We start from the raw sequence: 56,530 nt of genomic DNA, 5'->3' as shown, positions 1-56,530 counted from the left end.
GGTGCAGCACGGTGTTGGTGGAGCCGCCCATGGCGATGTCGAGCGCCATGGCGTTCTCGAACGCCGCCTTGGTGGCGATGTTGCGCGGCAGTGCCGAGGCATCGTCCTGCTCATACCAGCGCTTGGCCAGAGTGACGATGCGCTGGCCCGCCAACTTGAACAGCTGCTCGCGGTCGCTGTGGGTCGCCAGCAGGGAGCCATTGCCCGGCTGGGAGAGACCCAGTGCCTCGGTCAGGCAGTTCATGGAGTTGGCGGTGAACATGCCGGAGCAGGAGCCGCAGGTGGGGCAGGCGCTGCGCTCGATCTGATCGCTCTGTGCATCGGAGACCTTGGGGTCGGCACCCTGGATCATGGCGTCCACCAGATCCAGCTTGATGATCTGGTCGGAGAGCTTGGTCTTGCCCGCTTCCATGGGGCCGCCGGAGACAAAAATGACCGGGATGTTGATGCGCAGGGCAGCCATCAGCATCCCCGGGGTGATCTTGTCGCAGTTGGAGATGCAGACCATGGCGTCGGCACAGTGGGCGTTGACCATGTACTCCACCGAGTCGGCGATGAGTTCGCGGGACGGCAGGGAATAGAGCATGCCACCGTGGCCCATGGCGATGCCGTCATCCACGGCGATGGTGTTGAACTCCTTCGCGACCCCGCCAGCCGCCTCGATTTCGCGGGCGACCAGCTGGCCCAGATCCTTGAGGTGGACGTGGCCCGGCACGAACTGGGTGAAAGAGTTGACCACGGCGATGATGGGCTTGCCGAAATCCTGATCGGTCATGCCGGTGGCACGCCAGAGGGCGCGGGCCCCGGCCATGTTACGTCCGTGGGTGGTGGTGGCGGATCTCAACTTCGGCATTGTCTCTACTCCCTGAATGCCCCTGGGGCGCATTGTCTTTCAACATGAATGTGTGATTCGCGGATCGGGAATCGATCCTGGTGAAGGCACCTCGGGGAGCCTTCACCGGAAGCGACTCGGGGAGGCGTGACGCCTCCCCGCTATCATCAGTCGTTGACCGGCGTCAGCCAGCCCCACTTGTCTTCGGTCTTGCCGTTGAACAGGCCGAAGAAGGCGTTCTGCAACTGCTCGGTCACCGGGCCACGGCAACCGGCGCCCACCTTCATCCGATCCACCGAGCGCACCGGGGTCACCTCGGCCGCGGTGCCGGTCATGAAGATTTCGTCTGCGACGTACAGCGCTTCACGGGGCAGCGCCTGCTCGCGTACCTCGTAACCCAAGTCGCGCGCCAGCGTCATGATGGTGTCGCGGGTGATGCCGGGCAGGATGGCGGCGGTGGCGGGCGGGGTGAACAGCACGCCGTTCTTCACCAGAAACAGGTTCTCCCCCGCCCCTTCGCTCAGATAGCCGTTCACATCCAGCGCCAGCCCCTCGGCGAAGCCGTTGCGCTTGGCCTCGCGGCTGATGAGCTGGGAAGAGAGATAGTTGCCCCCCGCCTTGGCACCGGTCGGGATGGTGTTGGGAGCGAGCCGGTTCCAGGAGGTGACGCACACATCCACTCCGTTTTTCAGCCCCTCTTCACCGAGGTAGGCGCCCCAGGGCAGGGCCGCGACCATGAGGTCGGCCTTGGCATCCAGCGGCGGATGCAGCCCCAGCCCCACGTTGCCGACAAAGGCCAGCGGGCGCAGGTAGCCGCTCTTCAGGCCGTTCTCGCGCACCACGGTGCGGCAGGCTTCATTCACTTCGGACTCGCTGTAGGGGACGTCCATCCAGTAGATCTTGGCGGAGTCGAACAGGCGGCGGGTGTGCTCCTGCAGGCGGAAGATGCAGGTCCCCTTGGGAGTGTCATAGGCCCGCACCCCCTCGAACACCGAGGAGCCGTAGTGCAGGGCATGGCTCATGACATGCACCTGGGCATCCTGCCAGGGGACCAGCTTGCCGTTGAACCAGATGTATTGGGGGTGGGCGGCGGATTGGGAAGGCTGTGACATTGGCTTGGCTCCTTAAGCTCTGATCCGGGGTTGCTGTTCCAGTGCATCGACCCGGGAGACATCCACCAGCTTCACCAGCTGGCTCCACAACTGCTGGATGGGACGTACCGATTCGACAGTAACCGTGATCCGCAGCTGTTGGCAATCCTGCTCCATGTTGAGGGCGCAGAGATTGAAACCGCGGTGACGGACCACCCGCAGCACCCGTTCCATCACTTCGGGTCTGGGTTGGGCATGGATTTCCAGGGTGCTGGTATTGAGCTGGTTCATAGGCGTTGCTCCATCATCTTGTGGTTGGCGACTCCTGGCGGAACCAGGGGCCAGACATTTTCTTCCTCTGAAATAGCCACATGCAGCAGATAGGCACTCTCGCTCGCCAGCAGGCGATCCAGTGCCGGACCTATCTCTTCCTTGCATGTGATGGTCTCGCCTGGGATGCCGAAGGCGGCGGCCAGAGCGACGAAATCGGGGTTGTCGGACAGATTGGTCTCGCTGTAGCGACCGTCGAAGAACAGCTCCTGCCATTGGCGCACCATGCCGAGGCGCTGGTTGTCCAGCAGCACCATCTTCACCTTGAGCCGGGCACGGCGGATGGTGCCGAGCTCCTGCACGTTCATCATGAAGGAGCCGTCACCGCTCACCAGCACCACCTCGTCATCGGGGCGCGACATCTTGGCGCCGATGGCGGCGGGCAGGCCGAAGCCCATGGTGCCTAGGCCGGCACTGGAGAGGTGGTTGCGCGGGCTGGTGAAACGCATGTGCTGGGCCACCCACATCTGGTGCTGACCCACGTCGCAGGCCACCACGCTGGTGTCAGGCAGCTGGCTTGAAAGCTCTTTGAGCAGGGCCGGGGCGTAGATGGCCTGACCCGGATGGTCGTAGCGGAAGGCGTATTCCCGAGCCATGGTGGCGCAGTGCTCGCGCCAGGGGTCGAGGGTCAGCGTCATCGCCAGGGCGGGCAGCACACGCTTGAGATCCGTGGTGATGCCCACATCGGCGGCGCGGCGCTTGCCGAACTCGGCGGCGTCCACATCCAGGTGGATCACCTTCGCCTCGGGGGCAAACTCTTCCAGCTTGCCGGTCACCCGATCATCGAAACGGGCGCCTACCACCACCAGCAGATCGCACTGCTGCACCGCCAGGTTGGCGGCCTTGGTACCGTGCATGCCGAGCATGCCCAGATAAACGGGGCTGTCGGGGTCGAGGGCACCTATCCCCTTGAGGGTGGTGACCGCCGGCATCCCCGTGGTGGCGGCAAAGTCGCGCAGCTGCTGCTCGGCATTGGCCATGCCCACCCCGCCACCGACGTAGAGTACCGGACGCTCAGCACCGGCCAGCAGGGTACGGGCGACCGTCAGTTCGGCCGGATTCAGGGGGTCGGGTTCCTCCACTGCAAACAGCGGGCTTTGAGAGGGAACGGCGGCCAGTTGCACATCCTTGGGCAGGTCGATGAGCACGGGGCCCGGACGCCCTTCGGTGGCGATGGCGAAGGCTTCGGCAATGACCCGTCCCAGATCCGCCGGGTCCGTCACCATGAAGGAGTGCTTGGTGCAGGAAAGGGACATGCCGAGCACGTCCACTTCCTGAAAGGCATCGGTACCGACGGCGGCGCAGGGCACCTGGCCGCTGATGGCCACCAGCGGTACAGAGTCGAGCAGTGCCTCCGCGAGGCCGGTGACCAGATTGGTGGCGCCGGGGCCAGAGGTGGCGATGCAGACCCCCACCTGACCGGAAGCGCGGGCATAACCCACCGCGGCCATGGCGGCCCCCTGCTCGTGGCGGCAGAGCTGATGGGCCAGGCCACCGTCATACAGGGCGTCGTAGACCGGCATGATGGCCCCGCCCGGGTAACCAAACACCTGGGTCACACCCTGTTTCTTGAGAGCCTGTACCAAAAACTGCGCGCCGTTCATGTGGAAAATCCTGTCCTTTGGTCGAAAAAAAACCCCCGGGCCGTGAGGCTCGGGGGTCGCTTGTTTCGTTCTGTCCGGTGGTGGGTCTATCCCTTGTTCCGTGCAGCCAAACGAGCCCCGAGCGGTGAGATAATAATCACCACTAGGACCACAATAATGCTGACGAAACGGGAGGCCATGTTCATAGTTACAACCGGAAATCCTGTGAAATGGGAGCGGAGCTTGCCGCGAATGGCTATTAGAACTAGCACGGTGATTTTTATTGGGCAAGCACTTTTTACCTGACAAGACTCTGATTTTGACTGCTCTGAAACCTGACGACTGGAACAAAAAACTAATAAAAAACGGTTAACCAGCATATACATCAAACCAAGGACGGTATTTATGTCATTAGCTGTTGTTTATAGCCGTGCCAGCCTGGGGATAGCGGCGCCGCAAGTCACGGTGGAGGTGCACCTCTCCAACGGCCTGCCCGCCTTCAACATGGTGGGGTTGCCGGAAACCTCGGTGAAAGAGTCGCGGGATCGGGTGCGCAGCGCCCTGCTCAACGGCAATTTCGAATTTCCGGCCAAGCACATCACGGTCAACCTGGCCCCTGCGGATCTGCCCAAAGAGGGGGGCCGCTTCGACCTGGCAATCGCCATCGGCATTCTCGCCGCATCCAAGCAGATACCCGCAAAATACCTGCTCGATCACGAATTTTTAGGGGAATTGGCCCTGACGGGCGAGATCCGCCCCGTGCTTGGGGTGCTCCCCTCGGTGCTCGCCTGCCGCGACGCAGGGCGCACCCTGCTGGTCCCACGGGAGAACGGTCCGGAGGCTTCCCTCATACAGGATGCCGAGGTGCGCACCGCCCACCAGCTGCTGGCGGTCACCGCCTGGCTGGCGGGCCAGTACGAACTGCCGCTGCCGGAACCCCAGAGCGCGGAGATCCTGCCCGACGTGCCGGATCTGCAGGATGTGATCGGTCAGTCCCAGGCGAAGCGGGCGCTGGAGATCGCCGCAGCTGGCAGCCACAACCTGCTGTTCATCGGCCCCCCCGGCACCGGCAAGAGCATGCTGGCCAGCCGTCTGCCCGGCATTCTGCCACCGCTAAGCGAACAGGAGGCGCAGCAGACCGCCGCCATTCACTCCATCGGCGGCCTCACCCCCCGCGCCGGCCACTGGCACCACAGGCCGTATCGCACGCCCCATCACAGCGCCTCGGCGGTGGCGCTGGTGGGCGGGGGTACCCATCCCAGGCCTGGCGAAATTTCCCTCGCCCACAACGGGGTACTGTTTCTGGATGAACTGCCGGAGTTCGAGCGCAAGGTGCTCGACTCCCTGCGCGAGCCGCTGGAAACCGGGCACATCACCATCAGTCGTGCCGCCCGCCAGGTGGATTTTCCCGCCCGCTTCCAGCTGGTGGGTGCCATGAATCCCAGCCCCTGCGGCCATTATGGCGACGGCCAGACCCGCTCCAGCCCGGATCAGATCCTGCGCTATCTGGGCAAGCTCTCCGGCCCCTTTCTCGACCGGTTCGATCTGACGGTAGAGGTCCCGCTCTTGCCCAGGGGGAGCCTGACCGGCAAGGCGGAGCGGGGGGAATCGAGCCAGCAGATACGCGAACGGGTGCTGGGGGCGCGAGAGCGCATGCTGAGTCGCAGCGGAAAACTCAATAACCTGCTGGATAGTCGTGAAATCGAAGATGTTTGCAGATTATCGCCACAGGATGCCGAGTTTCTGGAAGGTGCCATCCAGAAGCTGGGGCTCAGCATCCGGGCCTGGCACCGCATCCTGCGGGTATCGCGCACCATCGCCGATCTGGCGGGGCACGCCACCATCGAGAGAGCGCATCTGATCGAAGCCCTGGGCTATCGTGCCATGGATAGGCTGTTGTCGCGGCTGCGCGGGGGCCAGTGAGCGGGGGAACGACAGCAGCCACCACCCGACTCGGAAAGGGCGCCACCATGGTCTAGTCGTGGGCCGGCTGATATTATGGCAACAGATCTGACCACTTGGTTGCCATCCACCGATACGAAGACGGATTCCACCATGCCCAACAAGCTGATAGAGCGACTGCGCGGCAGCCTCTCGACCCTGCTCTATTTCATCAACACCCTGTTCTGGTTTGTCCCCGTCCTGCTGCTTGGCCTCATCAAGCTGCTGCTGCCCTTCAAGGGGGCGCGACGTCTCTGCAACACACTCCTGGACGGCTGCGCCACCCACTGGATAGGTTTTAACAATCTGATCCAGAAAACCATCATCAACACCCCTTTCGATGTGGTCGGAGTGGACAAAGGGCGCCGGAATGAGTGGTATATGGTGATTGCCAACCACCAATCCTGGGTCGACATACTGGTATTGCAGCGGATTTTTAATCAAAAAATCCCCTTCCTGAAGTTTTTCCTCAAGAAAGAACTGATTTGGGTACCTTTTCTCGGTCTGGCCTGGTGGGCGCTGGATTTCCCATTCATGCGGCGTTATTCCAGAAAATTTCTGGAAAAGCACCCGCATCTGAGGGGAAAAGACATAGAAACCACGCGCAAGGCGTGTGCCCGTTTCCGCCATATGCCGGTGAGTGTGATGAACTTCGTGGAAGGGACCCGCTTCACCGTCGGCAAGCACGACAGGCAAGGGGCACCCTATCGTCATCTGCTGCACCCGAGAGCAGGGGGCATCGCCTTCACCCTGGCGGCCATGGGGGATCAACTGCACAAGCTGGTGGATGTGACCATCGCCTATCCCGGCGGCGTCCCCAGCTACTGGGACTTCATGTGCGGTCGGGTCAAGGAGATCAAGGTTCGGGTCCGCTTTCTGCCGATCGAACGCAATCTGGTGGGGGATTACTTCAATGACCCCGAGTTCCAACAAGAGTTTCAACAGTGGTTGAACGGGATCTGGCACGAGAAGGACCAGACCCTGGATAAGCTGCTGGCGGACAAGACGCAGTAAGACACTCATGCCAAACCTGCTCCCGGGCCCCCTGGTGCTGTTCATCAGCGCCGGCCTGACCATACTGTTTACCGCCCTGTGCGCCAGCCTGATCCTGCTGGTGTCACTGGCCAAACTGCTGCTGCCCGTGCCGGCCTTTGGTCGCGCCTGCAGCCGGCTCAACAACCGCTTCATGGGCCTGTGGCTCGGTTGCAACGCCCTGGTGATCCGCCTCACTACCCGCATCGACTGGCAGATTGAGGACAATACCCGGCTGCGCAAGGATGGCTGGTATCTCATCATCAGCAACCACATGAGCTGGACCGATATCGTGGTGCTCGGCCACCTGTTTCGCAATCGGCTACCGGTGCCCAAGTTCTTCATGAAGCACGAGCTCATTTACATACCGCTGCTGGGGCTCGCGTGCTGGGGGCTGGACATGCCCTTTATGCGCCGCTATTCGAGAGAGTTTCTGTTAAGAAATCCACATCTGCGGGGCAAGGATATCGAGACCACCCGCAACGCCTGCGAGAAGTTTCGCCACATTCCCACCACCGTCATCAACTTCGTGGAGGGGACCCGCTTCACCGATCAGAAGCGCGAGGCCGCCCGCTCCCGCTATCGCCATCTCATGCCCCCCAAGGCGGCAGGACTCGCCTTCACCCTGGCAGCCATGGGCGATCAGTTCGACAGCCTGATCAACGTCACCATCAGCTACCCGGACAACCCCAACACCCCCTTCAAGGATTTCCTGATGGGGAAGATGAAGCGCATCCGGGTGCGAATCGAGGAGCTGCCGGTGGACGAGCAACTGGTGGGGGACTACTTCAACGACAAGCAGTTCAAACGCGGTTTCCAGGAGTGGCTGAACCAGCGTTGGCGGGAGAAGGACGAGGTGCTGGAAGGGTGGCGGCGAGCTCAGGAGCCCGCCGAGGTGGCGGCCAAGAAGAGGGCCGACGCCAGCTCGGGCAACTGATCCTCGCTGAACACTGCGATGCCGTGGCGGCGCAGCAGGGCGGTGGTCTTGCCCTCTCCCGTCATGGAGACTCCTTCAAAGCGGCCGTTGTAGATGCGGCCGCTGCCGCAGGAGGGGCTCCCCTCTTTCAGCAGGGCGAAGCGAATGCCCTGGGCCTGGCAGAGCTCGAGCGCGAGTTCGGCGCCGCGATCGAACTCGGCGGTCACATCCAGCCCACTTTCGGTCATCACCCGCTCACCCTGCCGCTCGGCAGGAGGGCGCGGGGTCGGCAGGCCACCCGCCACCTCGGGGCAGAAGGCCAGCGCCCGCCCCTCGGCTCCCAGCGCCTGCAGCCAGTCGCTGACAATCCCCTTGCTCTGGCCGTCGTAACGCACTGGCTGCCCCAGCAGACAGGCGCTCACCAGCACCTTGTGCATTCCCGTCTCTCCCATGCTTTCACTTCCTGTGTGAGGTACCAGTGCACCAGACCCGCTATGGGGCGACAGTCCGGCTTTCGCAGACATCGGCTTATGCTTCCGCACCGTGCATCACCTGATCGAACATGACGCAACAGGGGGTCTCCAGCCGATAGAGGATGGCGGGACGTTGCTTGCCGGTGCGCTTGCGCCCTGTGTCCACCAGGATGTCGGCACGGTGGAGCCGCTTGCGAAATGCGGCCGTGTTCATGGGGGTCTGCAGGACGATCTCGAACGCCCGTTGCACCTCGGAGAGGGTGAATTCTGCCCCCAGCAGATGCAGCGGCAGGGTGCTGTAACGGCTCTTGATGCGCAGCCGCTCCAGCCCCATGGCGACCAGCTTGCCGTGATCGAAGGCGAGTTGCAGGCCGGGCAGATCGTCCAGAGGATGCCAGCGACCGCGCACCGCCCCCCCATCGGGATCCGCCAGACAGAGATAGACGAGGGTGGTGGACCAGCCGCGGGGATCCCGCTCCAGATTGCCGAGGGTACAGACCTGCTCGCTGTAGCAGTGCTCCAGCCCCCACTCTGCCAGAAGGCGATGGCGAGCCGCGTCCAGATCCCGATCCCGGGTCTCGTCGATGCGCAGGGCCGGCAACTGCCAGCAGTGGGCAAAGGGGGGGCGATCCCGGGTCTCGAGAAGCAGCTCGAGCCGCTCCTCGCGCAACCGCAGCACCACCATATCCAGACTCATTCTCGGCATCCTGGTCGACCTGCTCGCCTTCTAATAATGTTTGGTAGATAATATCACAAGAATATTATGTTAAGGAGCCATCCATGGGAATCATCGCCAGCCTGGATATTGATGCGCAGAAGGGATTCACCCCCCTCTGCCCGAACGAGCTGCCCGTCGCTGGCGGGGATACCATAGTGGCGGCGCTCAATGCCCAGGCTGCCCTCGCCACCCTGCGAGCCGGCAGCAAGGATGCCCACCCCGCGAACGCCCCCTGGGTGGTGACCGAACCCGGCGCCATGTTGCAGCCCCTTGCTCTGGCGAATGCCGATCTCACCTGGCCGGCCCACTGCGTTCCCGGCACACCTGGGTTCGAGCTGCTCGACGGCCTGCCCGCCCCCATCGACTACGACTTCTTCGTCTGGAAGGGGGTCGAGCCGGACCTGCATCCCTATGGCGCCTGCTATCACGACCTGGCGGAGCGCCGCAGCACCGGGCTCATCGAGTTTCTGCACGCCCGCGGCGTCACTACCGTGCTGGTCGGCGGCCTCGCCACCGACTACTGCGTCAAGACCAGCGTGCTGCAACTGCGTCGCGCCGGTTTCCGGGTCATCGTCCACCTCGACGCCTGCCGCGGCATCGCCCCCGAGACAATCGACCAGGCCCGCACCCGGATGATCGAGGCCGGCGCCGAGCTGGCCCAGACCCTGGCCGACATTCAACGCCTGCTGGATGCCTGACATGCCTTCCATTTTCCACTGCCCACCCGACACCGGCGCCCACCCGTCACAGATGCAGCCAGAGTGCGTTGCCCGCGCAGCACTCATCACAGGAGCCTGATATGCCTCCCATCCTCCACAGCCTGCTCGACACCGATGCCTACAAGCTGCACATGCAGCAGGCGGTGTTCCATCGCTATCCGGATGCCGACGTCGTCGCCGAGTTCCACAGCCGCAACGAAGAAGATCTGCTGCCCATGATGGGCCAGATCGAGGAACAACTGCGCCTCGCCGGCTCCCTGCGCCTGACCCGGTCCGAACTCGACTTCCTGGCCGAACGCCCCTTCTTCACGCCCGACTACCTGGACCACCTGCGCCGCAAGCCGCTGGACGCCTCCCTGCTCAAGGTGTTCGAGCAGGATGGCCGCATCAATGTGCGGGTCGAAGGCCCCTGGCAGGACGTGATCCTGTGGGAGATCCCGGTGCTCGCCATCATCAGCGAGATGCGTAACCGCTTCCGCTATCCCCAGTTCGGCGTCAGCCAGGCACTGGAGCGGCTCGATCAGAAGATCGACAAGCTGGAACGGGAGCTGAGCCGGGAGGAGATGAGCGAGTTCAACCTCATCGACTTCGGCACCCGTCGCCGCTTCTCCCTCGCGGTACAAGACGCCGTGGTGGGTCGTCTCAAAGAACGGCTGCCGGCGTTTCGCGGCACCAGCAACTACCTGCTGGCCCAGAAGTACCGGTTGCCCGCGGTGGGTACCCAGGCTCACGAGTGGTTCCAGGCCCACCAGCAGCTCGGCTTCCCGCTGGAGCTCAGCCAGCGCGCCGCCCTCACCAGCTGGCTGGACGAATTCACCAACCACCTCGGTATCGCGCTCACCGACTGCATCACCATGGATGCTTTCCTGCGTGACTTCGACTTCGAGCTGGCGAGCCGCTACCAAGGGCTGCGCCACGACTCCGGTGATCCCGTGGTGTGGGGCGAGAAGGCCATCAGCCACTATCAGCGGCTCGGCATCGATCCTGCCGAGAAGACGCTGGTCTTCTCCGACGGGCTCAACCTCGACAAGGCCGTCGAGCTGCTGCGCCACTTCCGTGGCCGCATCAACACCAGCTTCGGCATCGGCACCAAGCTCACCTGCGATCTGCCCGGCGTCAGCCCGATGAACATCGTGTTCAAGCTGATGGAGTGCAACGGCGGCCCGGTTGCCAAGATCTCCGACAGCCCGGGCAAGACCCTCTGCCGGGATGCGGACTTCATTCGCAACCTCAAGCAGGCCTTCCACGTCGGGGTCTGAGTCAGGCCCGCGAGACGCCAAACAAAAAGCCCGCCGGTTTGCACCGGCGGGCTTTTGTATCGACTCAGGAATGATCAGTCCTTCTTGGCCAGCAGGAATTTCACCAGCTGGTTGAACTGCTCCTGGGAAGTGATGGATTCAATCTTCACCATGTACTTGCCGTTGACCAGGAAGGCCGGCACACCGCGCACATTGTAGCTCTCGGTGTTGCGATCGAACTGGGAGACCATGCCGGAGACGGCGAAGCTGTCGACGGCACCGTCGAACTCCTCGGCCGGCACGCCATTGTCCACGAAGACCTGCTTCACGTCGGCACGGCTCTGGGGGATCTGGCGCTGGGTGTGGATCTTGTCGAAGATGGCCGGGGTCAGCTTGCCTTCCACGTTCAGCAGATTGGCGACGGCGTAGGCACGCTGCATCTCGGGGCCCATTTCACGGCCCAGGAAGGCCACCGGGTTCTTCTTCATCGGCACGCCTTCCGGCAGGCTCTTCTTCAGATCCTCGGCAATCGGCTCGAACTTGGCGCAGTGCGGGCAGAAATAGGAGAAGAACTCCATCACTTCCGGCTGGGCGCTGCCGGTCTGGCTGACCACGTCATAGTTGACACCTTCCTTGAATTGCGGGGCGGCGTGAACCATGGGGATCATCAGCATGGCAGCGAGGAAAAATAGTACTTTTTTCATGACGTTTCCTGTTAAGGGATCACTGTGAGGCACGCCCGGCGAACCGAAGCAGTCCAAGCCTATTGCCTCACCCTCGTGCCGTCAATGGCAAAGGCAGACAGGCGGGACCGCCATCCCGCCTCCCACGGGCACCTTGCCGCTGTGGCAATGGTGCGGGCGACACCACCAGCGGACGCCCCGTGGCGTGGCGATCTGCCGGGTTCACGCCCCTACCACTGCGGCATCAGGCTGAGCGGCGGGGCCTTCAATGCCTCGAGCTGATCATGCAGGGTCGCAATCTGCTGGCGCCAGTAGTGTTCGGTGTTGAACCAGGAGAAGTGGCGGGGGAAGGCGGGATCTTCCCAGCGTCTTGCCAGCCAGGCCATGTAGTGGACGATGCGCATGGCACGCAGCGGCTCGATGAGCGCCAGCTCCCGCGGGTCGAACTCCATGAACTCCTCATACCCAGCCAGCAGGGTATCGAGCTGGATCTGCTGCTCATGACGCTCCCCGTTCAGCATCATCCAGAGATCCTGGATGGCAGGGCCGGTGCGGCAATCGTCGAGATCGACAAACAGGGGGCCGTCACGCCACAGGATGTTGCCCGGGTGGCAGTCCCCATGCAGGGAGATGCGCGCCACATCCAGGGTCATGGCGTCGCATACGTGCCGGATCAGCTCGTCCAGCACCCCGAAGAAGGACTTGGCCAGCCCGCTCGGCAACCACTCGCCTGCCGCCAGCAACTGACGCGGCTCGTGCAGCATGCTCTCCACATCCAGCGGAACCCGGTGATGAAAGGCATGGCTGGCACCGACGCTGTGGATGCGACCGAGGTAACGCCCCACCCACTCCAGCTGGTCCAGGTTGTCCACCTCGAACTGACGCCCCCCGACGCTCTGCCAGATGGCAAACGGGTAGCCCTGATGCTCCAGCAGGGTCTCGCCGGCAAAGGCAATGGGAGCGGCGACCGGGATCTCAGTTTCACAGAGGCGCGCAGCAAACGCGTGCTCTTCCAGGATCTGGGCCCGGCTCCAGCGACCGGGGCGGTAGAACTTCACCACGTAGCGACGGCGATCCTCATCCTGGAACTGATAGACGCGGTTCTCGTAACTGTTGAGCTCGATAAGGCCGGAGTCGATGCGCAAGCCGCTGAGATCGATGGCATCCATGATGAGATCGGGATTGAGGTCGGAATAGTTGAAACGCATGTCATCCACCATAGAAAAGGGGCGCTGTTGCGCCCCATTCTATCACCACTGTCTGCCGTTGCCGTGCATGGCGGTGCGCCTTGCCGTCACAACCTGCTGATAAACTTGCTCGGTTGGCGCAAGGTCCCCTTGCTGTCATCCGGCGCCGCGCCTTCCCGCTTGAGCACGAACTGGACGTCCAGAGTGGGGCGCTTCAGGTTGAAGGGATCCACCGCCAGACTCACCGGCAGGGTATAGATCTCGCCCGCCTTCAGGGTCACCTCGCGGGGTCCGAACCACTGGTACTCCGGCAGCCCTTCCACGTCCAGCCGGTAGGTCTGGGAGTTCAGGGTCTTGTTGAGGATCTTCAGGGTATAGGTGTTCTCGATGAGCCCTTCACTGTTTTCCCGGAACAGCTGGTTGCGATCCCGCAGGATGTCGAGCCCCATGGGCATGATGGACATGGCGTTATAGACGAAGACCCCCAGCATGACGACCATCACCAGGCCATAGCCAATCAGCTTGGGCCGCGCCACCTGGGTTTCACTGTGGGCCAGCTTGTGCTCGGTGGTGTAACTGATGAGCCCCTTCGGATACCCCATCCGCTCCATGGTCTGATCGCAGGCGTCGACACAGGCGCCGCAGTTGATGCACTCGTACTGCAGACCGTCACGGATGTCGATGCCGGTCGGGCAGACCTGCACGCAGAGGTCGCAGTCGATGCAGTCCCCCAGCCCCAGGGCCTTGGGATCGGCCTTGCGACCACGGGCGCCGCGGGTCTCGCCACGCTGGCTGTCATAGCCGACGATGTAGGTGTCCTTGTCGAACATGGCGGACTGGAAGCGGGCATAAGGGCACATGTGGATACACATGATGGCGCGCATCCAGCCGGCGTTGCCATAGGTGCAGGCGGCAAAGAACAGCACCCAGAAGATGACCCAGCCTCCCGCCTGCAGGGTGAAGAAATCGGGCACCAGGTGGAAGACATCCTGGAAGTAGGCGACGAAGGTGAGGCCGGTGCCCAGGGACAGCAGGATCCAGGCCAGGTGCTTGGCGCCCTTCCGGGCCAGCTTCTCGCCACTCCAGGGGGCGGCATCCAGCTTGCGGCGCTTGTTGGCGGCTCCTTCCAGCTTCTCCTCGAACCAGATGAACAGGAAGGTCCACACCGTCTGGGGGCAGAGATAGCCGCACCAGACCCGGCCCAGGAAGGTGGTCACGAAGAAGAGGGCGAAGGCCGCGATCATGAAGACCCAGGCCAGCAGGGTGAGATCCTGCGGCCAGATGGTGGCACCGAAGATATGGAACTGCTGGTGCTCCAGATCGAACAGCACCGCCTGACGGCCGTCATAACGCAACCAGGGCAGGAGAACAAAGAGCGCGACGAAGAACCAGCCCATGGCCTTGCGCACCCGCTGCCAGTAGCCGGTCTGGGAGCGGACATAGATGCGGTTGCCGGGGTTGAACCTGTCATCTCCCGCCTTGAAGGTGTTGGGATTGAAGGTCCCGGTGACGTCACCGGTCACATCCTTGATGTCGATCTTGTCCTTGTCGGCCATTGCAACACATCGCTCCACTCATATTGTTATGAAAGCGATTATATCTTAAACAACCTGCTAATTGTGTGGGTTAAATGTATCTATAGTTCGAGTCCCGTCGCAATTTCAGGCAACAAAAAAGGCCCATAGCCAGTTGACTATGCGCCTTTTCACAGATTCTCTTGAAACCTTTCTCTGATGGCGATGTGACGGCCGGATTACTTGATGCCGCGTGCCTTGAGCAGGGCCTCCTTGAAGTCGGGCACGTGATCCTTGGCCAGCCCCGGGATCATCGCCTGCTTGTCGGATTCCCGCATCTTGAGGTGGTAGATCAGCATGTCGTCGGTCAGTGCGGACAGCGGACCGTCAAATCCCGCCTCCTCGGCCAGTTTGGCAACAAACTGCACCAGGCTAAGATCCTGCTCCTTGATCCAGGCAGGCTGCAGCAGTTCCAGCAGCTCTTCGATACGATGACATTGCATAGACGACCTCTTTAATCTGTCTTGTGAAACTCAGGCAACCTTACCCATCAAGGCTACTTCGATACGATCCCGGCCATTATGCTTGGCCTGATAGAGCGCCGCATCCGCTTTCTGGATGAGCTCGGCAATGGAGTGATGCTGATCCGGCACCAGGGTCGCCACCCCGAAGCTGCAACTGACCCGCCCCGAGACCCGGGATTTGTGGTGGGGAATGCCGAGGGCTCGCAACGAGGTACGCACCTGCTCGGCGATCTGCATGGCCCCCTGCAAGGTGGTGCAGGGCAGCAGCAGGGCGAACTCCTCTCCTCCGTAACGGGCAGCGAGATCGTCTTCCCGCCGCAGCACTTCGGCCAGCAGGCTCGCCACCTGTTGTAGGCACTGGTCCCCCACCTGATGACCATAGTGATCATTGAACTGCTTGAAGTAGTCCACATCCACCAGCACCAGAGAAAGAGGCGCCCTGGCACGGTGGCAGCGACGCCAGGCGCGCGCCAGGGAGTCGTCGAGATGGGCCCGGTTGGCGATGCCGGTCAGACCGTCGAGGCGGGACGTGAGCTTGAGGTGCTCGGAGACCGCCTTCAGCTCGGCCACCAGATCCGCATTGGAAAAACTGTGGTAGAGAGAGGCCACCTGATCCCGCCGCAGGCGCCGCAGCAGGGTCGGCAGAAAGACGAACAGATACCCCGCCAGCATGCAGGAGACGATACGCTCCTGGGTGTTGCCGCCACTGAGCTCGAACAACATGGCAAACCCGAGGGGCAGCACGGCCCCATAGAGGGTACGACGGCTGCCGAACAGCATGATGGCGCTGCCGGTCAGGATCAGGCTGGAGAGCATCATCATGGCGGCACGATAGGTGTCGGGCAGCTTGTCCATGTAGAGAAGCACGCCCAGTGCCCAGACGATGGAGGTGATGGTCACCCCGACAAAGAGCTCGCGCTCGAGCACCGGCAGCGGAAGCTCCGCCAGCCTGGGCTGGCGCCAGCGCAGATGCCACCAGCGCCCCAGCAACAGCAACAGGACCAGACCGAGCCAGCCCAGCGACTCGCTGGCCGGCAGGTAATCGTGGAACAGCAGGCTCCAGCTGATCGCCAGCAGCCCCAGGCAAGGCAGGCTGAAGGAGGCATGGGTATAGAGCTGGACCATGATGGCCCGCCGCACCTGATATTTCACACTCTGTGTCAACTGGGTACTCCCTGTACAATAGCCGCACAGTTTAACACTCCCCTTTCCTGCTCAACAATCAATCGACCGCTATTAAGCTGCCACTCAGCGCGTCCCCTCCCGCACAGGCCCCGACAGACCCTTTTCTGCAGGGTCGAATGGCGCAGCCCTCCCTCACCCTTTCTCCAGCTCGTCGAGGATGGGGCACTGGGGATTCGCATCTCCGTGACAGCAGCTCACCACCTCCTCGAGGGCGCTGAGCATGGCTTGCAAACCGGCGATGCGGGAGCGCAGATCGACGATTTTCTCCTGGGCCAGCTTCTTCACCTGGGCACTGGTTCTGTGCTCGTCCCGATAGAGCGCCAGCAGCTCCTGACACTCCTCCAGATTGAAGCCGGTCTCCCGCGCCCGCTTGACGAACCGCAGCTCCCGCAGGGAGGCATCCGTATAACTGCGATACCCGTTGTCGCTGCGCACTGGTGACGAGATGAGGCCGATGCTCTCGTAGTAGCGGATGGTCTTGGCGGTCAGGCCGGTGGCCTTGGCGACCTTGCTGATGTTCATGAATGACTCCTTTGGGATTCAGATGCACGCAGGCTGCCCGCCCGGGGCTGCCAGCGCTTCAATAACAGGGAATTGCTCAAGACGGTGATACTGCTCAAGGCCATGGCCGCCCCCGCCAGCTCGGGGCTGAGGTAACCCAGCGCCGCCAGCGGAATACCGATGATGTTGAACACGAAGGCCCAGAACAGGTTCTGCTGGATGGTGCGCCAGGTGGCCGCCGAGATGTCGATGGCATCGGCCACCAGCCGCGGGTCGGATCGCATCAGGGTGATGGAGGCGGTCTCCATCGCCACGTCGGAGCCGGAGCCCATGGCGATACCCACATCCGCCGCCGCCAGCGCAGGAGCGTCGTTCACCCCGTCCCCCACCATGGCCACCAGCCCGCTGGTTTGCGCCCGCAGCGCCTCCACTTTCTCCACCTTGCCGGCTGGCAGCACGGAGTCAAAGGCCCCGTCCAGCCCCAGCTTGGCGGCGATATGGGCCACCGGCGCCGGCGCATCACCGCTCACCAGCCAGCTGGCGATGCCGCGCTGACGCAGGGTGGCGATGGCATCCGGACTCTCGGGGCGCAGGGTATCGGCCAGCGCCGCAATGCCAGCCACCACGCCGTCGATGGCCACCCAGACCCGGGTCGCGCCGTCGGCAGGCTGTTTATCCTGCGCGGGCACCTCAATGCCGAGCTGGGCCAGCAAAGAGCCATTGCCGATGGCGACCGTATGACCGGCGACCTGACCGACAATACCGGCACCGACCCGCACCTCCACCGCCTCCGGCTGGGGCAGCACGGCATCTTTGCCGACCGCCTCGCGCATGGCCAGCGCCAGCGGGTGCTCGCTCGCCTGCTGCAGAGCGGCAGCGAGGCGCAGTTGCTCATCGTTGCCGCTCCAGCTCGCCAGCACCGGCCGGCCCTGGGTCAGGGTGCCGGTCTTGTCGAAGATGAGCGCCTTGATGGCGTGGGCCTTCTGCAGGGTATCGACATCCTTGATCAGAATGCCGTGGCGCGCCGCCACCCCGGTACCGGTGACGATGGCCGCCGGTGTCGCCAGCCCCAGCGCACAGGGACAGGCGATGACCAGCACGGCCACCGCCGCCAGCAGCGCCTGACCGAAGTCGTTGCTGATGGCGTACCACACCAGCAGGGTGAACAGGGCGATGGCCATCACCACCGGCACGAACACGGCGGAGACCTTGTCCACCAGCTGTTGCAGCGGCGCCTTACCCATCTGGGCGTTCTCCACCAGTGCGATGATCTTGCTGAGGCTGGAGTCCTCCCCCACCGTAGTGGCTTCAATTTCCAGCACGCCGGAGCGGTTGATGGCGCCGCCCAGCACCTTGTCGCCCTCGCCGCGCGGCACCGGCAGGCTCTCGCCGGTGAGGATCGACTCGTCCAGCTCGCTCTCGCCGCTCGCGATTCTGCCGTCCACCGGCACCCGCTCCCCCACCAGCACCTGCAGCCTGTCGCCGCGCAGCACCTCGTCGATGGCGACGATCTGCCAGCGCTCGCCGCGCCAGACGGTGGCGGTTTCCGGCCGCAGCGCCATCAGTTCGCGAATGGCGGACTGGGTGCTGCGTCTGGCCCGCGCTTCCAGCAACTTGCCGAGGGAGATCAGGGTAATGATGATGGCGCTCGCCTCGAAGTAGAGCTGGCCGCTGGCAGCCATCCCCAGCGTCAACAACAGATAGAGACTGTAGAAGTAGGCCGCGCTGGTACCGGTCGCCACCAGCACATCCATGTTGGCGGAGCGGTTCTTGATGGCGAGCCAGGCGCCGCGATAGAAGCGGGCCCCAATCCAGAACTGCACCGGGGTGGCGAGCACCAGCTCCAGCCAGGCGGGCAGATGCCAGGGCAGCAGACCGGCCATGGCCAGCATCCCCACCAGCAGCGGCAGGGTAAGCAAAGCCGAGACGATGACCCGGGTTTGCGCCTGACGGGCGCTGGCGGCCTCCTGCGCTTCCCGCTCCAGCAACTGCTGGCGGCGGCCGCTGGCCGAGCCTTGCGCCAGTTGGGCGCCAAAGCCGAGGGCCTCGATCTGCTCGCGCAGGGCGGCGGGGGTCTGCATCCCGGGTACCAGCACGATACGAGCCTGCTCGATGGAGAAGTTGACGTCGGCGGAGATGACGCCGGGCAGCGCCGCCAGCATCTTGTTCAGGCGGGCCGAGCAACCGGCACAGGTCATACCGGTGATTTGAAACAGGATGGTCTCACTGCCGTAGTCATAACCCTGCGCCTGGATGCTCTCCAGTACCGCCGGCAGACGGTCGGGGCTGGTCAGCTCGATGGCCGCCTGCTCCAGCGCGAAGTTGACGGTGGCCGATACCCCGTCGAGCTTGTTGATGGCGGTCGTGATGCGGCCGGCGCAGTTGGCGCAGCTCATGCCGCTGAGCGGCAACTGCAGATGAATGGGTGATTGAAGATGAGTGGTCATGTTGTTCCTCCCAGGAACCCGTCGGCACCACAAAACGCCGACTGGCAAACCCTAACCTTTACTGTAAGGGTAAGCTCAAGCCACATGATCCACTTTTTGCAGATGAAAAAATGGCGCCCGTTTGCTGCCAGAGAACAAACGGGCGCCGCCTTCAACTATTGCGCGGTATGCGCGGCGACTCAGATACCGTACTGGGCGCGGTAAGCCTTCATGGCGGCCAGTTGCGCCGCCAGCTCCGGCTGTTCGGCCTGCTTCTCTTCCAGATACTGGATCAGATCGCTCATCTGGATGATGGCGATGATGTGGGCACCGTAGTCACGCTCCACTTCCTGAATGGCGGAGAGCTCGCCCTTGCCCTTCTCCTGACGGTCCAGCGCGATCAGTACGCCAGCCAGGGAGGCGCCGTTGGCCTGGATCAGATCCATGGATTCGCGGATGGCGGTGCCGGCGGTGATGACGTCGTCCACCAGCATGATGCGCCCCTTGAGCGGGCTGCCCACCAGGTTGCCGCCCTCGCCGTGATCCTTGGCCTCCTTGCGGTTGAAGCACCAGGGCACGTCCACGTCGTGCTGCTCCACCAGCTGCACCGCGGTGGCGGAGGCGATGGGGATCCCCTTGTAGGCCGGGCCAAACAGCACGTCGAACTCGATGCCGGCATCCATCAGGGCGGCGGCGTAGAAGCGGCCGAGACGGGCCAGATCGCGGCCGCTGTTGAACAGGCCGGCGTTGAAGAAGTAGGGGCTTTTACGACCGGATTTCAGGGTAAATTCACCGAATTTGAGGACCTGCTTCTCCAGGGCGAACTCGATAAATTGACGCTGGTAGGCTTTCATTCTGGCTCCTTGCTTGGCTTGTCGTTTACTTTCGTGGGGTATAAAAAAACGCGGACAGTGCCGCGTTTTTAAAATCATGCAAGCGACTGCTTCTGCAGCGCAATGATGTCGGCGATGCCGCCCTTGGCGAGGGCCAGCATGGCCAGCAGCTCCTCGTGGGTGAAGGGTTCGGCCTCCGCGGTGCCCTGCACCTCGATGATGCGACCATCTTCGGTCATCACCACGTTCATGTCGGTCTCGGCGGCAGAGTCTTCGATGTACTCCAGATCGCAGATGGCTTCGCCCTGATACATGCCGACGGAGACGGCCGCGATCATCTGCTTGAGCGGGCTCTGTTTGATCAGCCCCTTCTCCACCATCCAGTTCAGCGCATCCACCAGCGCCACGCAGGCCCCGGTGATGGCGGCGGTACGGGTACCGCCGTCGGCTTGCAACACGTCGCAGTCAACGGTAATGGTGTGCTCGCCCAGGGCGCTCAAGTCTACCGCCGCGCGCAGGGAGCGGGCGATCAGGCGGGAGATCTCCAGGGTGCGGCCACTCTGCTTGCCGGACGCCGCTTCGCGGTTCATCCGGGAGTGGGTGGAGCGCGGCAGCATGCCGTACTCGGCAGTCACCCAGCCCTGCCCCTTGCCTTTGAGGAAGCGCGGCACGCTGGTGTCGACGCTGGCGGTGCAGAGCACACGGGTGTGGCCGAATTCCACCAGTACGGACCCTTCAGCATGCTTGGTGAAGTGGCGGGTGATGGTTACCGGACGCACCTGGGCGGCGCTGCGATCGCTGGGACGGGACATGGGACTGACCTCTGGGCTGGCTAAATTGGCGCAGGAGTATAAGCGATCGCTACTCAAATATCAGCCGCTAAAACCACCTCGTCGGCTGACGGAGCAGGGCTGGCTGAGTATACTGGCCCCACACTTCATCAAGCCCGGAACAATCAATGATTCACAGCATGACCGCCTACGCCCGCAAGGAACTCAAGGGCGACTGGGGCACAGCCGTTTGGGAAATTCGTTCGGTCAACCAGCGCTATCTGGAGACCTACATTCGCCTGCCGGAACAACTGCGCAGCCTGGAGCCGGTTCTGCGTGAGCGCTTCCGGGCCAAGCTGCAGCGCGGCAAGGTGGAGTGCAACCTGCGCTTCGAGGCCGCCCAGGCCGCCGCCAGCCAGCTCCACATCAATGAAGAGCTGGCCAAACTCATCATCGAGAGCGCCAACTGGGTGATGAAAGAGGCGGGCCAGGGTCAGCTCAATCCGGTGGACGTGCTGCGCTGGCCGGGCGTGATGGCTGCCGCCGAGCAGGACATGGACGTGGTCGCCACCGAGCTGCTCGGCGGTTTCGATCTGACCATGGAAGATTTCCTCGCCTCCCGCGCCAGCGAAGGGGCCAACCTCAAGGCCCTGATCGAGCAGCGTCTGGCCGGCATTCAGGTAGAAGTGAAGAAGGTGCGCGAGCACCTGCCGCAGATCATCGAGTGGCAGCGCCAGAAGCTCACCGACCGGCTGGCCGAAGCCAAGGTGGAGCTGGATCCGGCCCGCATCGAACAGGAGATCGTGCTGCTGGCCCAGAAGATCGACGTGGCCGAAGAGCTGGATCGTCTGGAGATGCACATCAGCGAGACCAACAAGATCATGAAGAAGGGCGGCGCCTGCGGCCGTCGCCTCGACTTCATGATGCAGGAGTTCAACCGCGAGTCGAACACCCTCGGTTCCAAGTCGATCAACGCCGAGGTGACCCAGTCCGCCGTCGAGTTGAAAGTGCTCATCGAGCAGATGCGCGAGCAGATCCAGAATATTGAATAATATTTCACGGCATATCGTGAAATATCAAAACAACCATAAGCCCGTGTAATACGGGCTTTTTTGTTTGCATGTCGTGTCTTTCGGTGTCATACAATGGCGATATAACATTGTACCCATACATGTACCCTATAGCATTTTGGTACAACGCTTTGGGTACAAACCCCAATTCAATGTTCCGGGGGAACGATGGGCAAGCTGAACGACATGCAGATACGTGCATGGATCAAGGCAGGAGAACGGTTCGAGGGTCGTTCTGACGGCAACGGGCTCTATCTGAGATACAGAGCAAACGACAAGGTGCCTACATGGCGCTTTCGATACAGCTTCGCGGGGAAGATGCGTGTCATGGTGATGGGCTCTTATGGTGACTTATCGCTAGCCCAGGCTAGAGAAACCACAAAGAAACTATCCGCCAGAGTGGCTCTAGGCCATGACGTAGCCGGTGAGAAGCAGGCACGTAAAGCCGAAGCCTTGGCGAAAATTGAGAAAGAGAAAAACGCCCTGCGGGTATCAGATGTCGCCACCGAGTATTTCGAGCGGCAGATCCTAGGAAAGTGGAAGCACCCGGACATCTTACGCCGCCGAATCGACAAGGACATAAACCCAAACATAGGGCACCTTAAGATCGAGGACGTTAAGCCTCGCCACATTGACGACATGCTGCAAAAGATCCTGGCCCGTGGCGCACCAACAGTGGCCAACGACGTATTACGCTGGACACGCCGGATCTTTGATTACGCCATCAAGCGCCACATTGTGGAAGTAAACCCCGCCGGGGCCTTTGGGATTGCTGATGCGGGCGGTCAGGAAAAGAGCCGGGAACGCTGGCTAACCCGTGACGAGCTAAGCCAACTTTTTGAGGCCATGCGCAAAGCCAAGGGATTCAGTCGGGAGAACGAGCTGACCATCAAGCTGCTTCTAACCCTATGCTGCCGCAAGATGGAGCTGTGTGGGGCACAATGGAGCGAGTTTGACCTAAACCGTGCGATCTGGAACCTCCCCGCCGAACGGGTGAAAAATGGCGACGCCATTGATATTCCACTACCAGCCCCTGCCGTTGAGTGGCTGCGAGAACTGCAGCGCCTTTCTGGTGGTAGTCGTTGGGTGCTTCCAGCTCGCAAGATGCAACACCGCATGATCCCGCACATTCAAGAGAGCACCCTGCCGGTTGCCCTGGCAAAGGTGAAGCGCGAAATGCCGGGCGTGGCTAACTTCACCATCCATGACTTTCGCCGCACTGGCCGCACCCATTTGGCAGAACTGGGGGTTGATCCTGTTGTGGCCGAACGCTGCCTCAACCACCGTATCAGGGGCGTGGAGGGCATTTACAACCGCCACCAGTACCTTGATGAACGCCGGGCAGGTTTGGCGCTGTGGGCGGATCTCCTGCTGTCACTGGAACAGGGCGACACACAGTCTATAGTCCCAATCTCACAATACAGATAACAACTTTGCCGGGCCTAGCACGATGGAATGAAAAGCGGGGAACCTTGCCCGCCGGGTCCGACATTTCATACAAGGTGAGCGAGCAACACCATGGCAAATGATAAACCATTGATCCCACTTTATTATTGCAGCCCTGAACGGGCCGCCAGACTATTAGATTGTGAGGTCGAAGATATATTTCACTGGGCAGCGGTGGGAGCCATCACCCTCTACGCCGAATTTTATGATCACGAATTAAATTCCGGCATGTCAGATGGATTCATGACAGATGAAATATTTATTGATGAAACCGTTCCGAGCCACAAAGTCAGAGATATAGATAACCACGAACTGTCTGCTCTTGCTGCGGATGTTATCAACCAACAAAAAATAAATGGGCTCAGTGGGCTGACGTATTTGACTAGTTTGATGGAGTGCAAATTCGACACCTTGCCACCCGATGAACATTGCATAGCCGTTGATTATGGTCCTAAAGGTTTCCAGTATGGGACCAAGTTATATTTGCAACAGCCAAACGATGGTGTGTGGGCTCGCCACGTCTTCATATCCGGCCTTTGGGCCATTGATACCAGCAACGTATGCAGAGCTCAAATACCCGGGCTATTAGATGCAGACATGGGGTGGGACATCACATCTACCTATATCGACGGCCAGGGCCCGGACCCAGTGGGGATTGAGCTTCTTGGTGTGCTAGTCAGCAACATGGAGCAGCGTTTTCGGGTCGTCCGGGAAGACCTGCTGAAAATCCAACAACACATGTTGACGGGCGAAGTGATGCTCAAACACTCCAGTAAACCTCGCCCAGAGAAGGCCCACGCATCCCTGAATGATTTTAATCAGACTGCGCGACGTGGGCGGGTTACCAGTAAACAGTGCAGTTTCATCGTTGAGCTGCTCAGGTCGCACGGTCTAACCGATGACGATTTTCAGGGCAGCATCGGGGCTCTCCGCCTCAAGATTGCAAACAGGATCCCTGGTTTCGGAGATCCTCAGGTTGACGATAACACACTGATCGATTGGCTAAAAAAGGCCGGTGTCAGGTAAGCCAACTTAATGAGTTATTCATAACTCCGCTGAGTTTTCCATAACTCAGCCACATCCATTCGCGACCATGGTTTGATTGCTCACGCAACGACAAGACACGTAAAGGAGCAGCAAGCCATGTCTTTGAAATCAGGATCGGAATTACCACAAGAAGGCTTTGTTCGGGCGGGAACGTTGGCAAAGGTTTTAGGGATCGCAGTCGTCACTGTCTGGCGTTGGTCAGCGAAGGGAATACTCCCACAGCCGGTGAAATTGTCTGAGCGGGTGACAGCTTGGCGGGCTGAAGACATTCGGAATTGGATGAACGCCCAGGGTAAAGCAGCCTAGGACGTGAATATGGCAGCAAAAGTAAGGGCTGCCTGAAATACAGAACAGCCCTGATCAATCCGCTGGCGCTTCATCGCATCATCACATGCTCGGCAAGCCAGCCAACCACCGACATTAGGATAACTCCGCTATGAACTTTTCACCATATGGGCGCACCTCCCAGGGCGAAGCCTTGCCCAAAATCCCCGGTAGGGCGTGCAAAATGATATTGCGTGACACCATCCGACGCGGTACGATCTTATCCGTTGGGGCTACTAACCCCAACAGTACTACTTCCGAGAGCGGTCACCCGCAGCCGACAATTAGCGGTTTTTTTGTGCCTGCCATTTGGGCTACTACCCCAGGCAATCGCACAGATGAACTTCACATTCACGCCGATCACGGCGGGAGTGTACCCGCTTTTGCGGTATGGTTGAGAGGCCCCAATAAGCCCGCAAGGGTGAATAAGGCCCGCCTTCTCTCGGAGGTAGTTGATGCCATGCCGCACCCCCATTTGCAGCATGGCCGACTCACTAAACCGAGAGATAATGGCCATGATCTACACCTTCCTGATCCAGCATTCCCGTACCTGCCGTTTGGCAGACCTACGCCGTATCCGCACCATTTCAGCTTTTGCCAACAGCGAAGCACAAGCGCGTTCTGCGCTGGCCGGTCTACCCCTGGTGTTTTTGTCCCGCATCCCGAGCAAGGGAGTTGCAGCATGAAACAGTCCATTCGATCCCGCCAGGTTATCCAGGCTCAGGCCCTGTTTGATAAAGCTGCGCTGTTCACTTCTGCACTGTGCAATGTCTGTAACGCCAATACCGAAACAATGCTCTATTTGGAGCTCGCTGATCTGCTGCGCCCCTTACAAATACAGCTTGATGAGCTGGAGGTTGGTTGCGTGCGGACACCGCTAGCGGCGCCTGCTGAGCGGATCAATCGCTATCTCTCCATGCTGCTCAAAGTGATTGAGGGAAATCAATCTCACACCGAGCCCTGTGAGCTCAGCGTGTTGCTTGCACCGGTCATGGCCGAGTTTGAAGCTGTCGAGCTGGCCCAGCTCAGGGAGGGTGTATGACCTATTACGCCTGGGCTCCAGCGGCCCAACAACCCACGTTCATTGGCCCAGCCAACCCCAAGACCGGCAAACGTTCACAAGCGGGTAGCCTGAGCGCCTTTGCCTGCCGTCAGCAGCGCGATGCCTTCATTGCCAGCACCAACGGTATGGCGAGCGTCGTTACTGCCAAGCAGGCCCGCCAGCTGAAGGCTGGTTTGGACAAGCAGGCTTTCAACGAGTTGGTTACCGTTTTGGTCGGGGGTGAGGCATGAACCGGGCAACGTTTGTTTCTGATGTCACCGCCGCAGCTTGTGGCCACTGGCCGGAACTGCTGGCAAATCTGGGGGTGACAGTACCGCCACGTAAGCAGCATGGTCCTTGTCCGGCTTGTGGTGGGAAAGATCGCTTTCGACTTGATGACAAGGGCGGGCGTGGTACCTGGATTTGTAGCCAGTGTGGCGCGGGTGATGGGCTGGATCTGATCCGCCGTGTCACCGGTAAGTTGCCGAAGGATGCTGCGGAACTGGTTGCGGGGGCTCTTGGCTTTTCCCATGTTGCCATATCAGAGGCAGATCGAGAGCAATTGCAGCAGCAACAGCGGGCGCAGGCTGATGTAGAGCAACAACAGCTGCAGATTAAGCACCAGAAAGCCGCCAGACGCGCCGCAGATATCCTGCGCGACTGTAAGCCTGGCCAATCCCCTTATCTGGCACATAAGCGCTTGAGCTGGCCCAGTGGACTGTTGAATAGCACCCTGATCCGAGTGGGGGAAGAGTCGTTCCCCGCTGACTCCCTGGTTGTGCCGCTCTACAACGAGACCGGCGAACTGGTGAACGTACAGCTGATCCGCCATGACGGGGTGAGGCACTACCTTGCCGGTGGCCAGAAGCAGGCTGCCTGCCACCGGATCCCAGGCAATGCCATGGTGGCGGTTTGCGAGGGCTACGCCACCGGTCTGAGCGTTCACCTCGCAACCGAGGCAACCGTCTATTGCGCCATGGACGCCGGTAACTTACTGGCCATCGCTCAGGTGGTTAGGGGGATGGACGACCCCTTGCAACCGTGCCGGTTATGGCTGGCCGCCGACAACGATGCCACCACAACGGGCAATCCCGGCAAGACCAAGGCCGAGCAAGCCGCTGCTGCAGTGGGGGCTGTGGTAGCACTACCGCCCACGGCAGGCGACTGGAACGACTATCACCAGGCCCATGGGCTTGAAGAGACCAAGAGAGCCATCATGAGCCAGATTGAACAGACCCAGCAGCAAGACGCCATCCAGAAGGAAGGGCCGCGAGCCGAAGTGATCCCATTGCATTCCATGTCTGAGGCACAAGGCGAGCAGCAGCAACTAACTGATGGCGAGGATCTGCCTGAGGGCTATGAGATCCGGGACGGCATGCTCTACGTGCACGAATGGGTGGGATCGGGACAGAACGGCAGGCTGGAGGAAACCCTGATTTCTCCAGAGCTTAGGGTGGTTGCCGAAACTGCCGACGAGGCAGGGTATGGCCAAGGGCGCTTGCTGGAGTGGCAGGATCGGGCTGGCCGTGCCCGGCAATGGGCGATGCCGGTCAGCATGTTGGTCCACCGTGGTGGCCAGGAGGCGTTGGCGTCCTTACTCAATGGCGGCTTGCCCTTTGTGAACCTCAAGAAGCTCGACAAGCTGGCGGTCTATCTGATGATGAGCCAACCCGAGCGGCGGGTGACCTGTGTCGAACGTACCGGCTGGCACGGAAAAGCCTATGTGCTGCCGGGTGGGGGAATCGGACCGGATGCTGAGCAGGTGATCCTGCAATCGGCCGGCTATCTGAGCAGCGACTTCACCAGCTCGGGGGAGCTGGCCGACTGGCAGCGCCAGATCGCCGCTATGGCCGTGGGTAACTCCCGCCTGTGCTTCGCCTTGTCGCTGGCCTTCGCCGCGCCCCTATTGTCACTGGTGGGGCAAGAAGGGGGCGGTTTCCACCTCAAGGGAGAGAGTACCGATGGCAAGTCCACCATCATGAGGGCTGCCGCCAGCATCTATGGCCAACCCGATCGCTATTGTCACACCTGGAGGGCGACCGGCAACGCCATAGAGGGGATCGCCAGTCGGCGTAACGATGCCTTGCTGTGCCTGGACGAACTGGGCGAGCTGGATGGGCGCGAGGCCGGACAGGTGGCCTACATGCTGGCGAATGGCCAAGGCAAGGGTCGCAGCAAGCAGGATGGTGAGCTGAAAGAGCGCAAGGCGTGGCGGTTGCTGTTCCTCTCCACAGGGGAGCTTTCCCTAGAAGATCACGCCGCCGAAGCGGGTAAGCGTACCCAAGCCGGGATGGAAGTGCGTACCATCCAGATCCCGAGTAGTACCGGCAAGCACGGTGCGTTTGAGGTGCTGCACAACCAACCGGATGGACGCGCTTTTGCCGATGCCCTCAACGAGGCCTGTAAGCACGAATACGGCACCGCATTTCGTACCTACATCGAGACCTTGGCAACAGGGCTGGACGCACACAAGGAGCGTCTGAAGGCAGAGATTAAACGGCTGGCGGTCGAGCTGACCCCAATGGGGGCCGGTAATCAGGTTGGGCGGGCTATCAATCGCTTTGCCATAGTGGCCGCAGCAGGTGAGCTGGCCACTGAACTGGGGATCACCGGTTGGCCCCTGGGTGAAGCGACCCGTGCTGTGCGGGTATGCCTCAAGGCGTGGTTGGATGAACGGGGGCACCTGGGCAACAAGGAAGACAAGGCCACCCTGGATCAGGTGCGTGGTTTTGTTGTGGCGCATCAGCACAGCCGCTTTGCCGATTGGTTCGACCCCAACCACCGTCCGGCCAATATGGTCGGCTATCGCAAGAAGGATGCCGATGGCGTGAGCTTTATTGTGCTGCCCCCTGGTTGGAATGAGATCACCCGCGGTCGGGATCCCAAACGGGTAGCCCAGCTTTGTTTGGAGGCGGGCTATCTGCTGCCTTCGAATGATGGCAAACGAGCCCAGCGTAAGATCCGTCTGCGGGATAGCGGCGCAACTGTCTGGATCTACATGCTGACCGAGAAAGTGCTGGCTGATGAGGCCGATGGGCCGGAAGACGAATAGCCAGCCAGAAGAAAGCAGGGGTCGCCATCGTGCGGCCCTTTACTTTTTGTTGCTTACCATGCTATTCGCGCATGTGCGCACGCAGGAGAGAATCTAATAAAAGTATGGGAACAGTGGGAACAAGATAGGTAAATGACCTTCAAAGCCTTATCCAGCAAGTGATACCAATGTTCCCACACTCATTAAATTTCGTGGGAACAGATTGGGAACAGTGGGAACAAGTCGAAAATGTTCCCAACCCCTGTTCCCTTTGTTCCCACCCATTCCAGCGATTGTGGGAACAGAGAAACCCAGTCCTGGCGCGGGTTAGCGGGAAATGTTCCCATGTTCCCACTGTTCCCACCGTTTTTTTGTTCACACATGCGCATGTGCGTGCGCGAATAGCAAAAAATGTGGTTGCGCGTCAAATCCTTTCTCTGGCTGGCGCATTTGTTTTCGTGTCTTGAATTAGGGAAGCAGCCCCCGATCCCCCTCCTGCAACCTCCACTGCCTCTCCCGCATCATCTCCGAGTACGCAGACCATCCCCGACACGCCCAACCTCGCCAGTGTGCCAGCCGTGGGCACACTGGTCGCGGCTCTCATTTCACTCAATACCAACGCATCATTCCTCATAGCGGAGACAGTCATAACCGTCGTTGTGTACGGCTGTTTTACAACGACAGTGAAATGACTCTCAGCCTAAACCGTTGCAACCTCCATAAAGTAACTAGCAGCAGGAGAGCATGATGACCCATCAAGTGTTCATTGAGCGTAAGCGCCTGACCGTGTTGATCGGCTGTCGCTACGACACGATTGACCGCATGGTCGAACGGGGCGAGTTACCGCGCCCGATCCGTCTGGGCCGAAATGGCCGTTACCGCTTTATCCGGGCTGAGATTGAGCCCGCCTTGAAACAGCACGGGATCGATCTGGCCAAGCTGGAAACGGCCCATGCCATGGCCACCACCTGAGCATGAACATGGTCAACATACCGACCAACCCTATTCCTGATGGAGAAAACACCATGACCAAGCAGCTTAACCACGGCGCGATTTGCGGCCGAATTTTTGCTCACATGCTCAACCATCCGGCAAAGCCCAAAGTGTCCGAGCAACAAGAAGTAATCCTGCTGGATATGCTGGACGGCCTAACCCGTGAGGACCTGCGTAAATACGCAGGCAAGGCAGACGAGTTGGTAAAACTGCCCCTCAGCCCGCGCGATGAACAGCAATTGCTGCTCTTGTCGGGGGCGTTGGGGCTGCTGACCCTCGGGCAGGCCGGGGTGATGAACTTCGCCACCAAGAGCAATAGCCCACTGCAAACCGCTCTGGCCCACCTGACCGAAACCGACTGCTAAGGAGTCACACAATGGAACCCACCCAGACCACCGAATCTCATAACAACGGCGAGATCACCCTGCAGCAGGCCATCAACCAAGCACGGGCCGCACGGGCTGCCTTTGATGAATGGGATCAAGGCGAGCGCCAGCGCCTGCTAGAGATATCCCCGGCCAGAGAGAAGGAGCTGCTGGATGAACTGGCACGATTGTCTGAGCTGAGAATGACCGGAAGGGCCAGTGGAGCCCTATCGGCAAAAGAATATCGCGACCTCATCAGCCGGACTGGCGAGATCCAGATCGAGCTGGACGACATCGCGTTGTTCAAGAAACAGGAAATGATGATCGGGCATGTGCAGCAGGGCAAGGGCTGGCCGCTCTATTGTGATGAGGTGAGCTCCCGTACTCGCATCGTTGCCTTGCTGCTCAAGAACGCCCAGGCGTCATTCAAGCAGCGAGCAGAAGAACTGATCGGCGAGCTGTGTCAACACCTTGCGCAACTGCGCCGGTATGAATCTATTCTCGATAATGCATGCCGTAACGAGGTCTCGCTGGGGTTTGATACCCAAGTCGCCTACCAGTTTACCCTTGGCGCACAACCAGCCATTCGACCATCGGAAGCGTTCATCAAAAACGTGGTGGCACAACTGGAGAGCCGTGATGGAGAAAGCTGGGAAGGGGATGCCGAGGCACTGGGCGTCGTCATGAATCGCCCGCCGATTGTTAGGCTTTCCAAGTCCTGGGCCAGTCCTGTTTCGCGCCATTCACTGAATCACAAGATCAAGCTAGCCAAAACCGAACTTGAGCGGCAACAGCAAGAAGAACTTCAACGGATCCGGGCTGCTGCGGTGCGTGAAGTCTGAAACCGATGAAGCCACCGAGAGCGGTGGCTTCATGTTTTCTGCATCTGGTCGTGAGGCTTTCCCCGCATCGAGATCGCGCTGAATCACTCCTAGTCACCCCATCCCGTAGCCATGGCTCTGCCTGGGTATCAGCTCCAGCACCGCTTCCGGTAACTGCTGGCGCAACTCTTTGCGAAGTTTGCTGAGCAGGATGGGAAGCCGCTCTGCACGCTCAACCCGCGCCTTCAGGGCCTTCTCCCGATCCTGGCTTTCCTCCAGCCTACGCCTTGCGAGCGCCAGCTTGGCCTCCGCTTCTGCCAGAGGTTCCCGTTGCTGTTCGGTGAGTTGCACCGCCCAAGCCTGAAGCTGCTGTTCCTGGTCGGCCACAGCACTCTCGCGAGCCTTCAGCGCGGCCTCCTGTTCTGCCAGGTGAGCCTGGATGTTCTTCGAATCGCCCTCAATCTTGAGGATGTTTTCGCTGACAAAAATCCGACGTTCCGCCACGATCTTCGCGGCTTCGCCCTGCCTGCCCATCTGCACAGTGATCCCCTCGGCAAAGGCCCGGTCGCGTACCCTGTCCAGCTCTGCCCTGTCGTAAAGCCGCTGCTTGCGTAGGAGACCGACCTCGCGTCCCTCGATGTGCAGCATGACCCTGGCTTGCTGCTGCTTTGATAACACGGCCTCTGCCTTCGCCGCCCGCTCAGCCACGAGGATAGCCTGTTGGGCCGCTTGCTGGGCTTTCCACTCGCGTCTTGTCAGCCGCTGGCGCTTTGGCCCGATCCGGGCCAGTCCGAAATCCCGGCCAAGCTCTAGATACAACCGATCCTGCCAAGCCCTCATGGCCTCATTATGAGCCTTCTGCTGGAGTGCCTTCTGGTCACCATTGCGCTTGGCTTTTGCGGCGGCAGCTCTACCAGGATGCAGCGCATTGAAGTCCTGCCCGCACTCTGGCACTGCGTAAAAATGGAGGTGGGGATGCGATTCATCTTGGTGCACTACCACCGACTTGAGGGCCGAACCGTACGTCTTCCTGAGCCAGATCAAAGCCTGCGCCTTAAACGCAGACCACTCCTGCCCATCCTTCGGATAGGAGAGGATGCCTGCGAGCAGCACCGGCGCATCTGAACGCAGTTTCCTCCCCAACCCATCCTTGGCCTGAGCTCCCCAGGCTTCAGCCAATGCAACCGCCTCTTTCGGCGAGCAGCCAAAGACGCGGATGGGCTCCTTCACCATCAACACATGCTTGCAATGTGCGGGCACTCGTTCGGCCTCGCTCGCGATGTCATGCACACTCCAGCCCCCTTTTTGAGGTTTCCGTGCGTACGCTTCCACATGCCCAAACTGATACATACCTCACCCCTTCCTCTGCTGTCCCATGACAGCCCTCACCACCAAGCTATCCAATCGAGTCAATTTAGTGTTGGGAAATTTTTTGGTGTGGTTGTAAGGCAGTTGCGTACGCAAAGTAACCGACTCTTACGTATCCCCTGCCCCACTTCGTGGCGCGGGTGATACGTGTCGGCCCTACGGGGCCAAAGCCCAAGATGGTCGGCGGTTCGTGCTGGCCTCGACCGTACATTCCAGCCGAGCATTTGCACCTGCGCCTTGGCCATGCCTCGGCAGTTCCTCACTCGCTCACCCAGTGCGGCAGATAGCGGCTGGCGCAGCCTGCCGACCATGTCAGAGTCCAAAGCGCAGAGGTAATGGCGGCCCAGCAACCCGGCGACAGCATCAAGGCAAGTCTGCTAGTGCTCAATGACTGGGCGGGGGAGGAGATCAACCGGTTCAATCCCTACCGACTGTCAGATCTGACAGGGTTGGTTGAGTAGGGAGAGCTAAACTGATAAGGCGTTCTCTGTGATGCCGAGTAGGCGTAAGAAAGGCCCCCTCACCGAGGGGGCTTTGTTTTGCCTCTCATCTGGCGGCCTGAGCGCTCCGCTACGGCATCGACCCGCGAACCGCTCCCGACATACTCCCTGATCCTCAAGCATCGACCCAGAGCGGCAGACGCCGCTTACCGACCCCTGCCAGTACCCAGCGCGCGCAGTTGAAGCCCCGCCTCGCCTGCCCGCTTTGTGTGTGGAAAATCACTCACTTGAAAGATCAGCCACATGCCACGTCATATCTGGTGCCGGATAGCGACAACACCCTCGAAGAAGTCCTTCAGAATCCTTCAGAATCCTTCACTTTCCTGTAAGTCAGCGCATGTTCTACATACCAAATCGTTCGGACATGGCGTTAAGGTCTTTTTTGGTTGTGGTTACGGCTGTTTTGACTGATTTCGTGAGCATTCCGGGATGCAGTTCACAGAATCATCTTGATAGATAATTTTGTGTCCCTAGACGCGAGCGGTGATTGTGTGCATCATAATCAAAGATAGACATAAAAATGTCTAAAGAGGCGTACGATGATTCTTAACTATAGCTTTGAAAACTTTTTCTCATTCTCAAATGAGACCACAATAGATCTAACATCAACTCCTAAAGCGACAGCGACACTGTTTGATCTACCATTGTCAGATAACCTTAAATTAAATAAGGTTTCTGCTTTTTTTGGTGCAAATGGTGCTGGTAAGTCTAACCTCCTAAAACCATTGGCCTTTTTGTCTTGGTTCTTTAACTCCTCATTCACTGAATTAAACTCCGATGCGGAAATACCAATAAAACCCCATTTCTCTAGAGAAAATGACAATATTAAAATAAGTGTTGATTTTCTTTCAAGTCCAAAAAATTTGGCGAAAAGCCTTCATTTTAAATATAGTGTCGAACTTAACCAAACACGCGTTATCCATGAGTCGCTAAAGCTTAAAACATCAAAATATTTTAGTGGTGTATTTGACAGAAAATATGATGAAGCTGAAGACAAATATATTTATCACACAAGTAAAAAATACTTCAAACTCCCACATGATGTTTTAGCGTCAACTCCAAGCAATACATCTCTAGTTTCATTTATTTATCGTCTGTTTGATAAGTCATCAAATGCAGATAAAGAACTTGAAAAAAATGATGACCTATTTTCACGATTGATAGCCATCATGGCTATGACATTTGCAATTTTCAGCAGCAATCTATGCGTCAATGGAAGAATTGAGCGAGATGTCGATGAAATGTTGATGGATAACTCTGAGCTTTACAGTAAAGACAAAGTTGTTTTTGAAAGAACATCCCAACTAATTTCAGAGTTTGATATCGGCATTAGTAAATTAGATATTGTAGATGAAGATGTAATCACCCCAAAAGGTGAAAGGAGAAAAGTTAAAATGCCATATGCATCTCATATGCATAATGGTCAAGAGTATGCACTACCTCTTATATATGAGTCTAGTGGTACTAAGTCTGCTTATAATATACTTCATTCCATTGTGAGCAGATTGGTTTACGGTGGCGTGGCTATTATAGATGAGCTTGATAATGACCTACATCCATTGCTACTTATTGAAGCTATAGATTTGTTTAAAAACCCTGAGACAAATCCTCACAATGCGCAGCTTATTTTTAGTACACATACACCAGAGGTTCTAAAACACCTGAAGAAACATCATTGCTTCATAGTGGAAAAAAGCAACTCTGAATCTGAGGTCTGGAGGCTAGATAGTATAGAGGGCATTAGAAGCCAAGATAATCTATACACAAAATATATGAGTGGTGCTTTAGGTGGTATTCCGATGGTGGGTCGATAATGAAAAGAAAAATGCGGCCAATGCACACCACTATCCTAGTGGTGTGTGAAGGCCTGACCGAAAAAATATTTGTTGAGTATATCCGAGGGATATACTCAGAAGGGAAGGCAAAAGTTAGAGTTATCTCTGCTGATGGAAAAGGCCCCGACAATGTAATTAAACATGCAATGACCATATTTAAACAGGATGGTTATAACCATTGCTGTGCACTTTTGGACTTGGATCTTCCTTGGCCACCAAAATTAGTTAAAGCAGCCAAGGCAAAAAAAATTGTTTTAATCGGCTCTAATCCATGCATTGAGGGATTATTTTTAGACATTCTATCGAACAAGGTACCAATTGACAGCCTAAACTGTAAGCATCAGTTTAATACCAAAAAAATAGGTGACAACAGTATTATAACCAAAGCAATTCTTAGCAAAATATTCACAAAAGAGATTCTAGAGTCTCGCCGTGAAAATATTAAGGCACTCAACGATCTATTGAGATGTATGGAAGGAGAGATTAATGAAGTGATTAAAGATGGTGGTGCATAATTTCTTCGTGGAAGGTAGCAAAAGAGCCATATGCCAGTATGCCCTCGCGTGAAGTCTCCTGCTTCATATCGCAAGTGCTACCTCCCCTATCCCTGCATCCCATCTGCCAAACAGACCCACTTCGCTTGAGATGACCGTGATCCTCAATGGAATGTTTTTGCCTCTACGCACTCCATTAGTGCTGATTATCTACCACTGAATACTCGCCGTTAGATGTCACAGAGCCCTCAAGGGTTTGTTGCTTGGGGTATTTATGGAGGTATCAATCAGTCAGGAACAAAATTTTATTTAAAAGCAGTTTGATATCGACTTAATTCGATAGAAATCTCAAACCTCTTACACTTCCCTTCACCCGAATTTGGCCAGCGCGGGCGATCTGTAGGAAAGGCTAAAATCGCTTATTTTGCCTGTTTCGTTTCTTATGTTGATCACTGGCCCACAGGGTTGAGTCGTTAAGTCTTCGGTGGTTGAGGGCCTTTGGGGTGACCCTGGAGCGGTGAGCGCTCAACGTTGAGCCTGTACCCATTAATGTACCCATACAGAAAATCTGTTCATTAACATCTATTATTTTCAACGTGTTAACAGTCACACTCAACAATCAGATCCAGAACATCGAGTGATCTCCCTCATCGATGCACCAGCCCCCGACACGCGGGGGCTTTTTTATGTCATATCCCCAGTGTGATCAACGGCATGGCCCCAGTCGGGCCGCTTGTGGCAAGATAGGTGACTGCCTTTCACCGAGTCCCTGTCCGCCATGAATCTACCCAGTTATGAAGCCATGATGCCTGCGGTGCTCAAGGTGCTGGCCGATGGTCATGCCCGTCCCCTTAGAGAAGTATTCGAGCGGGTTTGCCAACACTATGCCTTCACCCCGGAACAGCTAGCAGACACCTTGCCAAGTGGCCGCCAAACCACCATCCGCTCCCGGGTCGGCTGGGCCAAGACCTATTTGGTCAAAGCGGGTCTAATCGAGCAACCCAAGCGGGGCATTTGCCTTATCACCGAACGGGGTAAGGCGGCACTAGTCTCGGGACATGCTATCGACAACCACTATCTGGCCCAATTCAACGAGTTCGTGGCGTTTACCCTGGCCTCCAGTGAAAGCATGGGCAATCCGTCCCGGATCGTGACGGACGCAACGACACAGTCCACGCCAGAACAGGCCAGCACCCCTCAAGAGCAGATTGAGCAGGCGCTGGCCGCCATCAATCAGTCCCTTGCTGATGACTTGCTGGCCGAGATCCTTGGTCTTTCCCCTCGCTTCTTTGAACAGCTGGTAGTCGATCTCATGGTGGCCATGGGTTATGGCGGCAGCCAGCAGGATGCCGCACGCACCACACGCTACAGCAGCGATGGCGGCATCGACGGCATCATCAAGGAAGACAGACTCGGACTCGACTCTATCTATCTGCAGGCCAAGCGCTACACCGACAAAACCGTTGGGCGTCCCGAGATCCAGTCTTTCGCAGGCGCCTTGGATCTGCACAAGGCCCGCAAGGGCGTCTTTATTACCACCTCCAGCTTTAGCCGTGAGGCGCAGGAGTATGTCGGACTGATTGAGAAACGCATCGTACTGATCGACGGACCCCGACTCGCAGCCCTGATGATCGAATACGGCGTCGGCGTCACCACCCGCCAGACCCTCACCATCAAGACCCTGGATTCGGATTACTTTCTGGAAGATTGAACATGGACAAGAGCAATTTCGAGTTTCTCAAAGGCACCAACGACTTCCTCTATGCCATCGCCTGTGCCGCCGAGAACAACTATCCGGAGGATCCCAATACCACCCTGGTGAAGATGCGGATCTTCGGCGAAGCCACCGCCAAGCATCTTGGCAAATTGTTAGGCCTGCCTGCGACAGAGAGTCAACTCGACCTGCTAAGAGAGCTCGGCAAGATCAACTTTGTCGATGACGGCATCATGAGGGTGTTCCATACCCTGCGCCGAACCGGTAATAAGGCCGTTCATGACTATCACAACGACCTTGATGATGCCGCCATGACCCTGCGCCTCGGTTTCCGCTTGGGGGTCTGGTACTACCGACTGATCAGCAAACAGTATGATTTTGCCGCGCCCATTTTTGTGCTGCCGCAAGGGGAGCGCCACGACTATCACCAGGAGGTGATGGCGCTGAAGCAAGAGTTGGAGCAGCGCAGCCTAGCCCAGCAACAGACAGCAGCCGAGATCGCAGCCCAACACCAACAGCTGATAGCGCTCAATGGCTATATCGCCATCCTCGAAGGCAAGCAGCAAGAGACCGAGGCACAAACGGCAGCGCGGATCGCTGCCCTGGAGGCCCAACTGGCAGCCAGGGAGGCTGAACTGGAGAAACTGAGCGTTGCCGAACGCACAGTCTACCGCAAGCAGGTCATGGAATTTGCAACCACGCGCTCGCTCGATCTGAGCGAGAGCGAGAGTCGCTATCTGATCGATGCCCAGTTGCGCAAAGCAGGCTGGGAGGCCGATAGCAAACAGCTCAAATTTGCCAATGGCACCCGCCCGCAAGCTCGCCGCAATATGGCAATTGCCGAGTGGCCTACGGCTGAAGATGAAACGGGTAAGCGTGGTTTTGCCGACTACGTGTTGTTCGCAGGGCTTGTTCCTGTCGGCATCATTGAAGCCAAGAAGGGCAACATTGATGTGGCAGGCAAGCTCACGGAGGCTTACCGCTACAGCAAGTATTTCGATATGGCTCACCTCAAGGAGGAGCTCTATGCATCAGCCACCGACGTGCAGGCCCATGATCAGGTCACAGAGATGCATGCCAGTTACCTACGCCAGTGGCATGAACCCGGCAGCCCGGTGAGCTACAAGGTGCCATTTTGCTTCTCCGCCAATGGCCGCGAATATCGCGCCGCCATGAAGAGCAAGAGCGGCATCTGGTATCGGGATGTGCGCCACCCCGGCAATATGCCCAGAGCCCTGCCCGAGTGGCATCGCCCCGAAGAGCTGCTGGCCATGCTGGCGCGAGATCCCCAGCGCAACAACCTCTGGTTTGCCAGCCACAGCGATATGAGCGAACTGGGGTTGCGCTACTACCAGGAGGAGGCAGTACAAGCCGTTGAGCAGGCCATCATCGCCGGTCAGCAAGATATCCTGCTGGCGATGGCGACCGGTACGGGCAAAACCCGGACCGCCATTGCCCTGATGTTCCGTCTGATCCAATCACAACGCTTCAACCGCATCCTGTTTCTGGTCGACAGAACCTCCCTCGGCAAACAGGCATTAGGCGCCTTTGAAGATACCCAGATAAGCGGCGATACCTTCAACGCCATCTTCAATATCCAGGGGCTGACGGACCGTTTCCCACAAGACAGCACCAAGATCCACGTCGCCACCGTTCAGTCACTGGTCAAGCGCACCCTGCAGAGCGATGAAGTAATGCCGGTTGGCCGCTACGACTGCATCATCATCGACGAAGCACACCGGGGTTACATTCTCGACAAGGAGCAGACCGAGGGCGAGATGGCCTTTCGCAACCAGCTCGACTACATCTCCGCCTACCGTCGCATCATCGACCATTTCGATGCGGTCAAGGTGGCGCTCACCGCGACCCCGGCGCTGCACACCATCGATATTTTCGGCGGGCCATCGCGCCAGCCGGTCTATCGCTACAGCTATCGCAAAGCGGTTCTCGACGGCTATCTGGTGGATCAGGAGCCGCCCATCCGCATCATCACCCGCCGCAGCAAGGAGGGGGTCTACTTCGCCAAAGGGAGTCAGGTACATCGCCTGAGCAATCAGGGTGAGCTGATTGACGATACCCTCGAAGATGAACAGAACTTCGAGGTGGCCAACTTCAACCGTGAACTAATCGCCTCCAACTTCAACCGGGTCGTCTGCGAGGAGCTGGTCAATCACCTCGACCCCACCGGCAATCAGAAGACCCTGATCTTCTGCGTCAACAACAACCATGCCGACAACGTGGTCGACGAGCTGCGCACCGCCTTCAAAGCAAAATGTCCGGCGCTGGAACATGATGCCATCATCAAGATCACCGGTGACGCCGACAAGGACGCCAACAAGGTGCAATCGATGATCACCCGCTTTAACAAGGAGCGGCTGCCCAACATAGTGGTCACCGTCGACCTGCTCACCACAGGTATCGACATCCCCAGCATCTGCAATCTGGTCTTCATGCGCAAAGTGCGCAGCCGCATCCTCTATGAGCAGATGAAGGGGCGCGCGACCCGTCTCTGCCCCCAGGTAGGCAAGAGTGCGTTTCGCATCTTCGATGCCGTCGATATCTACGCCACCCTGGAGCAGGTCGATACCATGCGCCCGGTGGTGGTGCGCCCTGACGTCCCCTTGCAGACCCTGGTCAACGAGATCACCGACTCGGAAACCTATCAGGTGAAAGAGGCCGATGGCCGCAGCTTTGCCGAGCATAGCCACGAGCAGCTGGTGGCCAAGCTGCAGCGCATCAGCAACCAGGCCAGCTACAACCGCGATCGCTCAAAAGAGGTGGCCGAACAGCTGGCGCGCCTCGATGAACTCTGCCGCGAGTCGGCTGGCTGTGATTTCAACCAGCTGGGCCGAACCTTGCGCAGCAATGGCCCGCGCTGGTCTGCCGAGGTGTTCAACCAGTTACCGACCCTGATCCCCCGCCTTGAGCACCTCAAACGCACCATCAACAAGCTGCGGGATCTGCCCATCTTCAGCGATATCGATGATGAAGTGATTGAAGTGAGCCGTGCCTATGGCGATCACGACAGTGCAGAGGATTTTCTCGATGCCTTCGATCAGCTGGTCAGCCGCTCCCAAAACGAGCAGGCCGCCATCGACGCCATCATCAACCGCCCGCGCGATCTCACCCGCAGCGCGCTGCTGCAACTGCAGGAGTGGTTCGATAAAGAGAACTACAACGACTCGACCCTGCGCGCCGCGTGGAAGGCCGCCAAGAATCAGGATATCGCCGCCCGCCTGGTCGGCCATATTCGCCGTGCCGCCATCGGTGACCCCCTTCAGCCGTTCGAAGAGCGGGTAGACAGGGCGTTGGCCCGCATCAAGGAGCAACACGACTGGAACAGAGAGCAGCTCACCTGGCTCGATCGTCTGGCCGACTCCATCAAGGAGAAGGTGGTACTCGATGATGACACCTTCAAGGTGGGCAACTACCGCCGTCGTGGCGGCAAACCCAAGCTGATGCAGCTCTTTGATGACAAGCTCGATGAGCTGCTCGCCGAGTTCAGCCAACTGATCTGGGATAAGCCAGCCTGAAACGGGTACAATCCTGCCCACTGTGGTGGTGCCTGATACGGGTGCCCCACTCACTTTGTACAAGGCGGCCTACAGGCCGCCTGCTCAACGAGAAATACCGATGAACAACACCGATCTGGTCGCCAAGCTCTGGAAGCTGTGCGACAACCTGCGCGACGGCGGCGTCTCCTACCAGAACTATGTCAATGAACTCGCCTCCCTGCTGTTTCTCAAAATGTGCGAAGAGACCGGACAGGAGGCAGATCTGCTGCCGGAGGGGTATCGCTGGCGCGATCTCACCAGCAAGCTGGGGCAGGAGCAGCACCGTTTCTATCGCAACATGCTGGTTCAGCTCGGGGTTGACGATCACGCCATCGTTCGTGCCATCTTCCAGAACGTCAACACCACCATCACCCAGCCCGCCCAGCTTAGCGAGCTGGTCAGCAACATGGACAAGCTCGAGTGGTTCGACGGGGAAAAGGGCAAGAGCCGCGACGACTTCGGCGACATGTATGAAGGGCTGCTGCAGAAAAACGCCAACGAGACCAAATCTGGCGCCGGTCAATACTTCACCCCGCGCCCGCTCATCAACGCCATCGTGCAGGTGATGCAGCCCGCGCACCGCGAAGTGATCCAGGATCCCGCCGCCGGAACGGCTGGCTTTCTGATCGAAGCCGACCGCTATATCAAGGCCCACACCCGGGATCTCGATGATCTCGATGAGGCGGATCAAATCTTCCAGATGAAAAAGGCTTTCGTCGGTCTCGAGCTGGTGCCGGAGACCCGCCGTCTGGCCCTGATGAACTGCCTGCTGCACGATATCGAAGGGGATGACCAGCACGGCGCCATTCGCCTTGGCAACACCCTCGGCAAGGATGGCGAGACCCTGCCCAAGGCTCACCTTATCCTCTCCAACCCGCCCTTTGGCAGCGCCGCGGGCACCAATATCACCCGCACCTTTGTCCACCCCACCAGCAACAAGCAGCTTTGCTTTATCCAGCATATCTACGATGCGCTCGAATCAGGTGGCCGTGCCGCCGTGGTGATCCCCGACAACGTCCTGTTTGAAGGGGGCAAGGGCACCGAGATCCGCCGCGACCTGATGGACAAGTGCAACCTGCACACCATACTGCGTCTGCCCACCGGCATCTTCTATGCCCAAGGCGTCAAAACTAACGTCCTCTTCTTCCAGAAGGGCACCCCGGACAATCCGGCGCAAGACAAAGGCTGCACCAAGACTGTCTGGGTCTACGATATGCGGGCCAATATGCAGACCTTCGGCAAACGCACCCCCCTCACCCAGGCGCATTTTGCCCCCTTTATCGCCGCCTATGGCCGTGACAAGAACGGTCAGTCACCGCGCAGCGAAGGGGTCTGGCAGCAATTGGGCGAATTGCCGCAGGAAGCTGTGCAGGCGCAGAGCCTGGAAACCGCCCGCTGGCGCAGCTTTAGCCGGGAATGGATCCGCGATAACAAGGGGGATTCCCTCGATATCAGCTGGCTGAAGGACCAAAACAGCGTTGATGCGGCCGACTTGCCGGAGCCAGCGATATTGGCAGAGGAAGCAATGTCGGAATTAAGTGATGCGCTCTATGATATGCACTCTTTGTTGAAAGAACTCGATATGCCATTTTCTGCCAATCGCAAGCTGGTTGAACTCGGCAAACAGTTTGGAATAAGCAAACAAGCAGCACGCAAAGCCATTAAGGAGCGAGACAGTGAGTAATTCTCTTCCGCAGGGCTGGGCATCATGCACTCTGGCAGACATAGCTGCTGTTAACCCAAAAACAGTAGCTGATGAATCTCTTATCGCCGGTTTTGTACCCATGTCACATGCTCCCACCAGTTATCATGGTGAGCTGCTATTTGATGAAAAACCTTGGGGGGAAATAAAAAAGTCCTACACCAATTTTCAGGATGGCGATGTTATCTTCGCCAAGGTGACCCCATGTTTTGAAAATGGTAAAGCAGCTATTGTTGATGATTTACCAAATGGGATAGGGGCTGGCAGCTCCGAGTTTTATGTACTTCGTCCTCATTGCAGTGATATTTCACAGAAGTTGCTGTTTGCACTTATAAAAACGCATGCTTTTATGCAAGAGGGTGCCACCAATATGACAGGCGCGGTCGGTTTGCGCCGTGTGCCCAAGTCATTCGTCGAAACATTTCCAATTGTTTTGCCACCAGCAGCAGAGCAAAAAGAGATTGCCGACCGGCTCGATATATTGCTTGCTCAGGTTGAGGCCACCCAAGCCCGTCTAGCCCGCATTCCGGATATTATCAAGCAGTTCCGTCAATCCGTGCAGGCCGCTGCGGTGAGTGGCAAACTGACAGAAGAATGGCGAAAACCGTGTCCGTATCAAAGTATCAACAAAGACCTTACCGCTCCTTCATGTTGGAGTAAATGCTATCTCGGTGATATTTTAAATTATGTAACGAGTGGATCTCGTGGTTGGGCAAAATACTACTCAACCAATGGTTCGCCATTCATTCGCTCGCAAGACATAAGTGCGGATAAATTAATTATTGAAGATGCGGCATTTGTAGACTTACCAGCTAAAGCCGAAGGAACCAGGACTAAGGTTGAACCGTTTGATTTGTTAGTCACTATTACTGGTGCAAACGTAACTAAATGTGCATTAGTTGAGGTTGATTTAGATGACGCTTATGTAAGTCAGCATGTTGCTCTTATCCGGCTTGCAAATAGTAGCAATGCTAAGTTTCTTGATTTGGTCTTAAAAGCGCCCAATGCAGGGCGTAAACAATTAACCTCCATGGCTTATGGTGGAGGTAAACCTGGGTTGAACTTACAGAATATTAAAGACGTTACTTTTGCGTTGCCTTCTCAGGAAGAACAAGCCGAAATCGTCCGTCGGGTGGAACAACTGTTTGCCTATGCCGATTCCATTGAACAGCAGGCCAAGGCGGCCAAGGTGCGGGTCGATAACCTGACCCAGGCCATTCTGGCCAAAGCATTTCGTGGTGAGCTGACTGCCGACTGGCGTGCCGCCAACCCGGATCTGATCAGCGGTGACAATAGCGCAGCCGCCCTGTTGGCCCGCATTCAAGCCGAGCGGGCCACTGCCAAGCCGCGTAAACGGGCATCCAAACCAGCTATCAGCCCCACATCATCAGGAGTCCCCCAATGACCCCAGCTCGCTCTTATAAAAATCGTTCCCGCCGCCTGCGCAAAAAACTCCATGTCGGCGAGTTTCAGGAATTCGGTTTTCAACTCATGTTTAGCCTGAAGCCTCAGCTGGTGAGTTTTGAAGAGGCGCTCGATCGCTGGCTTGAGTTTATCGAGTCGCAAGGCTGGGGCTTCGGTGGCGGTGGCACCCTCTCGGGGCACGAGATCGACGGCTATCTCTGCCAGCTTGCCGGGGGCACGCTCACCGAATCTGATAGGGAGCAGACCGCCCAGTGGTTGGCCAGCCAGCCCTGGGTTGCCTCCCACCAGGTCGCGCCCTTGAGCGATGCCTGGTACGGCCCCTGGGAAGCGTAACGGTTTTCATGGGGTGAGCCGCCGGACTCTCCCTGGTAAACGAACGAGCGGCAGCCCCCTGCCCAACACCCCGTTCAAACTGCATCTCCCCTTTGAAAAAAGAACGGGCCTGCAAGTACAGGCCCGTTTTGTTACTGATAACCACCTGTTCTTGCCAAGGGGCGGCTTTTATCCGTTGGATGCCTTGAACTTGCGGCTGCGCAGCAGCAGGGGGAGCTGGTAGAGCACCAGAGCACCCAGCACCAGGCCGGCGCCGGCCAGCTTGGCGGGGCCCAGCGGCTCGTCATAGAAGAGGGTGCTCAGGATAAGAGTCCAGACCGGTTCCAGCAGCATCAGCAGGGCGGCGTGGGCCGTGGTCATCCGGCTCAGGGCGTGGGTGAGCAGCCAGTAACGCAATGTGGTGGCGATCAGGACGCTGGCCGCAAACCAGCCCCAGATACCAGTGCCGATGCTGGCGGGCCACTGCTCGGTCAGCAGGGAGAGCAGGGTGCCGAGCAGTCCGGTCACCGCCAACTGGATGCAGGTGAGCCAGGTAGGAGGGATGGACTGGGCGAAGTGGCGGTGCACCGCGAGCTGGACCCCCAGAGTGGCGGCCGCCGCCAGAAACCAGAACAGGGAGAGCGACACGCCCCAGTGGGTGCTGCTGGAGAGCAGCAGCAGACCCGCGACGGCCACGGGCAGAGTCAGCCAGTAGTGACGGCCGGGTCTGGCCTTGAAGGCGGCCCAGGCGGCGAGCGGCGCCATCAGGGTGGCCACGCTCATGATGAAGGCGCCACTGCCGAGGGCATCGCTCTGGCTGATGGCGGTAACCCAGAACAGCAGGCTGGCCCCGAGCAAGGTGCCGCACCCGGCGGCGCGCAGCAGTTGTGAGCCACTGGGGGGCGGCTCGCGCAACCAGGCGAGCGGCAACAGCAGCAGGGCGGCCAGCAGGAAGCGGCTGCCGATAAAGGCGGCGGTGGGCAGTTCACGAATCGCCTCTTTCGAGAAGAGCCAGCCAGCGGCGGCCAGCAGGGTGACCAGTATCATCAACAGCAGGGGAGCGCGGTTCATCGGAGCATCACAGGGTCAGGGGCAAAGGGCAGAGCATAAAGGAAAGAGGCGCGGATTGTCTCCCGGGGTTTGGCAGACATGCTGGCGGGGCGGCCACCACGCCACCCCGCCTCAGTCGTCACTTTCCAGGCTGGCGAGGCAATGGGAGAGGGTGCGCGCCAGCGCCCCCTGGTTGCGCAGCACCACGGCGCGGGCCTGCTCCCCCATCTCGCGGCGGGCAGGGGCATCGCCGAGCAGGGTGCTCACCCGATGGCCGAGCGCCTCGGCGTCCGCCACCACGGCCGCGCCCCCCTGGGCTACCAGCTGGCGGGTGATGTCGCTGAAGTTGAAATAGACGGGGCCAGTCAAGCAGGGTTTGCCCAGCGCCGCCGGTTCCAGCAGGTTGTGACCGCCCACGGGCACCAGGCTGCCACCGACAAAGGCGAGATCCGCCGCCGCCAGCATCAGCGGCAACTCGCCCATGGTGTCACCCAGGTAGATCTTGTCGCTCTCGCCGACCGCACTGCCCGCCGTACGCCGCACGCAACCGTAGGGGGCGCACAGCTCGGCCACCCGTTCGAAACGCTCGGGATGGCGCGGCACCAGGATCAGCAGGGCGGAGGGGTGGGCCTTGAGCACCCGATCGAAGGCGGCCAGCACCTGCTCGTCTTCCCCCTGGTGGGTACTGGCGGCGATCCAGACAGGTCGTGCCTCCCCCAGTTGCTGGCGCAGGGCACGGCCCCTGGCCTGCACCTCGTCGCCAAACTGGATGTCGAACTTGATGGAGCCGGTCACCGCCAGTCGGTTGCGCCCTATCCCCAGCCGATGGAAGCGATCCGCATCGTCCTGATGCTGGCACAGCAGGTGGGTCAGCGGGTGGCTCAAGGCATCGAAGGCCCCCTGGAAGCGACCATAGCGCTGACAGGATCGCTCCGAGAGGCGGGCATTGAGGATGGTCACTGGCAGGTGCCGTGCCTCGCAGGCCGCCAGCCAGTTCGGCCACAGTTCGGTCTCCATCACCCAGAGGGCACGGGGCTTGACGGTGCTCAGAAACGCCGAGATGGCCCAGGGATAGTCGAGAGGCGCATAGCGGTGCACCACCAGATCCCCGAGCTTGGCCGCCTGTTCAGCGCCGGTGCGGGTGGTGGTGGTGAGCAGGATGGGCAGCTCGGGGCGCTCGGCCTTGAGGGCGCGGATGAAGGGGGTGATGGCCAGGGTCTCCCCCACGCTCACCGCATGGATCCAGAGGGGAGCCTCCTGTCCGGTCGGCGGCAATCGTCCCAGATGCTCGGCCCAGCGTGCCCCGAAGCCGGGCTTGCCTTTTTTGGGCTTGTAGAGCGCCAGCAGCGCCAGGGGCAACCCCAAGTGGATCAGCAGGTTGTAGAGCAACCGGTAGATCATGCTAGCTATTACCTGGTACAGCAGCGGAGGATTCCACCGGCTGCCGCACTATGGTCAGATCTGCCGTTTCCCCACGCTCCAGCCGATTTCCCGCCTCGATGACCTGTTCCGGCATCAGCTCGATCAGGCACTTGAGGTGGCCGAACTTGCAGGTGCGCTTGAAGCAGGGGCGGCACTCGATGTCGGTGTGGACGATCTCGACCCTGTCCGCCAGCGGTGGGGTATAGAGGGGCGAGGTGGAGCCGTAGACGCCGATCAGCGGCCGGTTGAGGGCGGCCGCCACGTGCATCAGGCCCGAGTCGTTGGCGATGACCCGACCGGCCAGCGCCATCAGATCGATCGCCTCGTGCAGGCTGGTCTTGCCCGCCAGCACGTGGCAGTTGGGGCGCGACAGGGGGTTGATCCGATCGCGGATGGTGTTGGCCACGTCCACGTCCTTGCCCGAACCGAAGATCCACACCTGCCACCCCTCGTCGAGGTGCTTTTGCGCCACCACGGCGTAGTGCCCCTCCGGCCAGCGTTTGGCCGGGCCGAACTCGGCCCCCGGACAGAGCACCAGCACGGGGCGGGCACGATTCAGGCCGAGCCGCTCCAGCGCCTTGCCCTGGTTGATGAGATCCACGTTCAGGGAGGGATGGGGAATAGCGGGAATGTCGTCCCGACTCTTCATCTGCCCCTTGGGGTAGGCCAGAGCCACATAGCCTTCCACCATCAGCGGGAAGGCCTGCTTGTTGTTGCGCATGTCGTTGAGCAGACCGAAGCGGTGCTCCCCCTTCCAGCCGGTGCGCACCGGGATCCTGGCAAACCAGGGGATGAGGGCCGACTTCATGGAGTTGGGCTGGATGATGGCCTGATCGTACTGCTCGGCGGCCAGCTGCTTGCCAAGGCGGCGGCGTGCCCCCAGCTTGAAGTCACCGTGGCCAAGCGGCATGGGGATGGCCTTGTCCACCTCGGGCATGCGCTCCAGCAGCGCAACGCACCAGGCCGGCGCCATCACATGGAGCTCGCTGCCCGGGTGGTTGCTCTTGAGCGCCTTGTAGAGGCTCTGGGACATCACCATGTCGCCGACCCAGGAGGGGCCGATCACCAATATCTTCATCGCGCGTCTTCTCTCGGGACTGGCCCGGCTGTTGATCGTTACTGGGCGAGATTATGCCCCAAGAAAGGCCGAAGAAATAACAGAAGATTCCCGTCTGCTCCCGCAAAACGCCTACCTGGCAGGATCTGCTCCCCCGCGCATCCCTCCTGAGGCCCTCTTCGACCCGGACACAGCGAGCCCTGGGCCACCGACTGCCGGGTAGCAGAGATCTCCCTTCCCCCGCATTCAAAAGCGGGCCCACCGGGCCCTCGGGTCATGCCCCGCGCGGGGTTTTAGGCTAGAATGGGCGCCAATCCGAGCATGACCCGCCCGCCGGGCACCAACAAGAGTCCCTTGCCTGTGAAAAAACCGACCCTGGCGGCCGTCCTGATCGTCAAGAACGAAGCCGACAACCTCCGTGCCTGCCTCGCCTCCCTCGAAGGCCTGGCGGATGAAATCGTCATTCTCGACTCCGGCAGTCAGGATGACACCCCGGCCATCGCCGCCGAATTTGGCGCCCGCTTCTTCGTCAACACCACCTGGCCCGGTTTCGGCCGTCAGCGCCGCCTCGCCCAGTCCCATGTCCAGTCGGAGTGGGTGCTGTGGCTGGACGCGGACGAGCGGCTCACCCCCGAACTCAGGGAAGCCATCCAGGGGGTCATGGCCAACCCGGCCAGCGACACCATCTACTCCATCCCGCGCCTCTCCTGGGTGTTCGGTCGCTTCATCCGCCACAGCGGCTGGTACCCGGATCGGGTGCTGCGCCTCTACCCCAAGGCGCTGACCGGCTACAACGAGGCGCTGGTACACGAGAAGGTGGAGGTGCGCGCCAACATGAAGATCGTCAACCTGCAGGGCGACCTCCTCCACTACACCTACCGGGATCTGGAACACTACCTGGTCAAATCCGCCGGCTATGCCCGCGCATGGGCCGATCAGCGCACCGCCCGCGGCAAGAAGGGATCACTCGGCCAGGGGCTAGTCCACGCCGTCGGCTGCTTCCTCAAGATGTACCTGCTCAAGGCCGGTTTCCTCGACGGCAAGCAGGGCCTGCTGCTGGCCATCCTCTCCGCCCACTCCACCTTCGTCAAATACGCCGATCTCTGGGTTCGCCAGCAGCCCCAGCAGCCGAAATAGGGCATCGCCCCACAGATCTCATTCATGACTCACCCCTTGTTCCAGCGGGACAAGGGGTGAACCCCATTGCCATGGAGCGGGCGCAGCCCTCGCGGGGCCGCTCACGGCGCAAACCTGGGCGCCACGGACGAAAACTGGCCGCTATAAGCCGAATGCATGGATATTGGCAACATGACCCGACTCCGGCTTATACCGCAAGTTTCCCCTGCCCGGGGCCCGGGCAGGCCCGTCAAGGGGGCTGTCGGGAGCCACGCCCGGTAGGCTGGCCTGCCAGCAGGGCGCATCCCCATACAAGACAGGGCCCCGTGGGGCCCTGTCTGTATGTTCTGTGTGCGCTCTCAGCGCTCGGCGCGCCAGAAGGGCGGCGCCCAGCGGGCGATCGCCGCCGCCATGGCCTTGGGATCGAGCTGGCTCATGTCCTCCGGGTGGTCGCTGTCTTCCGGCGGGCTGAAGGGCAGATGGCGCCCCTCGCCGTTGAGCGGCCGCCAGCGCAGCGGCGTCGCCGAACGGTGTGCCGGGAAGAAACCGACGGTCGGCACGTCCATGGCCGCGGCGATGTGCAGGGGCCCAGTGCTGCCCGCCACGAACAGGGCGGCGTTGGCCATCACCTGGCAGAACTTCGGCAACCCCTCGTCGGAACGATAGATCCAGCCGTTGCCCCCATGGGCCAGCAATTCGGCCGCCAACTGCTCCGCCTTCCCCTCCTCCCCCGGGCCTGCCGTCAGCACGCACTGCAACTCGGGACAGGCCTGGTTGAGCTTGATGATGAGGCGCGAGTACTGCTCGATGGAGAGGTTGTTGGCCGAGCCGCCGCTGCCCGCATGCACCATCAGCCAGGGGCGGCTGGCGTCGAGCCTGAGACGGGCGGCAACCTGCTCGCGCACCTGCAGCAGGCTCTCGGGGTCGAAGTCGAGGTAGGGGCCCTGTGGCTCTACCACGGTCTGATGCTGATCGGCGAGGAAGCGGCGCACCAGATCCAGGTTGTATTCGTACTCCGGCTTCTGGGAGCGGGAGCGGCGCTGCACCAGGCGCTGGTTGTAGAGCACCTGGGCCAGCTTGGTGGCCGGGGCCAGCCGGTAGGGAATGTGCGCCTTCCACACCAGCTTGGCATTGCGGGTGTTGGAGAAGAGGCAGATGGAAGCATCGAAGGCGGCCGCCTTGATGCGCGCCAGCAGGGCGCGTTGCTGCTCCTTGTCGGCCCGGGCACCCGGATCCAGGATGATCTCGTCGATCCAGGGGCAGAGGCGGGCCAAGGGCGCCGTGTAGGCGGGAACCAGGGCAGTCACATGACACTCCATGGAGCGCTTGAGCATGGCAAAGCTCGGCCACGCCAGCATGAAGTCACCAATCTTGTCATTGCGGACTACCAGAATACGTTTCATAAAAAATCCCTATGCTCCCTGTCACCAGCGAAGGAGGCTTGATGCGCGATGCGGGTATTCTTGCCTGATGCAGGGCGATTCTCAAGCGAAGACGCCACGGGGCTCCGATTTGTGCGACCCCGGCCGCCGATCAACGCCAGAAATCCGCGCCATCCCGGTCGCGACAAACCGGCAACAGCCCCTATAATGCGACCAGTTTTCCGGTTTCAGGAATCAGCAGCATGACCAACAAGGTAATCTATCCCGGCACCTTCGACCCCATCACCAACGGCCATACCGATCTCATTGGCCGCGCCGCCAGACTGTTCGACGAGGTGGTGGTCGGGGTGGCCAACAGCCCGAGCAAACGGCCGCTGTTCGATCTCGAGGAGCGCGTTCAGCTGGCCCGGCAGGTGACGACTCACCTGCCCAACGTCAAGGTGGTGGGCTTCTCCGGCCTGCTGGTGGATTTTGCCAGGGAGCAGCAGGCCAACGTGCTGATCCGCGGCCTGCGCGCCGTCTCCGACTTCGAATACGAGTTCCAGCTCGCCAACATGAACCGTCGCCTGATGCCCACCCTGGAGAGCGTCTTCCTTACCCCGGCGGAGGAGAACTCCTTCATCTCCTCCACCCTGGTGAAGGAGGTGGCGCTGCACGGAGGTGACATCCACCAGTTCGTCGACCCCCTGGTGGCCCAGGCCATTGCCGCCAGACAGCAGCGCTAATCCCTCCCCTGATGGGCAGAAACGAACAAGGGCTACCCGCACCCGCGGGTAGCCCTGGTTGCATCAACGCACTGCACGCCTAGCTGCGGGCAAACTGCTGGCGGATCGCCAGCTCCAGCTGATCGAGCCACTCGTAACGGCGCCGGTACATGGCCCGCTTCTTGGAGGCGATCTCCTCCAGCGGCTTGCGCACCACGGGTTGCAGCCGCACGAAGTTGGCGTCCTGATCGAGGGCGCCAAACTCCTGCCACAGCTCGTCGTAGTCCGCCTGCAGGCAGGCTTTCTTCTTCTTGCTGTACCGTCTTGCCTGGAAGATGTGGGCCTTCATGCGCACCGCACAGACCCGGTGGGCCCCCATGGCCCCGGCCAGCGCCATCACCAGCATCACCACCAGCGACTTGGGTCTCAGACCCTGACCCGTCCGGGTCAATGCCCGCACCTGCTCCTGGGGCTGCTCGACACAGGGCTCTGGCCCCTGCACCGACCCGATCACCAGGGCCAGCTCCTGTTCGTTGCCCGCCAGGGAGAAGGCACAGCTGTAGAGTCGCTCCCCCCGCGCGTTGACGATGGAGAGCGCCAGCTCCGCCTCCCTGCGGAAGGTGCCGTCGTGACGCAGCACGATGCGCCAGCCGCCATCGGGATAATGGCCCAGCACTATCCCCTCCCCCAGATAGAGCGGGTCGATGAGCTCGGGGTACAGGCCCAGCAGCAGGCGGTAGTGATCCTCCACCATCTTGACCCGCTGGTTCACCGTCGAGCAGGCGAAGCGATAGGGGCGCATCGGCTTGTCGAGCAGCTCGGGGTGGCGGGCGGGAAGCGCCCGCAGGGGGGCGCTCTGGAACAGCTCGAACACCCGGTTCAACTGCGCACGGTAGAGCAGACTGCGCAGCAAAAACTTGCCGCGATTGAAGGTCTTGCGGGCGCTGTCTTCGGGATAGAGGAAGCGGGCCATATCGTGGGCACAATAGTGCCCCTGCCGGGATAAATGTTCCCAGTCTATTGATTTAGCTGTCATTTTATTACCTCGCAGCCTGAACTGGCGAGATAGTAGTCATGGGCTGACGCCGCTTCAACAGACCGGAAATACTCTCTTACAACTTGGCCGGTTCCGGCTCAAAAATCCCACTTTCAGCGTTGGCAGTGGGAGCAGAACACCGTGGTTCGCTGGCCCATCTTCACCTCGGTGAGCAGGGTGTGGCAGTGGAAACAGGGCTGGCCGCCACGGCCGTAAACCTGCAGCTGCTGGACGAAATAGCCCGGCTTGCCGTCGGCGCTGGTGAAATCCTTGAGGGTGGTGCCCCCCTGGCGAATGGCCTCGGCCAACACCCGCTTGATCTCGCTCACTAGGGTGCCCAGCCGCTCGGCGCTGATGTTGCCCGCCGCCCGCCTGGGATGAATGCCGGCGGCATAGAGCGCCTCGTTGGCGTAGATGTTGCCTACCCCGACCACCACGTGGTTGTCCATCAGGAACTGCTTGATGGCGGTGCTGCGCCCCTTCGCCCGCTCCCGCAGGTAATCGGCATGGAAGGCGTCGGTGAGGGGTTCCGGCCCCAGCTTGGCGAGCAGGGCATGGGCCTCGGCCGGTTCGCGGGTCCACAGCAGGGCGCCAAAACGGCGCGGATCGTTGAGCCGCAGCAGCTTGCCGTTGGCCAGCTCGATATCCACGTGATCGTGCTTCTCGGCCGGGGTGCCGATGTCCAGCACCCGCAGGCTGCCGGACATCCCGAGATGCAGGATGGCGGTGCCGAAGTCGGTCTCCAGCAACAGGTATTTGGCGCGGCGGCTGACGCGGTGGATGACGAGATCCACCAGCTCCTGGATCTCGCCGGGCACGGGCCAACGCAGGCGGCCGTCCCGCACCACCACGCGGGTCACCTTGATGCCGGTAAGCCAGGGGGAGATGCCCTGGCGGCTGACTTCGACTTCCGGTAATTCAGGCATGGGCGATCTCTCGTTCTCGTTCAGGGAATGGGACGCATCAGGTCACGGTATTGCGCCTGACTCAGGCTGAGCCAGGTCGAGGAGGGCAGCAGAGCGGCAAACTTGCCGTCGTCCTGATAGAGCCCGACTTCCACCGGATCACTCTGTCCGGCGATCCAGATCTTGAGGGTCACCGGGGTGCCGCGCACGGGCTCGCCGGGGGGCAGCAGCCAGCCTTGCCACATCTCGATGCGGGCCGCCAGCTGGGCGCTGCCAAGCCCCAGATCCGGCGCGCTGCGCCAGCCCTGGCCGATACGCTCTATCTGCCAGCTCGGCCCCTGCCAGGTCAGCACCACGGCGCTCTCCGGCAACAGCGGACGCGCGCGTTTGGCACTGTTCTCCTGCTGGGCCTGCTCCAGTCGGTGCAACAGGGTAATGACGATCAACACGACCACGATGATCACGTTGTTCCAGCCTTTGCGGCTCAGTTTGAACATGGCTAGCCTCCCTTCGAATCGGCAGTGTACTGAATTCCAGCCATAAAAAAACCCGGCACGAGGCCGGGTTTTTGCAGCGAAACCAAGTAATTACTTGATTTTGCCTTCTTTGTAGATCACATGCTGACGAATCACGGGATCAAATTTCTTGATCTCCATTTTTTCGGGCATGGTGCGCTTGTTCTTGGTAGTGGTATAGAAGTGACCAGTACCGGCGCTGGAGTTCAGGCGAATCTTATCGCGAATACCTTTAGCCATGATCTAATTCCTTATACCTTAACGCCGCTGGCACGCAGTTCAGCCAGAACCACTTCAACGCCGCGCTTGTCGATGATACGCATGCCTTTTGCGGATACGCGCAGGCTCACGAAGCGTTTTTCACTCTCAACCCAGAAACGGTGAGTGTGCAGGTTCGGCAGGAAACGACGCTTGGTAGCGTTGTTAGCGTGCGAACGGTTGTTACCAACTGCCGGGCGCTTGCCGGTTACTTGGCATACTCTAGACATGTCAGTCTCTCCAAATCTTACTTCATTGCTCGAGCAAATATCTGCCCCGCTGGCCTTCGATTGCGGGGCAAACAGAAGGCGGCATTTTATACAGCATCCGTGATCAAAGATCAACTAATACAGTGCCAGAGCCCAGTCACAACCAACCACGCTCTGCGAAAGAAACCGTGATGCCATCACCGATCACCAGGTGATCAAGCACTCTGATATCGACCAGGGCCAGGGCGGCCAGGATCCGATCCGTGATCTGGCGGTCCGCCCGACTGGGCTCGGCCACGCCGGACGGGTGATTATGCGCCAGAATCACGGCGGCTGCATTATGTTTGAGCGCGATCTGCACGATTTCTCTGGGCCAGACGCTCGCCGAGTCGAGGGTGCCGTAAAAAAGTTCGACAAACCGGATGACCCTGTGCTGGTTGTCGAGCAGCAGCAGGGCGAACACCTCCCGCCCCCGATCCCGCAACTGGGCTTGCAGAAAGTCACGGGTAAGCCCGGGCGAGGTGAGCGCCTCTCCCCGTTGCAACTGTTCGGCCAGATGGCGCCGCCCCATCTCCAGTACCGCCTGCAACTGGGCATACTTGGCAGGTCCCAGCCCGTGAGCGCCACAAAAATCCTGCTGCTCGGCTCCCAGCAGTGCCCGCAGGGAACCAAACTGCTGCAACAACTGGCGAGAGAGATCCACCGCACTCAACCCACTGACCCCGGTGCGCAAGAAGATGGCCAGCAGTTCGGCATCGGAGAGCGTCGCCGCCCCTCGGCGCAGCAGCTTTTCCCTCGGGCGCTCCTCTTCCGGCCACTCCTTGATGCTCATTTGTCTCTCCCTGATGGCTATTGAGAGAAAACATAGCAAAGAATCCCGCGAGCCCGACCACAACTCCCCCATGTCAGCCTCTGTCGCCACCCATTGCCTGTGCTATCTTAGCCGACCAGTCAGAGTGAGCCGGAAGAGAAGCAGCAGATGAGATTGGCCGATAAGCGCATCCTGTTGGGTGTCAGTGGCGGGATCGCCGCCTACAAGAGTGCCGAACTGGTACGTCGCCTGAAAGATCAGGGGGCCGAGGTGCGAGTGGTGATGACCCGCTCCGCCAAGGAGTTCATCACCCCGCTGACCCTGCAAGCCGTCTCAGGCCACCCGGTGGCCGACAGTCTGCTGGACCCGGCTGCCGAGGCGGGCATGGGCCACATCGAACTGGCCAAGTGGGCCGATCTGGTGCTGATCGCCCCCGCCAGCGCCAACCTGATGGCCCGCATGGCCGCCGGCATGGCGGACGAGCTGCTCACCACCCTCTGCCTGGCCACCCCGGCGACTGTCGCCCTGGCGCCAGCCATGAACCAGCAGATGTATCGCAACGCCGCTACCCAGGCCAACCTTCAGACCCTAGCCGAGCGCGACATTCAGCTGTGGGGGCCAGACTCCGGCAGCCAGGCCTGCGGCGATGTGGGCCCGGGCCGGATGCTGGATCCCCTGGAACTGGTGGAACGCTGCTGCCAGCAGCTCGCCGCCGAACCGCTCCTGGCAGGCGTCAGGCTGCTGCTCACCGCCGGGCCGACCCGCGAGGCGCTGGATCCGGTGCGCTATATCAGCAACCACAGCTCCGGCAAGATGGGCTACGCCATCGCCCGCGCCGCGCGCGAAGCGGGCGCGGAGGTGACCCTGGTGAGCGGCCCGGTGGCACTGACCACCCCGGCCGGCGTTACCCGCATCGATGTGGAGAGTGCCCTGCAGATGCACGAAGCAGTGATGAGCCGGGTCGGTGAGTGCGACCTCTTTATCGGCTGCGCTGCCGTCGCCGACTACCGTCCCGCCCAGGTGGCCGAGCAAAAGATCAAGAAGACCGGCGACAACGACCAGATGCAGCTGACCCTGGTCAAAAACCCCGACATCATCGCCGATGTGGGGGCGTTGTCAGACAAACCCTTCACCGTCGGATTTGCCGCCGAAACCGTGGATGTGGAACAATACGCCCTCGACAAACTTCGACGTAAGCGGCTGGACATGATCGCAGCCAACGATGTGTCCCGTGCAGGCCAGGGTTTCAATGCCGATGACAACGCCCTGACCGTCTTCTGGCAAGGGGGTCAAGCCGCCCTGCCCCTGGCCGATAAGCTGACGCTCGCCCGTCATCTTGTCGCCCTGATTGCACGCCATTATCGACCCTGAGCCCATTGAACATGCCGGGAGCCCCAGGCTCCTGCAGTACCACCCGATCGCCAGGCGATCCAATTGAAAAAGATTCATGACGACACAAATTGAACTGAAAATCCTGGATGCCCGCATCGGCACCGACTTCCCGCTGCCCGCTTACGCCACACCGGGCTCCGCTGGCATGGACTTGCGCGCCCTGCTGGATGCCCCGCTGACCCTGGCCCCTGGCGACACCACGCTGGTGCCGACCGGGCTGGCCATTCACATCCAGGATCCGGGTCTGTGCGCCACCATCCTGCCCCGCTCCGGCCTCGGCCATAAGCACGGCATCGTGCTGGGCAACCTGGTCGGCCTCATCGACTCCGACTACCAGGGTCAGTTGATGGTCTCGGTCTGGAACCGTGGCAACGACAGCTTCACCATGCAGCCTGGCGAGCGCATCGCCCAGCTGGTGATCCTGCCGGTGGTACAGGCCAGCTTCCAACTGGTCGACGAATTCAATCTGAGTGAACGGGGTGAAGGCGGGTTTGGTTCTTCTGGTCGCCAATAACAAGACCACACGGCCCCCTGGGGCACGTGCCAAATAATAGAATCAAGCCATTGTTTTTTTAGGGGAATCCATGGCAAGCAGTAACCAGAAACAGAGTCGGCGCGATCAGATCCTGCAGGCACTCGCCCACATGCTGGAAACCAGCCCGGGCCAGCGCATCACCACGGCACGCCTCGCGGCCGAGGTGGGCGTGTCCGAGGCGGCCCTCTACCGGCATTTTCCCAGCAAGGCGAGGATGTTCGAGGGGCTGATCGACTTTATCGAGGATTCCCTGCTGTCACGGGTCAACCTGATCATGGCCGAAGAGAAGGACACCATGGCCCGCTGCCATCACATACTGCAGCTGCTGCTGGTGTTCGCCGAGCGCAACCCCGGCATCACCCGCATTCTCAATGGCGATGCCCTGCTGGGCGAACACGATCGGCTGCGGGATCGCATCAGCATTCTGTTCGACAAGCTGGAGACCCAGATCAAGCAGGTACTGCGCGAGAAACGGCTGCGGGAAGGCCAGGGCTTCCAGCTCGACGAGACCATGCTGGCCAACCTGCTGCTGGCCTATACCGAGGGCCGCATCAGCCAGTTCGTCCGCTCGGAGTTCAAAATCAAGCCCACCGCCGGGT

General features: G+C 60.0%; 54 protein-coding genes (1 of these 54 running past the window's edge). 28 read left to right on the top strand and 26 right to left on the bottom strand.

The features are described from left to right. The 4 genes from ilvD to ilvG form a co-directional block, all read right to left on the bottom strand. Nucleotides 1-853: the start of a dihydroxy-acid dehydratase gene (gene ilvD / locus BN1120_RS13115; protein WP_042016432.1), read on the bottom strand. 989 nt of this gene lie to the left of the window's left edge; 853 of the gene's 1,842 nt are visible here — the first part of the coding sequence; it begins with the start codon at nt 851-853; the stop codon falls past the left edge of the window. A 146-nt stretch (nt 854-999) separates the two neighbouring features. Further along, on the bottom strand, nt 1,000-1,944 hold the full coding sequence (locus BN1120_RS13110; protein ID WP_039039680.1) for a branched-chain amino acid transaminase: 945 nt from the start codon (nt 1,942-1,944) through the stop codon (nt 1,000-1,002). Between the two features lie 12 nt (nt 1,945-1,956). Continuing rightward, nucleotides 1,957-2,214: an acetolactate synthase 2 small subunit gene (gene ilvM / locus BN1120_RS13105; protein ID WP_010676086.1), complete on the bottom strand. Its 258-nt coding sequence runs from the start codon at nt 2,212-2,214 to the stop codon at nt 1,957-1,959. Then, entirely contained in the window at nt 2,211-3,857 is a 1,647-nt protein-coding gene (gene ilvG / locus BN1120_RS13100; RefSeq protein ID WP_042016431.1) for an acetolactate synthase 2 catalytic subunit, read from the bottom strand. The genes ilvM and ilvG overlap by 4 nt, the downstream gene beginning before the upstream one ends. A 384-nt stretch (nt 3,858-4,241) precedes the next feature. Between ilvG and BN1120_RS13095 the strand changes: the two genes are divergently transcribed. From BN1120_RS13095 to BN1120_RS13085, 3 genes are all read left to right on the top strand, one after another. After that, on the top strand, nt 4,242-5,759 hold the full coding sequence (locus BN1120_RS13095; RefSeq protein WP_042016430.1) for a YifB family Mg chelatase-like AAA ATPase: 1,518 nt from the start codon (nt 4,242-4,244) through the stop codon (nt 5,757-5,759). 132 nt (nt 5,760-5,891) lie between these two features. Further along, nucleotides 5,892-6,791, top strand: coding sequence for an acyltransferase (locus BN1120_RS13090; RefSeq protein WP_039039683.1), 900 nt, complete (start codon nt 5,892-5,894; stop codon nt 6,789-6,791). A gap of 7 nt (nt 6,792-6,798) precedes the next feature. Beyond that, entirely contained in the window at nt 6,799-7,746 is a 948-nt protein-coding gene (locus tag BN1120_RS13085; RefSeq protein ID WP_042016429.1) for an acyltransferase, read from the top strand. Here BN1120_RS13085 and BN1120_RS13080 read toward each other — a convergent pair. Continuing rightward, nucleotides 7,689-8,177: a 2-thiouracil desulfurase family protein gene (locus tag BN1120_RS13080; RefSeq protein ID WP_042016428.1), complete on the bottom strand. Its 489-nt coding sequence runs from the start codon at nt 8,175-8,177 to the stop codon at nt 7,689-7,691. The genes BN1120_RS13085 and BN1120_RS13080 overlap by 58 nt on opposite strands. 76 nt (nt 8,178-8,253) lie before the next feature. Further along, complete coding sequence (locus BN1120_RS13075; protein ID WP_029314880.1) at nt 8,254-8,904, bottom strand: NUDIX hydrolase; 651 nt, start codon at nt 8,902-8,904, stop codon at nt 8,254-8,256. 74 nt (nt 8,905-8,978) lie between these two features. Between BN1120_RS13075 and BN1120_RS13070 the strand changes: the two genes are divergently transcribed. Then, nucleotides 8,979-9,614 carry a nicotinamidase gene (locus BN1120_RS13070; RefSeq protein ID WP_042016427.1) on the top strand — a complete coding sequence of 212 codons (636 nt, stop codon included), beginning with the start codon at nt 8,979-8,981 and terminating at the stop codon, nt 9,612-9,614. Between the two features lie 101 nt (nt 9,615-9,715). Further along, nucleotides 9,716-10,894, top strand: a complete 1,179-nt coding sequence (gene pncB / locus BN1120_RS13065; RefSeq protein WP_010676094.1) for a nicotinate phosphoribosyltransferase — start codon at nt 9,716-9,718, stop codon at nt 10,892-10,894. Nucleotides 10,895-10,968: 74 nt separating this feature from the next. Here the strand turns inward: pncB and BN1120_RS13060 are convergent, their stop codons facing one another. From BN1120_RS13060 to rph, 9 genes are all read right to left on the bottom strand, one after another. Continuing rightward, nucleotides 10,969-11,577 carry a thiol:disulfide interchange protein DsbA/DsbL gene (locus tag BN1120_RS13060; protein WP_010676095.1) on the bottom strand — a complete coding sequence of 203 codons (609 nt, stop codon included), beginning with the start codon at nt 11,575-11,577 and terminating at the stop codon, nt 10,969-10,971. 209 nt (nt 11,578-11,786) lie between these two features. Beyond that, nucleotides 11,787-12,776: a serine/threonine protein kinase gene (locus tag BN1120_RS13055; RefSeq protein WP_042016426.1), complete on the bottom strand. Its 990-nt coding sequence runs from the start codon at nt 12,774-12,776 to the stop codon at nt 11,787-11,789. Nucleotides 12,777-12,850: 74 nt separating this feature from the next. Then, nucleotides 12,851-14,299 (bottom strand): cytochrome c oxidase accessory protein CcoG, encoded by a 1,449-nt coding sequence (gene ccoG / locus BN1120_RS13050; RefSeq protein WP_010676097.1) that lies wholly within the window; start codon nt 14,297-14,299, stop codon nt 12,851-12,853. Nucleotides 14,300-14,496: 197 nt separating this feature from the next. Continuing rightward, nucleotides 14,497-14,760, bottom strand: a complete 264-nt coding sequence (locus tag BN1120_RS13045) for a YihD family protein (protein WP_010676098.1) — start codon at nt 14,758-14,760, stop codon at nt 14,497-14,499. Between the two features lie 30 nt (nt 14,761-14,790). Then, nucleotides 14,791-15,945, bottom strand: coding sequence for a GGDEF domain-containing protein (locus BN1120_RS13040; RefSeq protein ID WP_039039690.1), 1,155 nt, complete (start codon nt 15,943-15,945; stop codon nt 14,791-14,793). 153 nt (nt 15,946-16,098) lie between these two features. Beyond that, nucleotides 16,099-16,488 (bottom strand): Cu(I)-responsive transcriptional regulator, encoded by a 390-nt coding sequence (gene cueR, locus BN1120_RS13035; RefSeq protein WP_010676100.1) that lies wholly within the window; start codon nt 16,486-16,488, stop codon nt 16,099-16,101. Beyond that, entirely contained in the window at nt 16,485-18,914 is a 2,430-nt protein-coding gene (locus tag BN1120_RS13030; protein WP_042016425.1) for a heavy metal translocating P-type ATPase, read from the bottom strand. Before BN1120_RS13030 ends, cueR begins: the two co-directional genes overlap by 4 nt. Nucleotides 18,915-19,093: 179 nt before the next feature. Then, nucleotides 19,094-19,747 (bottom strand): orotate phosphoribosyltransferase, encoded by a 654-nt coding sequence (gene pyrE, locus BN1120_RS13025; protein ID WP_010676102.1) that lies wholly within the window; start codon nt 19,745-19,747, stop codon nt 19,094-19,096. 74 nt (nt 19,748-19,821) lie between these two features. Then, nucleotides 19,822-20,538 (bottom strand): ribonuclease PH, encoded by a 717-nt coding sequence (gene rph, locus BN1120_RS13020; RefSeq protein ID WP_041214222.1) that lies wholly within the window; start codon nt 20,536-20,538, stop codon nt 19,822-19,824. Between the two features lie 146 nt (nt 20,539-20,684). Here rph and BN1120_RS13015 point away from each other — a divergent pair, with 146 nt between their 5' ends. The 11 genes from BN1120_RS13015 to BN1120_RS12975 all read left to right on the top strand — a co-directional run bounded on the left by BN1120_RS13015 (nt 20,685) and on the right by BN1120_RS12975 (nt 30,656). Continuing rightward, a complete protein-coding gene (locus BN1120_RS13015) occupies nt 20,685-21,548 on the top strand; it encodes a YicC/YloC family endoribonuclease (protein WP_042016423.1) in 864 nt (287 codons plus the stop codon). Nucleotides 21,549-21,734: 186 nt separating this feature from the next. Next, nucleotides 21,735-22,994, top strand: coding sequence for a tyrosine-type recombinase/integrase (locus BN1120_RS13010; RefSeq protein WP_042016421.1), 1,260 nt, complete (start codon nt 21,735-21,737; stop codon nt 22,992-22,994). A 90-nt stretch (nt 22,995-23,084) separates the two neighbouring features. Continuing rightward, nucleotides 23,085-24,038, top strand: a complete 954-nt coding sequence (locus BN1120_RS21585) for a hypothetical protein (protein ID WP_197713267.1) — start codon at nt 23,085-23,087, stop codon at nt 24,036-24,038. A gap of 117 nt (nt 24,039-24,155) precedes the next feature. After that, entirely contained in the window at nt 24,156-24,365 is a 210-nt protein-coding gene (locus tag BN1120_RS20850; RefSeq protein ID WP_231959410.1) for a helix-turn-helix transcriptional regulator, read from the top strand. A gap of 527 nt (nt 24,366-24,892) precedes the next feature. Further along, on the top strand, nt 24,893-25,069 hold the full coding sequence (locus BN1120_RS20845) for a hypothetical protein (protein ID WP_154676066.1): 177 nt from the start codon (nt 24,893-24,895) through the stop codon (nt 25,067-25,069). Next, nucleotides 25,066-25,425: a hypothetical protein gene (locus BN1120_RS13000; RefSeq protein WP_042016419.1), complete on the top strand. Its 360-nt coding sequence runs from the start codon at nt 25,066-25,068 to the stop codon at nt 25,423-25,425. The genes BN1120_RS20845 and BN1120_RS13000 overlap by 4 nt, the downstream gene beginning before the upstream one ends. Further along, nucleotides 25,422-25,676, top strand: coding sequence for a hypothetical protein (locus BN1120_RS12995; protein WP_042016418.1), 255 nt, complete (start codon nt 25,422-25,424; stop codon nt 25,674-25,676). The genes BN1120_RS13000 and BN1120_RS12995 overlap by 4 nt, the downstream gene beginning before the upstream one ends. Further along, nucleotides 25,673-28,477, top strand: coding sequence for a DUF927 domain-containing protein (locus tag BN1120_RS12990; protein ID WP_042016417.1), 2,805 nt, complete (start codon nt 25,673-25,675; stop codon nt 28,475-28,477). The genes BN1120_RS12995 and BN1120_RS12990 overlap by 4 nt, the downstream gene beginning before the upstream one ends. A gap of 726 nt (nt 28,478-29,203) precedes the next feature. Beyond that, entirely contained in the window at nt 29,204-29,428 is a 225-nt protein-coding gene (locus tag BN1120_RS12985) for a helix-turn-helix transcriptional regulator (RefSeq protein ID WP_042016416.1), read from the top strand. 53 nt (nt 29,429-29,481) lie between these two features. Further along, a complete protein-coding gene (locus tag BN1120_RS12980) occupies nt 29,482-29,814 on the top strand; it encodes a hypothetical protein (RefSeq protein WP_042016463.1) in 333 nt (110 codons plus the stop codon). 11 nt (nt 29,815-29,825) lie between these two features. Continuing rightward, entirely contained in the window at nt 29,826-30,656 is an 831-nt protein-coding gene (locus BN1120_RS12975) for a hypothetical protein (RefSeq protein WP_042016415.1), read from the top strand. A 93-nt stretch (nt 30,657-30,749) separates the two neighbouring features. Here the strand turns inward: BN1120_RS12975 and BN1120_RS12970 are convergent, their stop codons facing one another. Further along, nucleotides 30,750-31,985, bottom strand: coding sequence for a plasmid recombination protein (locus tag BN1120_RS12970; RefSeq protein ID WP_042016414.1), 1,236 nt, complete (start codon nt 31,983-31,985; stop codon nt 30,750-30,752). A 1,057-nt stretch (nt 31,986-33,042) separates the two neighbouring features. Between BN1120_RS12970 and BN1120_RS20840 the strand changes: the two genes are divergently transcribed. From BN1120_RS20840 to BN1120_RS12945, 7 genes are all read left to right on the top strand, one after another. Next, a complete protein-coding gene (locus BN1120_RS20840) occupies nt 33,043-34,317 on the top strand; it encodes an AAA family ATPase (RefSeq protein WP_080768021.1) in 1,275 nt (424 codons plus the stop codon). Continuing rightward, nucleotides 34,317-34,853, top strand: coding sequence for an RloB domain-containing protein (locus BN1120_RS20835; RefSeq protein ID WP_080768020.1), 537 nt, complete (start codon nt 34,317-34,319; stop codon nt 34,851-34,853). Before BN1120_RS20840 ends, BN1120_RS20835 begins: the two co-directional genes overlap by 1 nt. A gap of 757 nt (nt 34,854-35,610) precedes the next feature. Beyond that, a complete protein-coding gene (locus BN1120_RS12965; RefSeq protein WP_042016412.1) occupies nt 35,611-36,543 on the top strand; it encodes a restriction endonuclease in 933 nt (310 codons plus the stop codon). Nucleotides 36,544-36,545: 2 nt separating this feature from the next. Further along, the gene (hsdR, locus tag BN1120_RS12960) at nt 36,546-40,079 is read left to right on the top strand and encodes a type I restriction-modification system endonuclease (protein WP_042016410.1); all 3,534 of its coding nucleotides are present in this window, start codon (nt 36,546-36,548) and stop codon (nt 40,077-40,079) included. A gap of 100 nt (nt 40,080-40,179) precedes the next feature. Beyond that, nucleotides 40,180-41,784 carry an N-6 DNA methylase gene (locus tag BN1120_RS12955; RefSeq protein WP_042016409.1) on the top strand — a complete coding sequence of 535 codons (1,605 nt, stop codon included), beginning with the start codon at nt 40,180-40,182 and terminating at the stop codon, nt 41,782-41,784. Further along, entirely contained in the window at nt 41,777-43,207 is a 1,431-nt protein-coding gene (locus tag BN1120_RS20830; RefSeq protein ID WP_080768019.1) for a restriction endonuclease subunit S, read from the top strand. The genes BN1120_RS12955 and BN1120_RS20830 overlap by 8 nt, the downstream gene beginning before the upstream one ends. Then, entirely contained in the window at nt 43,204-43,560 is a 357-nt protein-coding gene (locus BN1120_RS12945) for a 50S ribosome-binding protein YggL (RefSeq protein ID WP_042016407.1), read from the top strand. The genes BN1120_RS20830 and BN1120_RS12945 overlap by 4 nt, the downstream gene beginning before the upstream one ends. A gap of 168 nt (nt 43,561-43,728) precedes the next feature. On the opposite strand, the gene BN1120_RS12940 is transcribed toward BN1120_RS12945, so the two are convergent. From BN1120_RS12940 to waaF, 3 genes are all read right to left on the bottom strand, one after another. Next, complete coding sequence (locus BN1120_RS12940; protein ID WP_042016405.1) at nt 43,729-44,610, bottom strand: DMT family transporter; 882 nt, start codon at nt 44,608-44,610, stop codon at nt 43,729-43,731. Between the two features lie 111 nt (nt 44,611-44,721). Further along, nucleotides 44,722-45,990: a lipid IV(A) 3-deoxy-D-manno-octulosonic acid transferase gene (waaA, locus tag BN1120_RS12935; RefSeq protein WP_042016403.1), complete on the bottom strand. Its 1,269-nt coding sequence runs from the start codon at nt 45,988-45,990 to the stop codon at nt 44,722-44,724. Between the two features lies 1 nt (nt 45,991). After that, on the bottom strand, nt 45,992-47,089 hold the full coding sequence (gene waaF, locus BN1120_RS12930) for a lipopolysaccharide heptosyltransferase II (protein WP_042016402.1): 1,098 nt from the start codon (nt 47,087-47,089) through the stop codon (nt 45,992-45,994). A 339-nt stretch (nt 47,090-47,428) separates the two neighbouring features. Between waaF and BN1120_RS12925 the strand changes: the two genes are divergently transcribed. Next, a complete protein-coding gene (locus BN1120_RS12925) occupies nt 47,429-48,205 on the top strand; it encodes a glycosyltransferase family 2 protein (RefSeq protein WP_010676108.1) in 777 nt (258 codons plus the stop codon). Between the two features lie 338 nt (nt 48,206-48,543). On the opposite strand, the gene BN1120_RS12920 is transcribed toward BN1120_RS12925, so the two are convergent. After that, entirely contained in the window at nt 48,544-49,587 is a 1,044-nt protein-coding gene (locus BN1120_RS12920; RefSeq protein ID WP_042016401.1) for a glycosyltransferase family 9 protein, read from the bottom strand. A 221-nt stretch (nt 49,588-49,808) separates the two neighbouring features. Between BN1120_RS12920 and coaD the strand changes: the two genes are divergently transcribed. After that, nucleotides 49,809-50,291, top strand: a complete 483-nt coding sequence (coaD, locus tag BN1120_RS12915; RefSeq protein ID WP_042016399.1) for a pantetheine-phosphate adenylyltransferase — start codon at nt 49,809-49,811, stop codon at nt 50,289-50,291. Nucleotides 50,292-50,370: 79 nt separating this feature from the next. On the opposite strand, the gene BN1120_RS12910 is transcribed toward coaD, so the two are convergent. From BN1120_RS12910 to radC, 6 genes are all read right to left on the bottom strand, one after another. Then, a complete protein-coding gene (locus tag BN1120_RS12910) occupies nt 50,371-51,243 on the bottom strand; it encodes a VirK/YbjX family protein (RefSeq protein ID WP_042016398.1) in 873 nt (290 codons plus the stop codon). A gap of 176 nt (nt 51,244-51,419) precedes the next feature. Next, nucleotides 51,420-52,232: a bifunctional DNA-formamidopyrimidine glycosylase/DNA-(apurinic or apyrimidinic site) lyase gene (mutM, locus tag BN1120_RS12905; RefSeq protein ID WP_010676112.1), complete on the bottom strand. Its 813-nt coding sequence runs from the start codon at nt 52,230-52,232 to the stop codon at nt 51,420-51,422. A 20-nt stretch (nt 52,233-52,252) separates the two neighbouring features. After that, nucleotides 52,253-52,708: a hypothetical protein gene (locus BN1120_RS12900; RefSeq protein ID WP_042016396.1), complete on the bottom strand. Its 456-nt coding sequence runs from the start codon at nt 52,706-52,708 to the stop codon at nt 52,253-52,255. A gap of 90 nt (nt 52,709-52,798) precedes the next feature. Continuing rightward, nucleotides 52,799-52,966, bottom strand: a complete 168-nt coding sequence (gene rpmG, locus BN1120_RS12895) for a 50S ribosomal protein L33 (protein ID WP_005323752.1) — start codon at nt 52,964-52,966, stop codon at nt 52,799-52,801. Between the two features lie 11 nt (nt 52,967-52,977). Continuing rightward, on the bottom strand, nt 52,978-53,214 hold the full coding sequence (gene rpmB, locus BN1120_RS20825; RefSeq protein WP_005307492.1) for a 50S ribosomal protein L28: 237 nt from the start codon (nt 53,212-53,214) through the stop codon (nt 52,978-52,980). Between the two features lie 136 nt (nt 53,215-53,350). Then, complete coding sequence (radC, locus tag BN1120_RS12890; RefSeq protein ID WP_039040991.1) at nt 53,351-54,025, bottom strand: RadC family protein; 675 nt, start codon at nt 54,023-54,025, stop codon at nt 53,351-53,353. A 147-nt stretch (nt 54,026-54,172) separates the two neighbouring features. On the opposite strand from radC, the gene coaBC reads away from it, so the two are divergent. The 3 genes from coaBC to slmA all read left to right on the top strand — a co-directional run. Further along, nucleotides 54,173-55,375, top strand: coding sequence for a bifunctional phosphopantothenoylcysteine decarboxylase/phosphopantothenate--cysteine ligase CoaBC (gene coaBC, locus BN1120_RS12885; RefSeq protein ID WP_042016394.1), 1,203 nt, complete (start codon nt 54,173-54,175; stop codon nt 55,373-55,375). A gap of 76 nt (nt 55,376-55,451) precedes the next feature. After that, nucleotides 55,452-55,910, top strand: a complete 459-nt coding sequence (gene dut, locus BN1120_RS12880; protein ID WP_042016392.1) for a dUTP diphosphatase — start codon at nt 55,452-55,454, stop codon at nt 55,908-55,910. A gap of 70 nt (nt 55,911-55,980) precedes the next feature. Next, the coding region (gene slmA / locus BN1120_RS12875) for a nucleoid occlusion factor SlmA (RefSeq protein ID WP_080768018.1) at nt 55,981-56,530 on the top strand (550 nt) is incomplete at its 3' end.

The sequence above is a fragment of the Aeromonas caviae genome, from assembly GCF_000819785.1.
GTDB lineage: Bacteria > Pseudomonadota > Gammaproteobacteria > Enterobacterales > Aeromonadaceae > Aeromonas > Aeromonas caviae.
This window is presented reverse-complemented; position numbering and strand designations above follow the sequence as displayed.

What these genes read in the sequence shown, in the direction of transcription:
- BN1120_RS13075 (WP_029314880.1), bottom strand. Translation starts at nt 8,904, where the DNA reads ATGCCGAGAATGAGTCTGGATATGGTGGTGCTGCGGTTGCGCGAGGAG.
- BN1120_RS13085 (WP_042016429.1), top strand. Translation starts at nt 6,799, where the DNA reads ATGCCAAACCTGCTCCCGGGCCCCCTGGTGCTGTTCATCAGCGCCGGC.
- BN1120_RS13045 (WP_010676098.1), bottom strand. Translation starts at nt 14,760, where the DNA reads ATGCAATGTCATCGTATCGAAGAGCTGCTGGAACTGCTGCAGCCTGCC.
- BN1120_RS13080 (WP_042016428.1), bottom strand. Translation starts at nt 8,177, where the DNA reads ATGGGAGAGACGGGAATGCACAAGGTGCTGGTGAGCGCCTGTCTGCTG.
- mutM (WP_010676112.1), bottom strand. Translation starts at nt 52,232, where the DNA reads ATGCCTGAATTACCGGAAGTCGAAGTCAGCCGCCAGGGCATCTCCCCC.
- BN1120_RS13070 (WP_042016427.1), top strand. Translation starts at nt 8,979, where the DNA reads ATGGGAATCATCGCCAGCCTGGATATTGATGCGCAGAAGGGATTCACC.
- BN1120_RS13110 (WP_039039680.1), bottom strand. Translation starts at nt 1,944, where the DNA reads ATGTCACAGCCTTCCCAATCCGCCGCCCACCCCCAATACATCTGGTTC.
- hsdR (WP_042016410.1), top strand. Translation starts at nt 36,546, where the DNA reads ATGGACAAGAGCAATTTCGAGTTTCTCAAAGGCACCAACGACTTCCTC.
- pncB (WP_010676094.1), top strand. Translation starts at nt 9,716, where the DNA reads ATGCCTCCCATCCTCCACAGCCTGCTCGACACCGATGCCTACAAGCTG.
- BN1120_RS20845 (WP_154676066.1), top strand. Translation starts at nt 24,893, where the DNA reads ATGGCCATGATCTACACCTTCCTGATCCAGCATTCCCGTACCTGCCGT.
- BN1120_RS13030 (WP_042016425.1), bottom strand. Translation starts at nt 18,914, where the DNA reads ATGACCACTCATCTTCAATCACCCATTCATCTGCAGTTGCCGCTCAGC.
- BN1120_RS12985 (WP_042016416.1), top strand. Translation starts at nt 29,204, where the DNA reads ATGACCCATCAAGTGTTCATTGAGCGTAAGCGCCTGACCGTGTTGATC.
- BN1120_RS12965 (WP_042016412.1), top strand. Translation starts at nt 35,611, where the DNA reads ATGAATCTACCCAGTTATGAAGCCATGATGCCTGCGGTGCTCAAGGTG.
- BN1120_RS13015 (WP_042016423.1), top strand. Translation starts at nt 20,685, where the DNA reads ATGATTCACAGCATGACCGCCTACGCCCGCAAGGAACTCAAGGGCGAC.
- rpmB (WP_005307492.1), bottom strand. Translation starts at nt 53,214, where the DNA reads ATGTCTAGAGTATGCCAAGTAACCGGCAAGCGCCCGGCAGTTGGTAAC.
- coaBC (WP_042016394.1), top strand. Translation starts at nt 54,173, where the DNA reads ATGAGATTGGCCGATAAGCGCATCCTGTTGGGTGTCAGTGGCGGGATC.
- BN1120_RS12955 (WP_042016409.1), top strand. Translation starts at nt 40,180, where the DNA reads ATGAACAACACCGATCTGGTCGCCAAGCTCTGGAAGCTGTGCGACAAC.
- BN1120_RS21585 (WP_197713267.1), top strand. Translation starts at nt 23,085, where the DNA reads ATGGCAAATGATAAACCATTGATCCCACTTTATTATTGCAGCCCTGAA.
- BN1120_RS20850 (WP_231959410.1), top strand. Translation starts at nt 24,156, where the DNA reads ATGTCTTTGAAATCAGGATCGGAATTACCACAAGAAGGCTTTGTTCGG.
- BN1120_RS13060 (WP_010676095.1), bottom strand. Translation starts at nt 11,577, where the DNA reads ATGAAAAAAGTACTATTTTTCCTCGCTGCCATGCTGATGATCCCCATG.
- ilvM (WP_010676086.1), bottom strand. Translation starts at nt 2,214, where the DNA reads ATGAACCAGCTCAATACCAGCACCCTGGAAATCCATGCCCAACCCAGA.
- BN1120_RS13000 (WP_042016419.1), top strand. Translation starts at nt 25,066, where the DNA reads ATGAAACAGTCCATTCGATCCCGCCAGGTTATCCAGGCTCAGGCCCTG.
- cueR (WP_010676100.1), bottom strand. Translation starts at nt 16,488, where the DNA reads ATGAACATCAGCAAGGTCGCCAAGGCCACCGGCCTGACCGCCAAGACC.
- BN1120_RS20835 (WP_080768020.1), top strand. Translation starts at nt 34,317, where the DNA reads ATGAAAAGAAAAATGCGGCCAATGCACACCACTATCCTAGTGGTGTGT.
- BN1120_RS12980 (WP_042016463.1), top strand. Translation starts at nt 29,482, where the DNA reads ATGACCAAGCAGCTTAACCACGGCGCGATTTGCGGCCGAATTTTTGCT.
- radC (WP_039040991.1), bottom strand. Translation starts at nt 54,025, where the DNA reads ATGAGCATCAAGGAGTGGCCGGAAGAGGAGCGCCCGAGGGAAAAGCTG.
- BN1120_RS12900 (WP_042016396.1), bottom strand. Translation starts at nt 52,708, where the DNA reads ATGTTCAAACTGAGCCGCAAAGGCTGGAACAACGTGATCATCGTGGTC.
- BN1120_RS20840 (WP_080768021.1), top strand. Translation starts at nt 33,043, where the DNA reads ATGATTCTTAACTATAGCTTTGAAAACTTTTTCTCATTCTCAAATGAG.
- BN1120_RS13095 (WP_042016430.1), top strand. Translation starts at nt 4,242, where the DNA reads ATGTCATTAGCTGTTGTTTATAGCCGTGCCAGCCTGGGGATAGCGGCG.
- BN1120_RS12940 (WP_042016405.1), bottom strand. Translation starts at nt 44,610, where the DNA reads ATGAACCGCGCTCCCCTGCTGTTGATGATACTGGTCACCCTGCTGGCC.
- BN1120_RS13055 (WP_042016426.1), bottom strand. Translation starts at nt 12,776, where the DNA reads ATGGTGGATGACATGCGTTTCAACTATTCCGACCTCAATCCCGATCTC.
- BN1120_RS12970 (WP_042016414.1), bottom strand. Translation starts at nt 31,985, where the DNA reads ATGTATCAGTTTGGGCATGTGGAAGCGTACGCACGGAAACCTCAAAAA.
- BN1120_RS13090 (WP_039039683.1), top strand. Translation starts at nt 5,892, where the DNA reads ATGCCCAACAAGCTGATAGAGCGACTGCGCGGCAGCCTCTCGACCCTG.
- waaA (WP_042016403.1), bottom strand. Translation starts at nt 45,990, where the DNA reads ATGATCTACCGGTTGCTCTACAACCTGCTGATCCACTTGGGGTTGCCC.
- BN1120_RS12995 (WP_042016418.1), top strand. Translation starts at nt 25,422, where the DNA reads ATGACCTATTACGCCTGGGCTCCAGCGGCCCAACAACCCACGTTCATT.
- rph (WP_041214222.1), bottom strand. Translation starts at nt 20,538, where the DNA reads ATGTCCCGTCCCAGCGATCGCAGCGCCGCCCAGGTGCGTCCGGTAACC.
- rpmG (WP_005323752.1), bottom strand. Translation starts at nt 52,966, where the DNA reads ATGGCTAAAGGTATTCGCGATAAGATTCGCCTGAACTCCAGCGCCGGT.
- BN1120_RS12920 (WP_042016401.1), bottom strand. Translation starts at nt 49,587, where the DNA reads ATGAAACGTATTCTGGTAGTCCGCAATGACAAGATTGGTGACTTCATG.
- BN1120_RS12975 (WP_042016415.1), top strand. Translation starts at nt 29,826, where the DNA reads ATGGAACCCACCCAGACCACCGAATCTCATAACAACGGCGAGATCACC.
- ilvG (WP_042016431.1), bottom strand. Translation starts at nt 3,857, where the DNA reads ATGAACGGCGCGCAGTTTTTGGTACAGGCTCTCAAGAAACAGGGTGTG.
- BN1120_RS12945 (WP_042016407.1), top strand. Translation starts at nt 43,204, where the DNA reads ATGACCCCAGCTCGCTCTTATAAAAATCGTTCCCGCCGCCTGCGCAAA.
- BN1120_RS12910 (WP_042016398.1), bottom strand. Translation starts at nt 51,243, where the DNA reads ATGGCCCGCTTCCTCTATCCCGAAGACAGCGCCCGCAAGACCTTCAAT.
- pyrE (WP_010676102.1), bottom strand. Translation starts at nt 19,747, where the DNA reads ATGAAAGCCTACCAGCGTCAATTTATCGAGTTCGCCCTGGAGAAGCAG.
- BN1120_RS13010 (WP_042016421.1), top strand. Translation starts at nt 21,735, where the DNA reads ATGGGCAAGCTGAACGACATGCAGATACGTGCATGGATCAAGGCAGGA.
- ccoG (WP_010676097.1), bottom strand. Translation starts at nt 14,299, where the DNA reads ATGGCCGACAAGGACAAGATCGACATCAAGGATGTGACCGGTGACGTC.
- waaF (WP_042016402.1), bottom strand. Translation starts at nt 47,089, where the DNA reads ATGAAGATATTGGTGATCGGCCCCTCCTGGGTCGGCGACATGGTGATG.
- dut (WP_042016392.1), top strand. Translation starts at nt 55,452, where the DNA reads ATGACGACACAAATTGAACTGAAAATCCTGGATGCCCGCATCGGCACC.
- coaD (WP_042016399.1), top strand. Translation starts at nt 49,809, where the DNA reads ATGACCAACAAGGTAATCTATCCCGGCACCTTCGACCCCATCACCAAC.
- BN1120_RS12990 (WP_042016417.1), top strand. Translation starts at nt 25,673, where the DNA reads ATGAACCGGGCAACGTTTGTTTCTGATGTCACCGCCGCAGCTTGTGGC.